Source organism: Hymenobacter defluvii (assembly GCF_017589435.1).
In the GTDB taxonomy this organism is placed as follows: domain Bacteria; phylum Bacteroidota; class Bacteroidia; order Cytophagales; family Hymenobacteraceae; genus Hymenobacter; species Hymenobacter profundi.
This window is the reverse complement of the sequence record NZ_JAGETX010000012.1, coordinates 57,672-111,725: the sequence shown is the minus strand read 5'-3', so window position 1 is coordinate 111,725 and position 54,054 is coordinate 57,672. Positions and strand designations below refer to the sequence as shown.

Below are 54,054 nucleotides of genomic sequence, written 5' to 3'. Positions count from 1 at the left end.
CTGCGCACGGCCATCCAGATTATGACCTACACGCTGGTGCTGATTCCGCTGAGCCTGTTGCCAACGGTCTTTCACATGACGGGCACTACCTACGGAATAATTGCTGTGGTATGTGGAGTTTTATTCCTAGGGCAAACGTTCTATCTCATGCGTACCTGTTCCAAGAAAGCGGCGATGAGCATCATGTTCGGCTCGTTTCTATACCTGCCTATTGTACAGATTGCGTTGGTATTCGATAAACTGTAACCTACTCAAGTATGCATACCTCTGAAGTTTTAACCGCTAAAGAACCCGGTACCGGACAACACCCGTACCGCTTGCAACTGATTCTGCTGATGATCAGCAGCTCTATGATTTTTGCTGCCTACACCAGTGCTTATATTGTGCGGCGCGATGAAGGCAATTGGCTGGAATTTGCCCTACCCATGGCGCTGGCCATCAACAGCGCTATTATCTTAGCAAGCTCTGGTACAATGCAGTGGGCTTTTATGGCAGCCCGGCGCAACAGCATCAAACAAGTTCGGATTGCACTGATTCTGACCTTTATATTAGGTTTAGCCTTCTTGGTAGGACAGTGGAATGTGTGGGGAGAATTAGTAGCCAGCCGAATTTTCTTCGGCGGTACCGACGCCAATCCTTCTGGTTCGTTCGTATACGTGCTCATGGGCGTACACGCCTTCCACCTCGTTACAGGCCTTATTTTTCTGTGGGTTGTACTCCGCAAAAGCTTGCGCTATGAAGTACATTCCAAGCAAATGCTCTCGATAGGCAATGCGACTATCTACTGGCACTTCCTCGGTGGGCTTTGGTTGTACCTGTATTTGTTCCTACTTTTGAACCACTAGTATTGTCTTACCCCGCATAGTATGTCCACTTCTTCCTCAACGCTGGCCCCCACGACGAATTCGGTCGAACTCGAACAGCCACGTTCCGGCACTTGGGATGGCGGTAACGAACCCTTCAAGGCGAGCTACGGCAAGCTGATGATGTGGTTCTTTCTGCTGTCGGATGCCTTCACGTTCGCCGCGTTCCTGACCACCTACGGCATGATCCGCCACCGCAATCCGGTGTATGTGGGTGATGTCGAAAATTTTGAATTCTCGACTGCCTACTGGCCCATTCCCGAGAAGGTATTTAATGCCTTCCCTGGCTTCCACGGTGTAGATCTACCGTTGGCCTTCGTGGCGTTGATGACCATGATTCTCATCTTCAGTTCCGTGACGATGGTACTGGCTGTGGAAGCTGGCCACCGCATGGACAAGAATGATGTGCAGAAGTGGCTGCTATGGACTATTCTGTTCGGCGCTACGTTCTTAGGTTCTCAAGCCTGGGAGTGGAGCCACTTCATCAGCGGCCACGAAGAAGGCACGCTATTAAGCGACGGAACTATGTTCCATGGTGCTAATTTGACCATGAACCAGTATGGACCGGTACTCTTTGGTGACTTATTCTTCTTTATTACGGGTTTCCACGGTACGCACGTATTCTCAGGTGTCTGCTTGTTGGTATGGGCCTTTATTGCTACTACCAATGGCACCTTTGAGAAGCGTGGCCATTATGAAATGGTAGAGAAAATTGGTCTCTACTGGCACTTTGTAGACTTGGTTTGGGTGTTTGTTTTCACCTTCTTCTACCTCGTTTAATCGTAAACTTAGATGGCTGGTCGTCCAACAACGCGTTGGGACGACCAGCCATTTACCCATTCAGTAATTCAATCATTTAGTTATAATGGCACATCACGTCGAAGTTCAGCATAACGAGATACGGGAGATTCCGAAGCCCAATACCGGCTGGATCTGGAAAACCTTCTGGGTACTAGTAGGCATCACGGCCGTTGAGTTCGTTATTGCCTTTACGATGCCATCCAGCACCTTACGCAATAGCATCTATATCGTGCTAACTATTTTCAAGGCTTTCTTCATCGTAGCTGAGTTTATGCACTTAAAGCACGAGACGAAAGGCCTTATCTGGAGCATTTTGATTCCAGTTGCATTACTTATCTGGTTGTTGGTTGCTCTGGTAACGGAAGGTTCTTACGCTGGCGAGTTGCTTCAGCATACATTCAGTAGCTAATCTATGCGGCCCCGGCAAACCCTGTTGTTGGGCCTCATGCTGCTTGTGCCCGTCCTAGCTTTTCTGTTTCTGAAAAGCTTCGGCACCAATCATTACGCGCTGCCAACTTTCTTCCCGGAACGTGTTGATTCAACACAAGTTGGCGGAAAGTGGCAGCGCGATACTGTTTATCACCACCTAAACAGCTTCGGGCTAACCTCGCAATCTGGGCATCCAGAAGCTATAGCGGAAATAGCGGGTCGTGGCCTATATGTAGCAGGATTCTTGTGTGCTAATTGTCCTGGCGCCTCGCCCGAGCCCATTGCGCAGCTGGCCCGCGTGCAGGAGCTGTATCGGCAAGATTCTCAGGTGAAGTTAGTCACGTACCTAACCGCCGGTATCACGCCCGAGAAGGCTGCTGAACAGTATGGTGCTATTGCCGGCAAATGGTGGTTTCTGGCGGGTGACAGCGCAACAATGCGTCGCGTGGCTGATGATTACCATTTATCAACCGCTACAAACAGCACGATTCAGACGCCGAATCTGTTTCTAATAGACCGCGACCAACAGATACGCGGCATTTACGACGGTACCAAGCATAAGGAGATTGAACGGTTGCTGACCGAAATAGGCGTTCTATTGTACATCTATGAGCACGACGACGCAGACCGCTAATCCTAGCGGTACTACCAAATACAAGATTTTAGCTGGCGTACTGGGTGCAGTGATACCGTTGGCCGTTGCCGTACTATACTTCTTTCCGGGTATTCTGAAGGTAGAAGGCGCTAATGTGAAGATGCTGCCGGCTGTGAATGCCGGATTGAACTCTCTGACAGCTGTTTTTCTACTACTCGGATACTACTTCATCCGGCGAAAGGATGTAGCGCGTCACCGCGCTATGATGGGCATAGCCTTCCTACTTGGGTCGTTGTTCTTGGTGTCGTACGTAGCGTATCACTCGCAGGGCATCGTCACGAAGTTTGGCGGGGTAGGGGCTATTCGAGGGGTATATTACTTCCTGTTGCTAACGCACATTGTGCTGGCAGCCGTAACGGTAGCCCTGGTGCTTTTCACGCTATATTATGCGCTGACGCAGCAATTTGCTAAGCACCGCCGGATAGCCCGCTGGACTTTCCCTATTTGGCTGTATGTGTCCGTTACGGGGGTTATCGTGTACTTCATGATTGCGCCCTATTATACGTAATAGCCGTTAGCGTAAAACAATTGTCGGAGTTGAAACTTAACGCCTGCTTAGGTGTTCAAATCATATGAAAAAGGCCATCAAATCCAGTGTATTTCTGTTGCTGCTGAGCACGTTGCTTAGTTTACTTCCGTTGGCAACGCAGGCCCAGTGCGTGCTGTGTAAGTCACAGGTAGAATCGTCGCGTACGGAAAAAGATGGCTACGACGTAACAGGTCTAAACAAAGGTATCGTCTACCTCATGACGGTTCCTTACCTGTTAATGGGTACAGTAGGGTATTGCTGGTATCGCAACGTGCAAAAGAAGAAAGCTGCGCAGCAGTAAAAGCTAGATTGCATTCTTCGTGCAACTATTGTATTAAGCAGTGAATGCCGCCAAATGGCGGCATTTTTGTTAGCTTCCGGGTAGGTTTGCGCTGTAGTGCTTGGTGTTAGTTAGCCTTCTGCCTTGTTAAAATCGACTCGTTTTTCTCCGTTGTTTCTGCTGCTGGCGGCCGTTCTGTGTTTCGCTGGGGCCTATGTCAGCAATCAGTACGCACAGCGTTCCGGGTCTTTGTTCCGGGCCGATGCACTGCGGCTACAGAACCTGCTGACGGAAGCCGAATTAACGGCGCGATATGAGGCGGAGGCAGTGGTAGACAACTTGCGTAAATACAAGCCAACTTTTGGGGAGCTGGTAAGCCATACTACCTACCCTTGCTTTGTGTATGAGGGTGAGCAACTGGTAAGCTGGTCCGATCATACCATCGAGCCAGATCAGGCGCTGGTAGATGAGGAGTTTCGGGAGAAGATGGTGGAAATGCGCTTCGGGCACTACTTGGTGCTTCGCCAGGTGCTGGGGCCATACACCATTATTACCTACGTGCCGCTGGAGCAGCACTATGGTATCAGCAACCGCTACCTGCGCAACGGCGCCGGACAGGCACTATTCCGGGGGATGAATATCCGGCTGGTGCCAAATAGCACCAATCAGCGCCTACCCCGCCTGTATACCGATGCAGGAGAATACCTCTTCTCAGTCGAAAGTCTTCAGCCTAACCCCATCACGGGTAAATATCTACCGTGCTTTTTACTGTTGTTGGGCCTGAGTTGCTACCTATTGTGCTGGTGGCAAATGGCGCGGCGGCGCTTTCGGGCAGACAAAGCTCTCAGCGGCGCCATTGTAGTAATTCTAGCGCTGGTGGTGTTGCGGGCAACATTGCTCTTTGCGGGCCTGCCTTTTTCTCTGATTGAGTTGCCCCTATTTGACCCACGCGTGTACGCGGCCTCCTGGCTTTCGCCCTCGCTGGGCGACTTGCTGATCAATGCGCTTTTGTTGTTGGTAGGCTCTTACTACGCACTCTTGCTGTTCCGGCGCTACCGAATAGTGCGGCGGGTGCGGCAAGTGCGCAACCAGATGGTGCGGCTGTTGCTAGGTGTAATAGCGGTGCTGGGCTATTTTGGGCTGATGGTACTGCTGTACCAGTTCTTTTCCAATAGCTTCAACAACTCCCAACTAGTGCTCGATATCACGCAGAGCATTCAGGTGAGCGGTTTCAAAGTGCTGTTGTGTTTGGCGCTGGTGCTACACGGGGGAGCCTATATGGTAGGCTTTTTTCTATTGTCGCAGCTATTTACGGCGGCGGTGCGACCTACCTCCAAGGTATCGGATGTGGTGCTGCTGAGCTTTTTCATGCTGCTTTTCCTACCAACCGGGCTCATCCTTAATCAGCCCTACCTCACGTTGCTAGGGCTGGCGCTGTTGTTCTTCGCGGTGTTGCGCCTCACTGGGCTGAAGCAACTGGTGAATGTGGTACCGTATCAGATTTACCTATTTATTTTCCTGATGCTGGCCGTGATATCGGCTGTGGGGGCGCTGGCTTTGTATGAGTTTGCTGATCAGCAACTGATTCTATCCAAGCAAAAGATAGCAGGCAATTTGCTAATTGATAACGATTTGCAAGGAGAATACCTGTTGGCCGAACGCACGCGCCAAATGGCTGCTGATCCGCGCATCCAAAAGGTATTGGCCAATCCGTTTGCCAACCAGGAGGTAGTCCGGCAGAAAATCGACAAGTACTACCTGCGCGACTATTTCGATAAATACGAGGTCGTAGTCACGCTGTTTGGCCCCTCGGGCACGACGGCCGATAGCAGCGTGGCCCTACCCGCACTGCGCCGCCGCCTGCTGGCCAACGCCACGCTCACCGACCAAAAAGGCATCTACCTGATTCGGGGTAGTAACTCGTTCAGTACGCGGCGCTACGTGGCCCTGGTGCCCGTGCCGGCCGACAGCAGCCGGGAGAGCACCATTGTACTAGAACTGTCTCTCAAGAAGTTGACCGCCTACAGCGTAGTGCCCGAACTGCTGATCGACCAGAAGTTTTTTCAGCCTGGACTAGGGCCGGAGCTAAGTTACGCTGGCTACGAAAATAATCAGTTAGTATACAGCGAGGGCGATTTTGACTACGTAAACCAGCTGACCAATAGTGTATTGAATGATAGTAGGCTCTACACAACGGGTCTGGCTATCAATGGATTTCACCACCTGGGCGTGCGGGGGCCGCAGCAACGCTTGGTTATCGTGACCACGACCACGTATTCGTTTGCCAATTGGCTGGCTAACTTCTCTTTCCTATTTCTGCTACACACGTTCTTCTGGCTGGTGTGCATTGGCATTTATACCTTGGCGCAGGGCCAGTCGCTTGAGGTGTTCCGAACCAATTTCAGCACCAAGATTCAACTGTTTCTGAACTTCGGGATTCTGGTGCCGCTGTTAATTGTGAGCGTGGCGACGGCCAGCCAGGTGACCAGTTCTTATAAGCGCGACCTGCTGCGCGCCTACGAGCGCCGCGGCAAGGCCGTGCAGGAAAGCTTGCTCCGCAACCGCTCCGCCCTCACCGATTCTGCGAACCACAGCGCCATTATCGACCTGGCCGACAACGTGGCCAGCATCACCGATACTGACTTGAACCTATACGATGCCCACGGCATGTTGCAGGTAAGCAGTCAGCCGCTCATTTTTGAGGCGGGTTTGTTGAGCCCCTTGATGAACCCACAGGCCATGGCTGCGCTGGCTGAGCACGGGCAGCCGCGCAAGCTGTTGACCGAGCACGCTGGTACGCTGTCGTTCAACGCGCTCTACCTACCCCTGCGCGCCGGGACGGTGCGCGCTGGCAAACCGGCACCGGTTATCGGCTATGTGGGCATTCCGTTTTTCGACTCCGAGAAAGACCTGGACGGCAAGCTAATCGAGCTGATATCAACCAGTCTGAACATCTTCACGGTGATGTTTATCCTGTTCCTGATTCTGACGTTTGTGGCTTCGCGCATTCTCACGGCCCCGCTCAAGCTCATCACGGCCAAGCTGAAACAAACTACCCTGACGGACCGCAACGAGCTGCTCGAATACAACTCGGCCGACGAAATCGGGCTGCTGGTGCGCGAGTACAATGGCATGCTGATGAAGCTGGAGGCCAGTAAGCTGGAGCTGGCCGCGCAGGAAAAAGAAGCCGCCTGGCGCGAAATGGCCCGGCAAGTGGCCCACGAAATCAAGAACCCGCTCACGCCGATGAAGCTTTCGTTGCAGTACTTGCAGAAAGCCATTGCCGAGCACCGGCCCAACGTGCAGGAGCTGATCGGGAAGATTTCGCAGACGCTCATCACGCAGATTGACGTGCTCTCGGATATTGCCACGTCGTTCAGCACCTTCACCAACCTACCCGCCATGCGCCCCGAGCGTCTGGACATCATCCCGATTCTACGGCGCTGCGTGAGTCTGCACCAGAGCAATGCCATTGGCGGCCACCTCTACCTATTGCTGCCAGATGATGCCGATAGCGGTAACTATGAGGTGTTTGCCGACGAAAACCTATTGGTTCGTACATTCAACAATCTATTAATTAACGCCTTGCAAGCCGTGCCGCTGGGGCAGCACCCCGATGTGGGATTGTGGCTGGAATATCAGCCCGATGGGCAGCACCTATTAATTTGCGTGCAAGACAACGGCGCCGGCATTCCGCTGGGAGTACAGGACAAAATTTTCAAGCCGAATTTCACCACCAAAGAGCAAGGCTCGGGCATTGGCTTAGCCGTGGCACGGCGCGGTATCGAAAGCGCAGGTGGGCGCATCTGGTTCGAGACGGAAGAGGAGGTAGGCACCACGTTCTTCGTAGAACTGCCCCTGGCCCCCGAGAAATAGTGAAGTTGTGAACTGGTCAGTTTGATATTCTGACAGCAGCACTTGCATAAAGTGCGCTTCTCTAATGTCAAATTCACCAGTTCACAACTTCACTATTTCATCACTCGGCACGAATCGTGGGTAGATGTGCGTTAAGTAGCAACTAAGTAAGGGCCGAAACTGAATGGCATGAGGAAAAGCTTTACGCGTCAATTCTTGCGCTGGGGCTGCCTGTTGTTGCTATTCTTGGCGGCGCGGGGGCCGTTGCTGGCCCAAGAGGCCGGGCCGCCCAGTACCCGCCGCTGTCGTTGGGTACAGCTGGCGCCCGCCCGCGATACGGCCACGTTTCGCCTACCCGATTCGCTGACGGTAGTGCCTACCTCCGTGATGGTGTCAGGGCACACAGTAGCCTACGATGTTCGTACTGATACCTACCAGTTTCTGCGTCAGCGCACGCGCTACCCCTCGCCCGAGCCGGGGCAGCCTGACCTCATTCTACCCCGTCAGGAGGCTGACTCAGTGCTGGTGAGCTACCGGGTGCTACCGTTGGCGCTGGCTGCGCCGCGCTACCGTCGCCCGCGTAGTTTGTTGGATAGCGTGGCTTTTCGCGAAAAGCCGGTGGGGTACGAGGATTTTGCGGTGAAAGAGCAGATTTTGAGTACGCCAGGCATCAACAAAACCGGGAATTTGTCGCGGGGCGTATCGTTTGGCAACACGCAGAACGTGTTCGTGAACTCAGCCCTGAATCTGCAACTGGAAGGCAAGCTGACGGACAAAATCAACCTGACGGCGGCTATTTCCGACCAGAATGTGCCATTTCAGCCGGAGGGCAATACCCAGCAATTACAGGAGTTCGACCGGATTTACGTGACCCTTACGCACCCCAACTGGAGCCTGACGGCCGGTGATGTGGTGCTACGCAACAAGCCCGATTACTTTCTGCGCTACTACAAGAACATTCAAGGAGCGGCCATTGAAGCCAATTTCAAGCAGGGGCCGCGGGCACGCAGCAGCACCATGGTAGCGGCGGGCGTAGCCAAGGGCAAGTTTGCCTCTATCGACGTGTTGCCCATCGACAACGTGCAGGGACCCTACCGGATGCGCGGGCCGAATGGCGAGCAGTTCATTATCCTACTCGCCAATTCCGAGCGTGTGTACCTGGATGGTCGCCTGCTGACGCGGGGCTTCGATTTCGACTACATTGTAGATTACAATCAGGCGGAAATCACCTTCACGCCCAACCACCTCATTACCAGTAATTCGCGCATCAAGGTAGAGTTTGAGTATTCTGATTTCAACTATTCCCGTTCGCTTACTACCCTCAGTCACTACCAGCAGCTGGGCAAGTTGCAGGTGCGGGCCAACTACTACCGCGAGGCTGACAACCCCGACAACTCGCCCAACCTGACGCTGAGTGAGGCCGACCGTGCCCGCCTGCGCAGTATCGGCAACGACGTGAGTCTTGCGACTACCTCCGGCGTTGACTCCGTGACGTATAACCGCAACCAGGTGCAGTACAACCGTAACGTGGTGACTGACGACAACGGCAACCGGCGTGTGGTGTACCAGTTTGCCACGGGGGCCGATACTTTACGCGGCGTGTATAATGTGCGCTTCACCAACCTGGGGCCTAACCGGGGGGATTATATCGTGAGCACGGCTAATGCCAGCGCCAACGGTCAGGTGTACCGCTATATAGAGCCCCTGAACGGCGTGCCGCAGGGCAGCTACGCGCCGGTGCGCCTGCTGCCTACCCCACTGCTCAAGCAGATGGCCACGGCCGGGGCTACGTATCAAGTCGATTCGACGGCCAGCGTGTTTGTGGACGTGGCGTCGTCGCAGCTGGATGTGAACCGATTCTCGCCGGAGGTGGCGCAGGGACAGGCCATGCGCGTGGGCTATGCCGTGCAGAATCGCCGCATTAACCTGCCAGGCCTGCGCGACTACCGCTTGCAGAGTGACCTTACGTTTGAGTATACCAGTCACCGATTTTCGCCCATCGACCGCTACCGCGACATCGAGTTTGACCGCAACTGGAGCAACAACATCAGCGGCACGGTGGCCGCCCAAACCAACACCAATAGCCTAACGCCGCGGGAAGACAACATCCTGAATTTTTCGGTGGGTGCGGTGAAGGATATCAACAACAGCATCAGCTACCGCCTGAGCCGGCGCTACCGCGCCACGGAGGTAGACGGCACTCAGCATTGGCTGGAAGCCGCGCACCAGCTGGGCGACGTGCAGTTGCGGGGCAACCTGTTTCTGCTGAACGCGCAGGTAGGGCGGCGGGAATCGCAGTGGGCACGGGGTGAGGCTACGGCGCGCTACGTGGCTGGCCCGGTGGTGCCCGGCTATGCCTACCGCTTCGATAAAAACCGCGTGGCCCTGCCCAACGGCGACTCGCTGTTCACGGCCAACTATTACGATGAGCACCAGGTATTTGTGCAGAGCCGCGACTCGGCCCGCACCCGCTTTCGCCTCGACTACACCTACCGCCGCGACCAGACGCCCCTCAACAACGAGCTGCAAACCCGCGGCCGCGGCCAAACCTGGCAGGGCTCGTTGGCTAGTCGCATCGGCCGCAACCAGGATATTGCGCTGGTGGCCACCTACCGCGACCTGATAGCCCGCGACAGCGCCCGCCAGCGCACGGTGCTGGGCAAGGTAGACTGGAACGCGACCTTCCTCGACAACGTGTTCCGCTCGGAGCTGAATTACAGCGTGGCTACCGGCCGCGAGTTGCGGCGGGACTACTCCTTCCTACCCGTCACCAATGGACAGGGCACGCACTACTACGGCGGCGACGCCAACGGCAACGGCCGCCAGGACAAAGACGAGTTCTTCGAGGCGCCTACCTCGGATGCGCAGTACCGCACCTATATCAAAGTGTATCTACCCACCGATCAGTACATCACGGCCTATACCAACCGTCTGAGCTACCGCCTGAGTACCACCGCGCCCCGCGGCTGGCGCGAGGCAGGTAAGCTGCTGAGCTTCGTGGCGCGGTTTTCGGCCATCACCACCGTCACGCTCGACAGCCGTACCACCGATAACAGCCTGCGGGCGCGCCTGAATCCGTTTTCCTACCAGGTAGAGGATAATCAGCTGTTGGGTATGAACAAGCTACTGCGTAATACGCTGTATTTCAATCGCTCAAACCCCATTTTTGGAGCTGAGTTGACAGCCCAGCAAACCCAGCAGAAAGTATTGCTCACGCAAGGTTTCGATATCCGCAATTTGGCGTCGCAGAGCTTGTTGTTGCGCCGTACGCTGGCCCAGCAGTTTACGGGGCGCTTCACGGTGTCGCGGAGCGTGCGTGGCAACGAGTCGAGCTACCTGGACACGCGCAATTACCGACTGCGGCTCTACGAGGTAGCCCCCGAAATCAGCTACCAGCCTAGCAGCACCCTGCGCTTCACGGGTACCTACCTGCGCACCGTGAAGCAGAATACCTTCAAGGATGGTACCGATGCCGACGCCCGCGGCGCCTTCGATCAGCTGGGTATTGAAACCCGCGTGAGCCAGGTGAGCAAGCGCACCATCACGGCCGCCACGCGCTATGTGCGGGTAGGGTTTGACGGCGACGTGGCCTCGGTGGTGGGTCTGGAAATCCTGCAAGCCCTGCGCCCCGGCAACAACATCACCTGGAACCTGAACCTGGAACAGCGCCTCAGCAATGGCCTCAACATCACGGTAGCCTACGACGGCCGTAAGCCTAATGGCTTGCAAGCGGTGCACACGGGTAGGATGCAGGTATCGGTGTTGTTTTAATTTACGGGGCTTCAGAGCACTGTTTTGTCATCCTGAGCGCAGCGAAGGACCTTATCACGCTGGAACGATAGACGTGCTCACGTGAGAAGGTCCTTCGCTGCGCTCAGGATGACAGAAAGAAAAAGCTATGGCAACCCGTTCAACAACCGTTGCAGCGCGGGTAGCACCGCCAACTCTGCCTGGCCAGCAGGTGCTTTAGCAGCTTCTAACTGTTGCTGCGCGCTGGCTTTCCAAGCAGTGGTAGGGGCCTTACCTTGTTCCAGCAGTTGCAACCGTTCCAAGGCCAGCGCCGAAAGCGCGCTGAGGCGGGCCGAAAGCGGGCCGTACTCGCGCAAGCTGGCCGACGTGTTGAACAGCGGCTGCAATTTCACATCGTTGGCCTGCCACTGAATGAGCGGCGCCCGCACCGCCGCCAGCGCCGGTAGCGCTTCGGCAGGTAAGGGAGAGGCAAGCGTAGCGCCTACCTGCGCCAGCAGATCATCTACTGCCACGCCAAACTCCCGCGCCGCGTCCGACTCAGCGGGGGCAGCGTCTACCAGGCGGTTGAGCAGGGTTTGGGTCGTGTATTTCATTCCCTGAAAGTGGCGCTTGTACTCCTTCACCGGCTCCAGCACGCTGGCAAACGTACGGAGCGGGGCCACGTTTTGCCCAGCCGCCAGCTCGCGCAGCAATTGCTCCGGAACGCGCCGATGGCGTATACTCAGCCGTTCTAATTGCGTCGATACAATGGCAAGGCGGCGGTACATATCCGGCACATCGGTAACCGTAGCCGGCGACCAGAACCGCTCGGCAATGGCCGCGGTGCGGGGCCAGATGCGGCTGTCCACGATAACGCTGTCCGCAAATTCGGCCCACATGGTGGCTTCGCCACCCAGAACCAGCTTTTTCTGGGCCTCGGTGAGGGGCGCATCGGCAGGCAGCGGGTCCACAGCGTAGTGACTGGCGGCCGAGTAGTTTAGGTCGATGTAGTAGCCGTTGGAGAGGATGGCCGGATGGTTGGTCTTTACCGCATCATACAAGCCCTTTTTACCGCGCCAGCTTTGGATGACAGCCGATTCGGGCAGGCCTGGACCTAGGATTTCATCCCAGCCTATCATCTTCTTGTTGTACTTGGTGAGCATGGTCAGGATGCGGCGGTTGAAGTAGGTTTGCAGAGCGTGTTTGTCGGGCTGCCCGTTGCTTTTCACCAGCTTCTGCTCCTTCATAAACTGCACAATGCGCGGGTTGCGCAGCCACTGCCGGCCATCGTTTTCATCGCCGCCAATGTGGAAGTAGGGGTCGGAGAAGAGTTGCGTCATCTCGCCCAGCAATGTATCCAGCAACGCGTAGGTGGTTTCGCGGGTAGGGTCCATGGCGATGTTGAGCACGCCCCAGCGGGTGGCTACGCCGTAGGTGGAGTCGTTGGAAGCTAACTCGGGGTAGGCAGCCAGCCAAGCCGTGGCGTGGCCCGGCATGTCGAACTCCGGCACCACCCGAATGCCCCGCGCCGCCGCGTAGCGCTGCACCTCCCGCACCTGGGCCTGCGTGTAAAATTGCCCTTCGCCGCCTACCTGCGCCAGGCGCGGCAGTCGCTGACTTTCCACTCGAAAGCCCTGATCATCTGATAAATGCCAGTGCAGTACGTTCAGCTTCACGGCCGCCATAGCATCCAGATTGCGCTTAATGACGGACACGGGCATGAAGTGGCGGGCCGCGTCAATCAGCAGCCCCCGCCACCCAAACCGCGGCTGGTCCTGAATATCGACTTCGGGAAAATACAGCGCGTTTTTCTCTTTCGTTACGAGCTGTTCCAGCGTGGCTAGTCCGCGCAAAGCACCCAGGCTGGTAGGGGCGGTGAGGGAAATACCCATAGGCGTCACGCGCAGGGCGTAGCGTTCCTCGTCGCCATCTATCATGCGGCCCGGCTTACCGTACCGGATGCTGAGGGTAGGGGCCGTTTTGCTGGCTGCTGTTTTGGCGGTTGGCCGCGCCGTGCCGAGCTGTCGGAGCAAGTGGGTTTGTACGCGCCGTGCCGCTGCCGCTACGGTGCTATCCGGCTGGGTATCGGCGGTGATGCGGTAGGTGAAGGTAGCGCGTAACGGCAGCCGCGCCGCGCCCCAGATGGCCTGGGCGGGCACCGGCATCAGGTTGTGCGTGGAGGAGGAAGTAGGCGCTTGTTGAGCCTGACCGACCACCGCAAGCAGCAGTGAAACGAGCAGTAACAGCCCGCAACGAAGAGAAAAAAGCATACGCAGACAGAGATGGGAGAACTGCAAGGTAGTTGTCCCGATGCAAAATGCCTGCTGGCGCAGTTCCCGGTATGTCTCGCAGACATGCGTTAGAACACTGCGAACCTCTGCGAGGAATCCTTAAATCAGCCCTCGCGCCTTGAATTCCAGGTAGCGGTTGAGCGTATTCACCGTGAGTTGCTCGGGCGCCGTGAGCAGCGCGTGCATCCCGTGGCGCTGCAATTCCAGCACAATCTGCCGTTTCTCCTGGGCAAATTTCTCGGCAATGGTCTGGTTATATACTTCTTCCGTTGTTTGGGCGGGCGTATCCAGAAACTGGTGCAACTCCGTATTCTCGAAGAACACCACCAGCAGCAAATGGTCCTTAGCCAGGCGGCGCAGGTAGGGAAGCTGGCGCTGCATGCCGCTCAATGTTTCGAAATTGGTGAACAGAATCAGTAGGCTACGCTGGCGGATGTTGGTTTTGACAGCCGTATACAGCGTTTCGAAGCTGGTTTCGAGGTACTTGGTGCGCTGCCGGTAGAGCACTTCCAGCAGCTTGCGCAGGTGCCCACTACGGCGTTCGGCGGGTATCAGCGCGCTCAACTTGTTGGCAAACGTGACGAGCCCGGCCTTGTCGTGCTTGAGCAAGGCAATGTTGCTGACGACGAGCGTGGCGTTGATAGCGTAGTCGAGCAGGCTGAGGCCGTGAAAGGGCATCCGCATCACCCGGCCTTTGTCAATCAGGCAATACACTTGCTGGGCGCGCTCGTCCTGAAAGTGGTTGACCACCAGGGAGTCGATGCCGGTGCCGGCGCGGCGGGCCGAGGCTTTCCAATTGATGTTGCGCGGGTCGTCGCCGGCCACGTAGGGGCGAATCTGCTCAAACTCCATGCTTTGGCCTACCCGCCGGATGCGCTTCACGCCCACCTCCGTGAGGCGGTTGCTGATGGCCAGCAGCTCGTACTGCCGCATCTGCAAAAACGACGGATACACGGGCACCATCTGCTCTTGCCCGTAGCGGAAGCGTCGCCGCACCAGCCCTAGTGGCGACGCCACAAATACATTCACAGCCCCAAACGAATACTCGCCGCGCTTGGTAGGCCGCAGCTGGTAGTGAATCACCCGCGTTTCGCCCGCCTTCAGCGCCGCCCGAAACAGTACGTCGCGCCGCTGAAACTGGTGCGGAATCTCGTCAATGGTTTTGGTATGGACGGCGAAGCGGTAGCGGTTTTCGAGGTAGATGGCAATGTCGTTGTCGGAACCATTTGCAAGCTTCTCGCCCATCACCCGCCGCCCAAACACCTGCCCGCCGCCATTAGCGCCGGGAGCGTACAGCAGCAGCAGATCCAGTGCCGCCAGCACCATCAGCAACCCCAGCACTACCTGCATCGGCCCGAGCAAGGAGGGTAGGAAAAACGCCACCACGAAGCCGGTTATCAGCGCCGCAAGCAGGATGAAAAAGCGGGTGGTGAGGAAGAGGGATTTCATCGGGTTTCAGAGACGAGATGTGAGCTGCGTGCGAAAAATGTCTGTCATCCTGAGCTTGCGAAGGACCTTTTCACGCGAGAACGACTATCGTATCAACGACTCGTTCTCGCGTGAAAAGGTCCTTCGCAAGCTCAGGATGACAGATATTTTCTACTCATTGATTCTACCGTGGCACTTCAATCTGCTGCACAATCTGTTTCACAATCTCATCGGCCGTGAGGCCTTCCATCTCGCGCTCGGGCGTGAGCAGGATGCGGTGGCGCAGCACGGCGGGAGCCAGAAACTGCACGTCGTCGGGCGTTACGAAGTCGCGGCCGCGGAGGGCGGCCAGGGCTTTGGCGCCGTTGAGTAGGGCCAGCGAAGCCCGCGGCGAGGCGCCCAGGTAGAGGCCTTTGTGGGCGCGCGTCTGGCCTACCAGGCGGGCAATGTATTCCAGCAGCTTTGGCTCCACGCGCTGCTGGCGCACCTGCCGGCGCAGGGCCGCAATATCTTCCGCCGACAGCACCTGTTGCACCACCTCCAGCGGCGTGCCGCCGAAGCCCGCGTGGTGGCCTTGCAAGATGGCTATTTCATCCTCCAGGGTAGGGTAGCCCACGTGCAGCTTGAACAGGAAACGGTCGAGCTGGGCCTCGGGTAGACGGTAGGTGCCTTCCTGCTCCACTGGGTTTTGGGTCGCCAGCACCACAAAGGGCTCCTGCATGGGGTAGGTGGTGCCGTCTTGCGTGATGTGACGTTCCTCCATCACCTCAAAGAGCGCCGACTGCGTTTTAGCAGGCGCGCGGTTGATTTCGTCAATCAGCACCACGCTGGCGAAAATGGGGCCGGGCCGAAACTCGAAATCGGCGGTGTTAGGCCGGAAAACCGAGGTGCCCAGCACGTCGGAGGGCATCAGATCGGGCGTGAACTGGAGGCGACTGAAGGGCACGTCCAGCGTGCGGGCGAGTAGTTTGGCGGTGAGCGTTTTGGCTACCCCCGGCACGCCTTCCAACAGCACGTGCCCATCGGCCAGAATGGCGGTGAGCAGCATTTCCAGCAAATCATGCTGACCCACGATTACCTTCCCCATCTCCTGGCGGATGGCTGCTACTGCCGTCGTCAGGCGGCTGAAGTCGGTGCGGGCTGCGGTGAAGGATTCGGCTACCGGCGGGGTAGGTTGGGTAGGCTCAGATGAGAATTCAGGAGTAGAATTAGATTCCATGAGATAAAGTAGAAGCAGAGAGTTAGGATGGAATAATTAAATTATGTATAAGCTATATTCTTGTTTATTATATGTAATATTGCTTTAGAAGTATTTATTAAAATAATGAAAAATAAATAAAATCATATTTTAGTGTTTAATACAATTCTATCGAGACGACCTTTTGAACTGCTGCAATTCCTTGCTCAAGCGCAGCAGCTCCTGATCTGATACAGCCGGAGCCGTGCGAATAAAGTTAATTCGGCGCAACAATGCATCCACCTGCGGGCGAGGTATGCCGGCTTTCTGCGCCACTCGCTCCCGAAAAGCTTCGTCGTTGAGGTCAGAAGTAGGCTCCTGAAAGCGGGTGCGTAGATAGTCCAGAAACAGATCGATTTTCTTTTCGGCAATAAGGGCGTGGTTGCTGCCCTGGCGGTAGAGCGACGCCACCGTGCGCGTGAACAGCAGCGTATTATTGGGCAGCGGCCGTAACACAGGAATAATGCGCTGGCGCCGTCGGGCCTCAAACACCATGAACAGCAGCACACCCACGCAAAACAGGTAGTAGGCCACTCGTAGCGCATCGTGGTTCAGGAGCACGCGCAGCAGGCTTTGCTGGCCCTCACGGCCCTGCTTTTGGTATTCGTCCCACAGGGTAGGGCGGCCGGCGGGTAGGTAGGAAAGGGCAGCGTAGGCGAAGTTGCTGGTTTGGGGGTGCAGCACGAAGTAGTTGGTAAACGCCATCGGCACCGAGCTGAGGTAGAAGTAGCCGTGCCCGTAGGCGCAGCGCGCTAGCACGATGCGGTTGCGGGCGTCCACGGCCAAGGGGTGCAACTGCCCGAGGCTGTCGTTGAGCAGGCGCGTGGAGGCATTCAGGAGCGGGTAGCGAAACTGCGGGCCCGCCGCCCGCCGCAGGGTAGGGGCCAGCAGGCGTAGCGTGACAGAGTCGGAGGGTAGGGCATTGCCAAGCGTATCCTGGGCCAGAAATGTGCGCGTGCTGAAATGCAGCGTATCGCGCAGGGCCCGCGAAAACTGGTTGGCGGCAATGAAAACCGTATTGCCCCGCGCCACGTAGCGCAACAGCGTGTGCAAGTCGGGACGACTAACGTTGAATTCGGAATGGATGAAGACGTACTGGCTGCGTTCAGTGGGCGGCAGCGCCGTGAGGGGCGCGGTAACTATTGGCGCCGGCAGCGCAGCCGTATCGGCTTCCGACTCCTCCATTTCCAGCTCCTCCGCTTCCGGCTCGTCGGGGTCTGCCTGGTTGGCTTCTGCGGGGTCGGCGTAATCATCTGCCAGCTGGTTGTAGATGGGGAGGCGCACGGGCTGCACGCGTCCGTCCAGCACCTCGGGCAGCGTTTGGTAGAGCACGTAGGTGCCGTACGGAATTTTATCCTGGTTGCGGAAGGTAGGCGTCCAGTCGATGGGCTTGGGGCGGTAGTACTCCAGCGCCACGTAGCCCACAAACAGCGCCACAAGTCCCAGCAAATACCAACGAAATGTTGTCATGAAGAGCAGTAGCGTTAGGCGGCGCGTCGGTCGCTGAGTTGGGCCAGCAGCGCCTGCCGGCTGGCGCGGGTGTGGGCGTAGTGCTCGGGCGTAAGGGTCAGCTCGCCGTACCACACGTACTCAAACTGCCGCGACACTTCCGCGAAAGCCGTGCGGAGGGGGCCGGCTGGCAGTTCGTGCTCGTAGGTGAGGTTGGTTTTATCGGGCTGCCATTCCAGGTGGCCGGCATCGGTGAGCTGCTTGAGGGCTTGCAGGTAGCCCAGGCGCACGGCTAAGCGGTAGTTGCCGGCCGTTTCGGCCTCGGCCAGCAGGGTAGGAAAGTCGAGGGCGTGAATGTCTTCCGCCTCGGTGTCATAGGCCAGGGCGGCGCGGCGCGGGTTGCGGCCAAAAGCGCCCGTGATATCTACCTGCAACAGCTTCAAAATCACGAAAACCAAGGCGCCCAGAAACAGAGCGTAAAACACGTAGCGCCAGAAGCCGTGGTAGCTGCGGCTGCTCAGCCACTCGCCCACGCGCTCCCACACCCTCGCCCAGAACAGGTCCCACGGACTCATTTCGCTGCGCACATCCACGTATTGAAAATCGCGCTGGGCGCGGAAGTCCCGTAGCTGCTCGGGGTCGGGGCGGCGCAGGCGTATGGGGGGTAGAGAGGCTGCTTGCGCTGTCTGAGCAGGCGAAGGGGTAGGGGCCGCGCTAGCCGGCGCGCCGCTCACGAGCAAAAGCATCAGCAGCACCCTACCCCACCGAATCCAGAAAGAAGCCAAAGCAGACGATAATTTATTTTGAAGATTAATTGAGTTGCCAGTTGCGGGTTCTGTGTGCGGCTGCGTAGCGGTGCAAGGGGAGCTTTGCTGATTCTTACACCGCTACGCGGCGCGTGTTTTAAGGTAGCGCTCCTCTACAAACCTTTGGCCGCTACGCGGCCGCCGAACAACTAGCAACCAACGCTCGCAACTCAATACTCGCCTTCCTCATCGGGACGGTAGGCGGCGGAGGAAACCGGTGTAGTAGGCTGCTGCCCGATGCTATCAACCAAGTGGCGCATTCCTACACCATCTTTGATTTCAATCAGATTGAAATATTGAAAGAGAAGAGCCAGCATGGTAGGCGCGTAGAGCAGCACTTGCCCTATCGTAGCAAACGTACGGGTAGCTATGGTCAATATCCCCTCGCCGGGGATGGGAATACTCGCTATTTTCAAGCCCATGAGTAGGTATGTTGGGATCTGAAACACAAGACCTACGAAGCTTTGAATGATCCACATCACGAAAAGCAGCCCGAACGTAGCCCACCAATAGCCGCTTACCAGCTCGAAGCAGCGGCTGAAGTTCTTGCTGAACCCGTTGCGCTCCATAATCATCACGGCGAAAAACGGGGATAGCGCCACGGCCAGGTACACACCGGGGAAGAATAGAAAAACGAAGCCTACGCTGGTCAGCACGGCCAATACAATACCCGATAGTAGTATCCACCACGCCGAGGTGCGTACGTGGGGCCATACGAGAGCGGGCGTCACTTCTTCTTCGGCAGGCAAGGCCATGCGCAGGCGCACGTACTCGTAGAGGGTAGCCGTGAGCAGCAGATATGTAAGCAGCGCCCCGGCCACACCAATGGCAAAGGCTAAGCCGTTGCTTACAGAGCCAAAAGGCCCGGCGGTCATACTGCGACTACCTTGCCCTAGCATACTGAAAATACCAGCCTGCCCAATACCCATACCGATGCCGCTGAGCAGCGCCACGGGCAATACTATGTAAAGTAGCACACGACCCAGCGGCCGACCCTGGGCCTGAAGAAAGGCGAACGTCGCGTTGATTTTCTGCCCGAAATCCCGCTCCTGACGGTAGTCTAACTCGTGTGTAAACGTATTGCGCATAGAATAAGAAAAACAGTTGTATTACAAAGCGTTAACGCGGCGCTGCATCAGCCGCGGGTAAATCACAAAGTACCCGATAATGAACGCCGCCGACGTGCCGATAATCAGCAGGCTCAGCGCCATTGGCATTTCGGTGTGGCGCGTTATAAAGCCTTCCAGAAAACCAGCTACTATGAAAATGGGAACCAGGCCGATAGCAATCTTCAACCCATCGCGGGCCGACTGGCGGAAGGCGGCGGCGCGGGAAAAGGTGCCCGGAAACAGGAAGCCTCGCGCCATGACCAAGCCCGCGCCGCCGGCCAGCACAATGGCCGATATTTCCAGCGTGCCGTGTATCCAGATGGTGAGCACCGAGGGTAGGAGCACGCCTTTTTGGTAGAAAAAATACTGGAAGGAGCCCAGCATCACACCATTTTGAAACAGCAGAAATACGGTGCCCAGGCCCGCCGCAATGCCGGCGGCAAACGTCATGAGCGCCACCCGAATGTTGTTGACCGTGATGAACAAGAACATCGGGGTTTCGTCTTGGCCTTTATAGATGGCCATGGGGTCGCCCTTGGCAATATTGGCTAGGGTTTGATTCACGTAGCCGTCGCCGAGCACCACGCGCACAAACGTGTCGTCGTAGGCGGCAGAAAGGGCGCCAAGCGATGTGAATAGCAAAAACAGTAACAGTGTAGCCAGCAGGGTGCCGTGGTGGCGGGCTACCACCAGGGGTAGCTCTTGCGCCCAGAACTGCCGGAACCGCCCCGTGCGCTCGGTTTTGTTCTTATACAGCGCCTGGTGCAGCTTGCTAGTAAGGGCGTTGAGATACTGAGTGGTAGGGGAGTCGGGGTAGAAGGTTTGGGCGAAGGCCAGGTCGTCGGTGAGGGCTACAAAACGGGCCGCCAGCTCATCGGGACCGGAAGGGGGCTGGCGCTCATACTGCCGCCAGCGTTCCTCGTTTTGTCGCAAAAAAATAGCTTCCCGCATTATATTTCGACTAGTTAACCTTGCGAAACAGTCTCCAGTACAGCGAAACGTGGCAGCAGCCAATTGCATCTGCGTTTCGGCCTATTCAGAGGATCTTTTCCGTTCTAAGGTCCAACCAAAATCTGCGGTACGCAACCCAGCTTCTATAAAAATTTGTCGATCCGACGTTCGACGCAGCTATTCTTCTTCCTGTATATGAGTACCATTCGCATTCATACTACCCAAAATGTAACGCTGGAGTACGAAATAGCCAGCGTGGGCGACCGAATACTGGCGGCTTTCCTGGATTATCTGCTGTATGGAGTATGGGCGCTGCTGTGGGCAGTGCTGGCAGCGCAGCTGAATTTCAACCCCGGCCCCATTGGTATTTTTCTGCTCGTATTCCCCACGTTGGTCTATTTTCCGGCCTGCGAGATATTTTTCAACGGCCAGAGCTTGGGCAAGAAAGCGCGTCACATTCGGGTAGTACGGCTGGATGGTACGCCCGCCGGACTAGGCGACTACCTGCTGCGGTGGCTGTTGCGGCCCATCGAGATTTTGGCTTTCTCGGGGGCGCTGGCGGTGCTTACCATCCTCATCAACGGCCGCGGCCAGCGCCTCGGCGACTTGGCAGCTGGTACTACCGTGGTCAGTCTGCGCCCGCGCGCGCAGCACGCCACCCCAGCCGCCTACCTACCCGATGCCAACTACCAAGTAGTATTCCCGCAAGCCGCCCAGCTCTCCGACCACGACGTGGCCCTGATTCGGCGGTTGCTGCAACAAGGCATGCAGCGCAGTAATTACCTATTGCTACACGAGGTAGCCAACAAAGTGAAAACCCTCACCACCATCCGCACCGACCTCCCCGACGAAACCTTCCTGCAAACTATCCTGCGCGACCACTCGCATTTGGTGAGTGCGGGAGGGTAGGGGGTGGTTAGGGTAGGAGGGTATGGGGGTAGGAGGGTGTGAGGGCGCAAGTGAAAATGTCTGTCATCCTGAGCGGAGCGAAGGACCTTATCACGGCAGCACGACAAGAGTACCAACGACTCGTTCAACGGGCATAAGGTCCTTCGCTCCGCTCAGGATGACAGACATTTTCACTTGCGCTCTCACACCTCACCCATAAAGAAAACAGCCGCTCGGAAAGTCCAAGCGGCTGTTTAGCATAGTGCACACAAGTAGAGATACGGAATAATCCGCTAAAACGGTTTTGCTGAGGCTATAAGTAGGCGATGCCTACTCAGCCGTGGTTTTGCGGCGGCTGGTTTTGGGGGCGCGCTCGGCACCCATTTCCAGCAGTTCGTCGGCGCGCTCGTTTTTGCCTACCCAGCTCACCGAGTAGAGGTCCCGGCGTCGGTCGCGGAGGTTGCGCACGGCGCCGCTGGTGTTGAGGTCCTTCAGTAGGTCCAGGTCCAGGTCGGCAATCAGGGTCATCTCGGTGTTAGGCGTGGCTTCGGCTACAATGGCATCGTGCGGGAAAGCAAAGTCCGAGGGGCTGAACACGGCGCTCTGCGAATACTGGATGTCCATGTTCTCGACGCGCGGCAGGTTGCCCACCGAGCCGGTAATGGCCACGTAGCACTCGTTTTCGATGGCGCGGGCCTGGGCGCAGAGGCGCACGCGCTGGTAGGCGTTCTTGGTGTCCGTCCAGAAAGGCACAAACAAGATTTTCATGCCCTCGTCGCTCAGCATACGCGCTAGCTCGGGGAATTCCGCATCGTAGCAAATCAGAATGCCGATTTTACCGAAGTCCGTATCAAAGCACTTCAGCTTGTCGCCGCCGCGCATGCCCCAATAGCTGGCTTCGTCGGGGGTTACGTGCAGCTTGTACTGCTCGTCCACGGTGCCGTCGCGCCGGCATAAGTAGCTGACGTTGTATAGCTTGCCATCTTCGTACAGCGGCATGGAGCCGGCAATGACGTTGATGTTGTAGCTCACAGCCAGCTCCATCATCTTGGTTTTGATGGGCTCAGTGTAGGCCGACATCGAGCGGATAGCCACCGAGGGCGACTCCTCGTTGGTGAGGGCCATCATGGGGGCGTTGAAGAACTCCGGGAACAGCACGCAGTCGGCCTTATAGCCCGACACGGTGTCCACGAAAAACTCCATCTGCTGGAAAAAGTCCTCCAGATTCTGCGTGGCCCGCATCTGCCACTGCACAATGCCAATGCGCACGTTCGACTTCTGGTTACCGATCAGCTTATCGGTTTCCTCGTCGTAGTACACGTTAATCCATTCCAGCAGGGTAGCGTATGCTTTCGACTCGGAGTCGTAGGGTAAGTAGCCCCGGATGAGCTTGCGCACGTAGAAATCGTTGGCCAGTTGGAAGGTGAGGATGGGGTCGGTCAGCTCCTTATTGCGCACCATCTCCACGTACTTGGCTGGGGTCATTTCGTTGGCGTAGGCCGCGTAGCCGGGAATCCGGCCGCCGGCCACCATGGCGCGCAGGTTCAGATTTTCGCACAGCTCCTTGCGGGCGTCGTAGAGACGGCGGCCCAGGCGGAGCGAGCGGTACTCGGGGTCCACGAACACGTCCACGCCGTAGAGGGTGTCGCCGTTGGCGTCGTGGGTGTCAAACTTGCCGTTGCCCGTAATTTTGGCGTAGGTGTGTTTGTCGCCGAACTTGCTGTATTCCACAATGATAGCCAACGCGGCGGCTACCACTTGGCCGTTGTCTTCAATACAGATCTGGCCTTCCGGAAATTTCTTCAGCAGGTTGTTGTACTCGTCCTGGGCCCAGGCGCCTTCCATATTGGAGTACACCTTGTCCATGATTTCCTTCACGGCCTTGAAATCGCCGCGCTTCAGGGTGCGCAGGACCAGCTTGTGGGCCGGAATAGCGGTAGGCGTCAGTAGCTCGGGTACAGTGGGCATGCCGGGTAGGGTTTGTTTTTTGGCGTGGCCGCCGCTGGTTTTGGTATTAGAACTCGTTGCGGGCATATATAGAAGGTTGATTTGCAGAAATATAGTGCAGCATGCATACTGCCTGTTTGGGTACGCCTACGTAGAAACGGGCGCAGTTGATACTAAACTACGGACGTTGCGGGTCAGAAACCAACCGCGCACGGACTGGCGGCGCGCAGTATTCTATAACCTCCTACCCCCCAGATTCGTTTCGACAAGCATACTCCTCATCTCTCTAATCCCTACTTCTGATGTCAACCTCACGCCTCACGTTCTTATGGCTGCTGGCCGCCACGGCCAGCCTAAGCGCCTGCAACTCCACGCCCTCCGATTCGGCTGCTACCTCCGATGCGGCCGTGATAGTGCAACAGGATTCCACCCAGCGCGATTCTGTGCCCACCATGCCCGCGGCCGTGCCCTCCACCGAGTACACGTCGCCCAATACCGTCGTAACCGAATCGGCTGATAGTCTGCACAAAGAGTAAGTAGGCCGCAAGCCACGAAAAAGCCGGGGGCGGTTTCTTCAATTGAAGAAACCGCCCCCGGCTTTTTCGTGCGCGTCGGGTAGCGAATGTAACAAGCTGCGTTGCCAGCGAAAATGCGCACCTCAGATAGTTGTCGCCTAGGGCGCTAAGGACTAGGCATCTGCTAATTGTCAGCGTAATTCCCGCTACTCATCCGTCGGTTCTGTAACTTACTGCCTCATCGATATAGAAGGAGTCTATACCTAGCTTCATGGAATTAGAATTACGGAATCTGACCAAATCATTTGGGACCAAAACAGTGCTGCGCGACGTGAGTTTGCGCGCCGAAGCCGGGTATTGTGTGGGCGTTGTGGGGCGCAATGGGGCCGGCAAGAGTACACTGTTCAATTTATTGGTGAATGTGCTGCTACCCTCGTCGGGCAGTATTGTGCTGGACGGAGAGCCGCTGGGCGAGACGTTTCCGGTGGCCGTGAAACGGCGCATTGGGGCACTCATCAACCAAGGCCATCTGGTGGAGCAGCTCACAGCCGTGGAATACCTACGGTTCGTGGCCCGGGTATACGAACTGCCCGACGCCACTAGCCGCATCGAGAGCCTGCTGGGGCACTTGCTGGAAGAGTTTGAGCAGGTGCGCACCAAGCGGCTCAGCTCGTTTTCGACGGGCATGAAGCAGAAGGTGGCCGTGGCCGCCTGCCTGCTGCACCGCCCCGAGCTACTGATTCTGGACGAACCCCTCAACGGCCTCGACGTGTTTTCGGCCGAGCGGGTGCTGACGCTGCTGGGCACCTACCGGAGTCAGGCCCTCACGTTTATTTCGTCGCACAATCTGGCGCACATCGAAAAAGTGGCGACGCACCTACTCATCATCGACGAGGCCGAGGTGAAATTCTGGGGCACGATGCAGGAGTTTACGCAAGACCGCGACGCCTACCTCTCCGATGCCCTGCTGCAACTGCTCCAGCCCACCGTTTCCACCCACGACCTCACATGGCTCACCAACTAGGCCGTTTAGGTCACTTCCTACCCTACCTGCTGGGCCGGCAACTGCTGGCGGTGTTCTGGCCCGCTGGCGAGCGTCGGGTAGCCACACTCTTAATTGGCATCACAGTAGGTTTGTATAGCTTGGGACTGGGCTATTTGCTCAATCACGCTGATACAATACCGGGCGTCTCGCTCCCTAATCTGTTGGCCGCCATCAACACCACGCTTTTTGCTACGGTATTGATGGCCGATTTCCTACCCACGTACCGCACCGTAGAGCGGCCGCTGCCCGAGCCGCTGCCGGTGTCGGCCCGCCTGAATGCGGTGACGGCCTTTGTGCTCGATCTGGTGTCGGTGCGGCGGGCAATGAGCCTACTGTTCTTGCTGGTGGTAGTGGCTGTGGCTCCAACTTTTTGGCAGCCGTTGGGCCTGAGCTTGCTGGTGTGGCTGAGCGCGGCCGCCCTAAGCTTTAATATGCGGCTGCTACTGTCGGTGGGGCGCTGGTGGCACCCTTTGTTTTGGCTGAATTTGCTGTGTCTGCTGGCGGCGGTGTTCTGGCTGGGCGACGGCTTGGGGTGGCAGTTGCCTATCTCTACGAACTGGCTACGGTTGCTGGCGGTGGCTGGGCCATTGCTGCTGTGGGTAGTGGCACTCAGGCTGGTAGGGCCCCGTTTCAGTGCCCGTTATATGGTAGAGCGCACGACCGAGCCTACTGAGAGTCAGTGGCAAAATCGGCTCTCGCCGGAGTGGAAATTGTATTTGCGCAAAACCTGGCCGGCGTTGCTAATGGGTGTCAGCTTCAAGCTTATCATGCTGGTGGCGACAGGAATCCTGCTCCGCAAGGGCGATGCAGGCTTCATGAAATCTTTGTTCTATTTCTCGTTTCTGCCGGTCATCAGCTTCACCTATGTCAATAATAACCTGCTGGGTTACTGCTGGGTAGCTACCACCAACGAGCTGGAGCGCCTGGGCCTGACGCCGCGTTTGCTAACTGGCTACCTGCGGCTGGCGCTGCCAGTGGTGTTTGTTGATTGCTTGCTGTCGGCTGGGGTGCTGCTGGCCTTGTTTCCGCGGGACCAGTGGAAACAGCTACCGCTGCTGCCGCTGGCCTCGCTGCCGCTGCTGGCCTTGGGCTTGTGGGGCAGTCTTTACAAAGCGAAACCGATCCGCAAAAACATCGATTTCAGCAACATGCGCAACAACGCCTCTACCCTCATGAATCTGTTGAGCATTGGGCTGGCCGCTGTGCTGTACTTAATGCCGTGGTGGTGGGCACGGGTAGCGCTGGCGCTGGTGGTAACGCTCACGGCCGTGGTACCAGTGCGTCGTATCCTCACCAACCACGGCCCTACCCGCCGCCAGCTCTGGCACAAGCTTATGCACGCGCAGTAAGCCGTTCGAATTGAATATGAACGGTGTAGAGACGCATACTTGCGTCTCGTCGTTGCTGATGTTGGTTGTTCAACGACGAGACGCAAGTATGCGTCTCTACACCGTTCAATTAGCACTTGTGACTGGCTGCTGATAGCCTACCTTCCTCACAACCTCATTTCCGGCACCTCGCCCTGCGGCACTACCAAGCGACCGGCGGTGGCGGCTTGTATTTGCTCTACCGATACGCCGGGCGCCCGCTCGCGCAACACGAAGCCGTCGGGCGTTATATCGAGCACAGCCAGCTCCGTCACGATTTTCTTGACGCAGCGCACCCCCGTGAGGGGTAGGGTGCAGGCAGGTAGGAGCTTGCTGCTGCCGTCGCGGGCGGTGTGCTGCATGGCCACGATGATGTTGCGGGCCGAAGCCACCAGGTCCATGGCGCCGCCCATACCCTTCACCATCTTACCGGGTATCTTCCAGTTGGCAATATCCCCAATTTCGGATACCTCCATGGCGCCCAGAATCGTCAGGTCTACGTGCTCGCCGCGTATCATGGCAAACGAATCGGCCGAGCTGAATAAGCTGGAGCCGGGTAGGGTTGTCACGGTTTGTTTGCCGGCGTTGATGAGGTCGGGGTCTACCTCGGCTTCCGTCGGAAACGGCCCCATGCCCAGCAGCCCGTTTTCGGACTGTAGCTCTACGTTGATGCCTGCCGGGATATAGTTAGCCACCAGGGTAGGGATGCCAATGCCCAGGTTGACGTAGTACCCGTCGCGCAGCTCCTGGGCAATGCGTTGGGCTATTTGATTCTTGTTCAACATGTTGTTTGGTTGCTGAGGTGTGCGCAGAGGTCCGTAGTGAACGACCTCCGCGAACCTCAGCGCAGGTATCCGCGAACCTCTGCGCGAAAAATTAATGCCGCACCGTGCGTTGCTCAATCCGCTTCTCGTAGTTCCTACCTTCAAAAATGCGCTGCACGAAGATGCCAGGCGTATGGATGTGGTTGGGGTCTAGCTCGCCGGCAGGCACCAGTTCCTCAACCTCGGCCACCGTTATTTTGCCTGCCGTAGCCATCATGGGGTTGAAGTTGCGGGCCGTGCCTTTGTAGATAAGGTTGCCGGCCGTGTCGCCGCGCCAGGCTTTCACGAAGGCAAAATCGGCGTGCAGGGCGGTTTCCAGCAGGTACATCTTGCCGTTGAACTCCCGGCTTTCCTTGCCTTCGCCTACCTCCGTGCCGTAGCCAGCCGGCGTGTAGAAGGCCGGAATGCCCGCGCCGCCCGCCCGTACGCGCTCGGCCAGCGTGCCCTGCGGTAGCAATTCCACCTCCAGTTCACCGCTCAGCAATTGACGCTCAAACTCAGCGTTTTCGCCTACATAGCTGGAAATCATCTTGCGCACCTGCTTGGTTTGCAACAGCAGCCCAATGCCAAAGTCATCGACACCGGCGTTGTTGCTGATGCACGTGAGCTCCCGCACACCCAGGCGCAGAATTTCCTGAATGGCGTTTTCGGGAATGCCACACAGGCCGAAGCCGCCCAGCATCAGGGTCATGCCATCGGTGAGGCCAGCCAACGCCGCCTGGGCGTCGGGTACTACTTTATCAATCATACGGGTGGATAGGTGGGTACGCCAGAAAGTTAACGTTTCATACGCAACTCCAGCGCCGGGGGCTGGTAGTCCTGCGGCAGCAACTCGCCTACCCGCTCGAAGCCCCAGTAGCCTTCCGTGACTACCGCGCCAATAGTGCGTACGACGCCCGCGGCGGCCACCTCCGCTTCCGGCGTACGCAGCCGCACAACGGAGCGCTGCGTCTTGCTGTCGGTCTTGGGGCCGGGGAAAAGCCGCTGGTACATCGCGTCTTTTTCTTCGCCTTCATACGTTACGGCCATCAGACCCTGGAACCGCAGCCACGTTTGTGTGGGTGCTCGTCGCCGTAAGCTGTCGATGGGCAACTCCTCGGGGCTGAGGGCAGATGTGATGGGCGGCTCGCGTAGGGCGTGCACCACGGCCATCGGCAAGCCACGGTTTCGGACGCCTAATATGCTGTGTGTCAGCATAAACGTGTCGGCCCAAGCGCGCCGCTGGTTCACCTCGCGCTGCAAGCGCTGCACCCGAAAGCCGGCCGCGTCCACTTCATCGTGATACACGCTGCGCAGGAAGTGCATGAAAGAACCCTGGTAAGCGCGCTGGCGGTTTTCGGCCCACCGCCGACGCTGCCGCTCGTTGCGGGGCGTCAGGTCCTGGAAGCTTACCTGGCTGTCGGTGTAAGTGGTTTGCTGCCCATAATTTACCTGAAAATCGAGGTCGTAAAACGTCACGCGGTAGCCCAAGGCCTCATTGTCGACTTGGAGCTGGTAGGGCGTGTACGCCGTAAGCACATCTTTTTGGGCGTCGTACTCTACCACTACGCCATCCGGGTTGCGGATTTTACACTGCTTCGAGAAAGACGAACTGCCCAGGAAACGTTGCGCAAACCGGGCATAGTCGGCGGGGCGGTTGCGGTGGGGGCGCACCACCACTTCGCTCAACTGATTGATGGTAGGTGCCAGCTGAATGATAAAGGTTTGCGGGGCGTCGGCTACTGTTATGGTCTGCTTGTAGAGCTGGTAGCCTAGGTAGGAAACCACTAGCGTGTAAGAGCCCGGTTTCAGGGTCGGAAACGTAAAGTTTCCCTGTGCATCGGTGGGAGTGCCCACGGTGGTATTGGCAAAAAAGACGTTGGCCATTTCCAAGGGCTTTCTCGTCTGCGCATCAAGCACTCGGCCACTCAGCGTACTTTGTGCCGATGTCCACCGAACTAGTAATAGAAAGGATAAAAGCAATCCTGCGAAACGTGCGTAGAACATCCCTTATAAGGTATAAATAGAGTAGAATAAGGCCATAACCACCACAATAGAAAAGCTACGGCCGCGGCGGAATATAGTCATAGGGTAGCATTTCGCCCATTTTCTCGAAGCCCCAGTAGCCGTCGTTGTAGATGGCCAACGGATGTGCCAGGCGGCCGTTCGGGAAAATCTGCACGGCGGGCACTTGCAGGTACAACGTCGAGACTTCCTCAGAGGGGGTGGGACCGGGTTGCAGTTGGCCGGGCACTTCCGGTCGGTAGCGCGGGTCGGGCTTTTCGGGGAGGTAGGTGATTTGCAGCAGGTCGTGGAAGCGCAACTGGCAGGTATCAGCCACGAGCTGGCGCAGGCTATCGATGGGTAGAGGGCGGGTATAGAGGTAGCCGTAGCTGCGCGGCTCCTGCCGGTGGCGCTGCACCGAGTCGGGCAGTACCAAAGATTGGCCGGGTGGCAAGGTAGCCAGCAGATGCTGCATGATGCTATCGGCGCGGGCCCGGCGCGGGTTGTCCACAATGCGCAGCTTCTGCACCCGAAAGCCCTGGTCTTCCACCCGGTTTTCGTACACGCTGCGCAGGAAATGAATCTGCGAGCCGTGGTAGGCGTGCTGGCGGTTCTCGGCCCAGCGCCGCTGCTGGCGGGTGTTGCGGGCGCGCATTTCCTCGAATATCGGCGAGCCGTAGAATTGCACAAACTGCCGCTTGAAATCAACCGAGAAGTGCAGGCCGTAGTACTTCACGCGGTAACCCAGCGCCCGGTTTTCCACCAACACAAATTCGCGACTGGTGGCGGTCAGTTCGTTGGCCTGCGGGTCGTAGTCTACCAGCACGTCGTCGGGGTTGCGGATGCGGCACTGCTGCGAGAAAGTGGTAGAACCCAGGAACAGCTCCTCGAACTTGCGGTAGTCGTCGGGATTATTTTTGTGAGGGCGCACCACTACTTCGGCTAGCTGCTGGGAGGTAGGTAGCAGCCGCAGATTGACGTTCAGATTCTTGTCTTGCACTAAGATAGCCCGGCGGTAGAGCTGGTAGCCTAGGTAGGAAACCAGCAGCTCATACGGCCCCGATGCCACCCCGCGCAGCTCAAACCTACCCTGCGCATCAGTAGTAGCGCCATAGGTAGTGTTGGCCAGAAACACGCTGGCAAATCCCAGCGGCTCATTTGTCAATGAATCGCGGGCTACGCCGCGCACGGTTATCTGGGCGCTGGCTGCTGAGGCCAGGCAGAAGAAAAGCAGGAACAAGAAACCAATGCGTCGCATAGCCAGATAATATGGTAGGCTATACTACGAAAGTTTCGTAGAAGTTTCGATACGGGATGACAGACGATAAACGGAAAGTATTTTCTACCCCAACTGCTGCCGGGCGGCTTCCGCGTCCAGCGCCAGCTGTGCTTTCAAAGCATCCAACCCATTGAATTTCTGCTCATCGCGCAGGCGGGCTACAAACTCCACGGTGAGTGGCTGGTCATACAGGTCACCGTCGAAATCGAGCAGGTGAGCTTCTACCGTTTCAGCCAGGTCCCCGCCCACGGTGGGGCGCACGCCAATGTTGAGCATGGCGGGGCAAGTGGTGCCAGCGGCCGTGGTGGCGCGTACGGCGTACACGCCACGAGCAGGTACCAATTTTAAAGGCTCCGCGCACCGAATGTTGGCGGTAGGGTAGCCAATGGTGCGGCCCAATTGCTGGCCCTTCACCACAGTGCCGGTGAAGGGGTAGGCGTAGCCCAGGTACCGGTTGGCAGTAGCCACATCGCCACTTTCCAGGGCGCGGCGGATGCGGGTGCTGCTCACGCCCACGGCGTCTACGTCCTCGCGCGGAATCTCCTCCACGCGCATCCCGTAGCGGTCGGCGTGCTGGTGCAGGTAGTCGAAGCCGCCCTCGCGGTTCTTGCCGAAGCGGTGGTCGTAGCCAATCACGAGCCGCTGCGTGCCTACCGTATCGAGCAGGATTTTCTGGATGAATTCCTCTGATGTCCAGCTCGCAAACTCTTTCGTGAACGGGACAATCAGGAGATATTCAATGCCAAAATCGCGCAGCTTGGCTTCGCGTTCGGCCAGCGTATTCAGCAAGCGCAGCTCCAGCAGCTCGGGGTGGGAGGGGGGCGGTCCTAGCACCAGGCGCGGGTGCGGCCAGAAGGTAATCACCACCGTAGGGCCGCCGTGCTGCCGGCCAACCGTCAGCAGCCGTTGCAGAATTTTCTGGTGGCCCAGGTGCACTCCATCGAACGTACCGCTAGTTACCACGGCATTGCCAAGGTAAGGAAACTGCGCCGGGTCCCGAACGACGTGCATTTTCAGTTAAAAATTAAGAATTAAAAACTAGGAATGGGTGGTGGGAGAGCCCACAACTATCGAGGTGGTTGTACGAATTTGGAAAGTCTTTCGTCCATCTATCATCCACAAGCGGAGCTTAGGATAATAGATGATTTTCTTTCTGCTGCTCTGAGGTACTCCCTGCGTTATTTTCGTAGAACTCGATGCCGGCGCGGCGTTCGGGGCGGGGCTTGCGGGGGCGCTCGGGGCGCGGGGTGCTACCCTCGGGGCGGGGCGGGCGCAGGGCCTGAATGGCTTCTATCGTAAAGGCATCCTCCAGCCGGTACTCGCCTATGCGGGTGCGAACCAACTTGGTGAGGTGGGCGCCACAGCCCAGCGCCACGCCAAAATCGCGAGCGAGGCTGCGGATGTAGGTGCCCTTGGTACACACCACCCGGAAGTCTACCTCGGGTAGCTCTACCCGCGTCAGCTCAAAGGCTTTGATGGTAATTTCCTTGCTCTTGATTTCGGCCTCACCACCCCGCCGGGCTACCTCATAAGCCCGCTCGCCGTTCACCTTCACTGCCGAAAACAGCGGCGGCGTTTGTTGAATTGTGCCCACAAACTGCTGGGCGGCATCCAGCAGGTCGGCTTCGGTGAGGTGCTGGTAGGGCACCTCGTGGTCAACGGGGGTTTCCAAGTCGAAGCTGGACGTGGTCTGGCCCAGGCGGAACGTGCCGGTGTACTCTTTTTCCTGCGCCTGAATCTGGTCGATTTGTTTGGTGAGCTTGCCCGTGCACAGAATCAGCAGGCCGGTAGCCAGCGGGTCCAGTGTGCCGGCGTGACCGATTTTGCGCGGCCGTAGGGTGTTCTTCACCTTGCGCACTACATCGAATGAACTCCAGGTCAAGGGCTTATCTACGAGCAGAACTTCGCCCGCTTCAAAATCAAACTCAGCTAAGGTTCTGGCTGCCATATTTATACGAGTTGCAGGTTGATTTTCAGGCCAATCAGCAAGAGCAGAATACCGCCTATAATAATACGGTAGACACCAAAGGCGCGGAAGCCGTACTTGGCCACAAAATTTACGAATAGCCGAATAGCCAGCAACGCCACCACAAAGGCTACTACGTTGCCTACCAGCAGCTGCATCACTTCATCGTGCGAAAACAGGTCGCCTAGCTGGATGCCCTGCTCGGTGGCTTCCTGGTAGTAGTCGAGTAGGTCTTTGGCGGCGGCGGCAGTCATGGTGGGCATGGCTAGGAAGAAAGCAAACTCGGCGGCGGCGCGGCGGGTCAGCTTTTGGGTCAGACCACCAATAATGGTAGCGGCCGACCGGCTCACGCCCGGCACTACGGCAATGCATTGAAACAAGCCAATGATAAAGGCCTCGCGGTAGTTGGGCGTCGTGACGGGGCGGCCACCTTGCTCCTGCTGCTCTTGCGGAAACCACTTATCCACGAACAGCAGCACTACGCCGCCTACCACCAACATCAGCGCCACTACCGTCACCGATTCCAGTAGCGCATCAATATGCTTTTTCAGCAGTAATCCAACCACCACAATGGGCAGAAAAGCGACCAGTAGCTTCAAATAGAAATCAACACTCTGAAAAAAACGGCGCCAGTACACTACCAGCACCGATAGAATAGCGCCTAGCTGAATGACGACCAGATAGAGCTTCGTGAACGGGGTAGCCGTGATGCCTAATAGAGCCGAAGTGATAATCATATGCCCGGTGCTGGAAACGGGCAGAAACTCGGTGAGTCCCTCCACAATTGCGAGGAGGATGGCTTGCCAATACGTCATTGTGCGTAAGCTGATAGCCGATAGCGGTTAGCTATTAGCTTGGTTCTGACTAGCAGAGGGTTATAAATATGCCGGTGCTTTTACGAGCGTGGCTTGTTGTAGGTAGGGCGCGGCGCGGGAGTGGGTGGAGCTACAGGCGTGGTGGGTGGTGTAGCCAGGGGGGTAGGCATGGTGTCTTGGGTAGACTTGGGAGTTTCTACCGGCCCACCGGGTTTGGCCATAATGGCCCAAAACTCAATCAGAAACCCAACGACCAGCAGAATCGGGCCAAGCGTGATACCCAGGAACCCTTCGCCGTAATCGGTCGAGTCGAGGGTCATGGTGATGAAACCGGCCGCCAGCACTGCCAGCCCGACAAACATCAGGCGGTAGTTGCGAGGACCAAAAGCAAAGCGTTGGTTCATGAGGGTAGGGGTCTTGGGGGCTTAGAGTCTCAGAGATACGGTTGTTCTGATGTATAATCGATGAACAAAAAACCAAGATCCTAAACCCTATTTAGTACAAATCATCCAGCGACAAGCGCAAGTATTTTTTAACGGCGCGGTAGGAGCTGAAAAAGCCTATGCCGGCTCCCAGCGCTACCATCACCACAAACAAAACGAGAAGTAAGCGTTGATCTAGAAACAGTTGAATTTCGGGCACGTTGAGGGCCGCATATTGCAGCAGGCCCCACAGCAGCAGCCCGCTAAGTACGCCGCTGGCCACGCCCTGCCAGGTAGCGCGCCTCAGAAACGGCCACTGAATAAAAGCCGGGGTAGCTCCTACCAGCTGCATACTCCGAATAAGAAAGCGCTGCGAAAACAGCGCCAGCTTAATGGTGTTATTGATGAGAATAACCACTACCACCGTGAGCACCACCGCGAAGCCTAACAGCACCAACGTGAAGCGGCGTAGGTTCTGGTTGATGGAATCGATGAGGCTCTGCACGTATTGCACCTCAAACACGCCATCCTGCTTCTTCAGCTCCTGCACAATGCGGCCTAGCTGCACCGAGTCGGCGTACTCGGCGTTGATGCGGAGGATGTAGGCATCGCGCAAGGGGTTGTCGCCCAAGAATTGCTGAAAATCTTCGCCGGTCTGGTCAATCAATTCCTTAGCACCTTCTTCCTTGGAAAGAAACCGCACCTGTGGCTGGCTGCCTTTGTAAGCAATGTAGGGCTTGCTGGCAAAGTCCTGCTGCAAGCGCAGAAGCTGGGTTTCGGGTAGGCCGCGCTCCAAGTACACCTGCATCTCGATGCTCTCCTTCACGAGGTTGGAGATTTTGTAGCCCGAAATCAGCAAGGTGCCAAACAGCCCTACCACCAGCAGCGCCAGCGTAATGCTGAACACCACCATGGTATGCGGATAACTACCGAGAGTCTTTTTGCGAATGGAGCGCGCCTGGGCCATACCGGCAAAAGTAACGTGAAGTTTTTGAAGTGTTGCTTTTTGGGGTATTAGTTAGGGTCTTGAGTAGGGTAGGGTAAGGCAGGGCTGTCATGTTGAGCGGAGCCGAAATATGATGGCCGTATTTCACTCACCACCTCACCGCAGGTAGGGCGCTAGCAATTGATAAGCACGCTCGGCTCTCTGGGCGTCGCCTACCCGTTGCGCGGCCAGGTAGAGCTGCTGCGCCGTGCCCATGTGCTGATTCAACTCTCGTTCCATCAATGGGTTGGGGTGGCTGGTGTAGTAAGCCAGCGCCCGTTGCGTGCGGTCTAGGAGCACATCCATTAGTTGCTGGGCGCGCTTGACTTCGCCTCCGGCCACCAACGCGGGCACCAGCGCCGGCGAGTAGTAATCGTAGGGGATGGCCGCATCGGGGAGCACCGTCAGGCACTTGTCGGCTACCTGCTTGGCGGTGGCCGTATCGCCGGCGGCGAGGTAGGCGTTGGCGAGGCGCACGAATTTATCGCGGTAGCTGGCCGGAAACATTAGGTTGGTTTCATCATAATAAATGCTGGGGTTGTTGAGGCCACGATAGGCGAAGCGTTGCATCAGATTGTGGTACAGAATCTCTTTTGCCACGTAGCCATCGTCGTTGCCGCGTGGGTTGTAGTCGGGATTGCGCAGCGGGAGCACGCGCCACGCCAGCCCTTCCAGCTGGAAATACGGCTCTAGCCCTAGGTGGTCCTGCGACAGGGCCACGCTGGTAGCAAAGTAGATGGGCCGCTTCCAATTGTTGGTGGCAAGAATGTCCAGAATAGCCAGGCTCTTTTTCTCCAACGCCCGTTTGCTCACGTTGAACGTCATTTTACTGACCAAGTGGCCGCGTCGCTCCTTCGGGACAATGCCACTTTGCAGCACGGCTGCCGTGTCTACGGGTAGGTAGAAAGTAGGCGAGGGGAAAGACAGTAGGGTAGGCCCGCCTTCGCCGTAACTAACCTTCAGCAAGTCGCTGTCTTCCTGCACCAAGCGCAGAAAGTCCTTCAAGTTGACTTCCCCTACGCTTGGGTTCTCGGCGTACGGCAGGTAGTCGTTGGTGCCCTGCGCGTAGCGCGAGCTATCCAGCGAAAAGGCTACCGGCGCCGATTGATAGCTACGCTGCCTCATCTGCTCGATATGCCAATCGGTGTTCATATAGGGTAGCACCGCTATGCGCATATCGGTACGGACGCCCTCTACCTCCTGGGCGTACCACAGCGGGAAGGTGTCGTTGTCGCCGTTGGTGAACAAAATGGCGTTCGGCGCGCAGCTGTTGAGCAGGTTCCGGGCCGAGTCCACGGAGTTGTAGCGGCCCGAGCGGTCGTGGTCGTCCCAGCCCTGGGCCACGAGCAAGCCCGGCGCCAGCAGCCCCAGCAGCGTCACCACGCCGGCGCGGGCCGTATCGGCCTTGACGACTTTGCCCAGCAGGTCAGCCAGCGCGAGCACGCCCAGCCCGATCCAGATGGCAAAGGCATAGGTCGCGCCCGTGAAGGTGTAGTCCCGCTCTCTAGGCTCAATGGGCGGCTGGTTCAGGTAGACCACGATAGCCAGACCCGTGAAGACGAACAGCAGGCCCACGATCAAGGCGTTCTTCGAGTCGCGGCGGGCCTGGTAAAATAAGCCCAGCAACCCTAAGATGAGCGGAATGGCGAAGAACTGGTTGCGGGCTTTGCTCTCGGCCACGCGCTCGGGCAGGCCCTGGCTCGTTTCGGCGGGCCACAAGATGCCGGCCTGCTGCACGTCGCTCTCGCGGCCGGCGTAGTTCCACAGGAAGTAGCGCCAGAACATATGCCCCATCTGGTAGCGGAACAAGAACGACAGGTTCTGGCCCATCGTGGGCTTCACGCCTTCGCGTAGATCCACCCACTTCTGATAATAGGACACGCGCTGGGCGGTGCTAGCATCGGCGTAGATGCGGGGTAGGAGCATCTTATCGTGCTCTTGGTACACCAGCTCCTGCTTCTGCTCGGCCACCACGTATTTATCGCCCTGGCGCACGTAGCGAGGTCCAGCATCTACTTGGTCAATCGGCTGAGCAAACACGTGGGGGCCGTACAGCAATGGCCTCGATCCATACTGCTCGCGCTTTAGGTAGCTCACGAAGCTGAGCACATCCTCGGGGTCGTTTTCGTTGATGGTGGGGTGGTAGGAGCTGCGGATCGGCACGATCAGGTAAGAGCTGTAGCCGATCAGAATGAACACGAAACAGAGCATGAACGTGTTCAGCAGCTGACTGCGGCGCACGAAGCTCTGGCGGAAACCCACCCAGATCAGCCCGACCAGCAGCAGCATGAACAGCACGATGCCCGAGTTGAAGGGCAGCCCCAGGTTGTTGATGAAGAATACCTCGAAGTTGCCCGCCAGCGTGGGCAGGCCCGGAATGATGCCCACCAGAATGGCGCCCACCAGTACGAAGCTGATGACCAAGGTAGCGATGCCCCCAGCCCAGGTGGGGGTTGGCTGGCGGCGGAAGTAGTAGAGAAAGCCCAGGGCGGGGATGGCCAGCAGGTTCAGCAGGTGCACGCCGATGCTCAGGCCGATGACATAGGCCAGCAGCACCAGCCACTTGTCACTATCGACCTCGTCGGCGCGGTTCTCCCACTTGAGCATCAGCCACACCACCGTGGCCGTGCCCAGCGCCGACATGGCATAGACCTCGGCTTCCTCGGCGTTGAACCAGAACGAGTCGGAGAAGGCAAACGAGAGGGCGCCCACGGCCCCGGCGCCCAGGATGAGCAGCGTCTGGCCCAGGGTCGGCTCCAGGCTGCGGTCGTCGTGCAGGCCGGGGCGGCGCAGCACGAGCTTTTTGGCCAGCAGCGTGATGGACCAGAACAGAAACAGGATGGTGAAGGCGCTGCTCAGGGCCGAGAGGCCGTTGACGAGCACCGCGACTTTGGTCACGTCGCCGAAGCTGAGCAGCGAGACGAGGCGGCCCAGCAGCAGGAAGGTAGGGGCGCCGGGGGGGTGGGGCACGAGCAGCTTGTAGGAGCAGGCGATGAACTCGCCGCAGTCCCAGAACGAGGCCGTGGGCTCCAAGGTGAGCAGGTACACCAGCAGCGAGAGGCCAAACACCACCCAGCCGGCTAGGTTGTTTAAGCGGGAATATGAACGCATAGGTAGTTGTTGGGAGCTGATTATCAGTTATTAGTTGAAAACCACCTGTCATCCTGAGCAGAGCGAAGGACCTTCTCACGTCAGAACGACTCGTTCTGACGTGAGAAGGTCCTTCGCTCTGCTCAGGATGACAGGTGGTGTAAAGGACCTGCAAGCGGACGTAAACGACTGTTATTTTGTGTTAAAGAATGTTAACGGCTTGATTCCCTACCCCCTCCGGCCGTACTTGCAGGTACTCGCCCTTCAGCCATACCGCCCATGAAAAGTCGCCTACGTGTTATCTTCTGGCTGATCAGCCTGTGTATGCTGGGTATCAATGGGTTCCAGGCCTACTGGCTCTACACCACCTACCGGCTGAACACGGCGCAATTTGCCCGCACGGCCCACGAGGCGCTGTTGGCGGTGGTACAGCGCCAGCAGTTGGCGGCCGTGCAAACGTTGCTGCAACCAGCCACTACCGGCAGCCGCTACGGCCACGTGGCCCTACCCATCCGGCAGCTGGACGCAGCCGACCGCACGCAGCTGCAACAACTCTGGCAAGCGGGCAGCCAACGGCCGGCTGGTGCCCTGGCCGCCCGTCGGCAAGACGACAGCGTGGCCCAGGCGTTTCTGCAATTGCTCCTGCGCCACACCGGCACGCCTACCCTCAACCTCAGTCAGCTAGCCGATGCCTACCAAACCGAGCTGCGCCAGCGCCAGGCCGAAACCGCGTTTCTGTTCGATACCCTGGCTACGGCTACCACCCAGCGCACCCGGCTGACGACTGCGCTGGCAGGCTACCCGGTGCAGACGCCCGCCGTAGCCCTACCCCACCTGCCGGGCGTGGCCGTGCGGGCTTCGTTCCGGCCGCCGGTGCCCTACCTGCTGCGGCAAATGGGAGGCTTGCTGGCGGGTTCGGTGGGCTTGTTGGTGCTTACTACCGTATGCTTTGGGTTGATGCTGAGCACGATTCTGCGGCAGAAAAAGCTGTCGGAGATTCGGGAGGATTTCATCAACAATATGACCCACGAGCTGAAAACGCCCATTGCCACCGTATCAGCGGCGGTGGAGGCATTGCAGCACTTTGGGGCCTTGCAGAACCCGCAGCGGACCGAAGCCTACCTTGCCATTTCGCAGCAGGAGCTGGCGCGGCTGTCGGGGTTGGTAGAGCACGTGTTACACATGGCCGTGGCCGAGCGCGAACCGCTCCGGCTGACGCCCGAAACTGTACAACCCGCCGAGCTGGTGGCTGAGCTGGTAGAGCAGCACCAGCTCACCAGCGCCAAGCCCGTGCGTTTCGATGTTGATGTGGCCGCCACCGCCGTACACTGCGACCGGCTGCACCTGCGCAACGTCATCAGCAACCTCATCGACAACGCCATTAAATACTCCCGCGAGCAGGTCACCATCCGCATTCAGGGCCAGCCCGAGCCCAGCGGCTGGCGCCTCACCGTCGCCGACGACGGCATTGGTATTCCGGCCAGCTACCAGCCCGCCGTGTTCGACCGATTCTTTCGGGTGCCTACTGGCAACTTGCATCCAGTCAAGGGGTTTGGGTTGGGACTGTATTACGTACGGCAGGTGGTGGAGCGGCACGGCGGCCGCCTACACCTGCAAAGCGAGCAGGGTAGGGGCAGCACGTTTTCGTTGTGGCTGCCTTCTTTTTAAGCTGTTAGCTGATGACTATTAGCTGTTCGCTTTTGAGATGAATTACAACCTGTTAACCGTTGGCGAATGAATTCTGAACCAGCTACCAGCTATCAGCCATCAGCTAACAGCCAAAAAATTCTTCTCATCGAAGACGAATCCTCGCTAGCCTTGATTGTCAAGGACAGCCTGGAGGTGCGCGGGTTTGCGGTAGAACACGCCGCCGATGGAGAGGAAGGCTTGCGTCTGTTTCGCCAAACCATACCCGATATCGTAGTGGCTGATGTGATGCTGCCACGCCTGGATGGCTTCTCGCTGGCCGAGCAGCTGCGGCGCGAAAACACGACGGTGCCCATCATTTTCCTTACCGCCCGCTCCCAGCCAGCCGATGTGGTACGCGGCTTCGAGCTGGGCGGCAACGACTACCTACGCAAGCCCTTCAGCATGGACGAGCTGGTGGTACGCATCCGGGCGCTGTTGCAGCGGGCGGTGCCTACCCCAAGTACCACGCCCCAGGAGCCCTTGCAAATAGGCCGCTACATATTCGCGCCTACCCAGCAAAAGCTGCGGCTGGCCGATACCGAAATCGAGCTAACGCACCGCGAATCGGAGCTGCTCCGGCGCCTCTATGACCACCGCAACCACGTACTGGAGCGCTCCACGGTGCTGCTCGACCTCTGGGGGCAGGATCATTTTTTCAACGGCCGCAGCCTTGACGTGTTCATCACCCGCCTGCGCCGCTACCTCCGCGCCGACCCGCAAGTGCAAATCCTGAACGTGCGCGGCATTGGCTATAAGCTTATATTTTAAGCTTATAGCCGATGACTGTTCGCTTATAGCTTTCGTTAGTTTAGCTAACAGCTAACAGCTAACAGCTATTTAATCGTGGTGCGTGGGTCGTCGTCGATGTTCAACTCTTTGCGGGCGGCGTCGCGGCGGCGGACGCGCTTGCGGGCAAATAGCTCCCGGAACGAGTTGAACTGCTCGGTGTGCAGCAAGCTCAGGCCGGCGCGCTGCTGGTTTTGCAGGTTGGCATTGGAGGAGCCAGCAGCAAGGGCGGAGAAGTCGCGCGGGGTGGTTTCGTAGCGCAGGCGGGCCCGGAACTTGCCATCGGGGCGCAGGTAGTACTCCAAGCTCAGGTCGCCGAGAAAGGAGGTTTGTACCGGTACGGTGCTGCCAGGCGCAGTGTTGGCCGCGTTGTAGTTGTTCGTGAAGCCCCCTTCGCGTGTGATGCGCAAACGGCCGTTCAGAAAGGAGTAGCTCAGGCGCACCTGCAAGGCCTGCAACTGCTCAGCGCTCAGGCCGTTCAGGTTAAAGCTGATTTCCAGGTTGGGGTCGATCTGCGACGTGAGTACGCTGAGCTGAGTGCTTAGCACCTGCCCCACGCTGTTGCCAAAGGCGTTATCCGACCCCCGAAACGATACCGACGACAGCGTACCCGGCGACGTGAGCTGGCGGAACACAATCAAACTGAACACCTGCCGGTTTAGCTCCTGCTCGTCGTTGCGCAGCGCCGATAGGAACGGCGCCAAATCGCCTTCCAACGATGACGGAATATCGTTGAACTCCAGGTTCAGGTTGATCTGGGGTAGGAGCAGGGGGCCGCTCAAGTTCATCACTGCCGTTACGGGCACCACCGAAGTGTTGCTACCCAGCAGCGGCGCCACCGAGGTGCGTTGGGTGTATGCGGCCGTCAGGTTCATCTGGCCTTGCAGCGGGTCACCGTTCCAGGCAATGGTGCCGCCCGGCCGTATAACAAACTCCTTGTTTACAAGGCCTTGCAGGGTGAAGTTATAGGCGCCGCGCACAATCTCAATCTGCCCATACATATTGAAGTCGCCACGGGTGTCGATGTTCAGGCGCAACTGCCCGCTGGCCGTGCCGCGGATGATATCGCCGGTGCTTTCATCCAGCAAAATCTCCACATAGGCGTCGGGCGTCACGTCCAGGTTCATGTTCAGGCGCAGCCCCGAAAGGTCTAGCTTGGCCGTGTCGGTGGCTATCTGGACAGTAGTGGTATCCCGAATATTGTGGTTGACAAATCGAATGTAATTGGCCTGCTGGGCCTTGGCTGCATTATCGAAGGGTAAGGAAAGCCGGGTGCCCGCCTCGCTCCGAGCCGATACATTCACCAGCAAATCATCGGTAGGGCCTGATACCCGCGCCGTGCCCGTGGCGTAGGCCGTCCCAAAGTATAGGTCGTTGTCGCGGCGCGTGGTGTTCAGGGCTTGCAGCTTGCGGAAATTGGCCCGCAAATCCAGCCGCATATCCTGGAAGCCGTTGTGGTAGATGTTGCCGTCTATGGTGCCCGAGTTGCCAAGCGGGTCCGAAAGCCGAATGTTATTCAGCGCAATCCGGTCGTCGGTGAAGGTGATGCGGTCAGAGAACGTGTAGGTAGTGCCCAGGTAAATGAATGTGAGCTTACCGTTGGCCACATCCAGCGACCCTACCAGGTGGGGCGCGGCCAGCTTCCCCGTGACCTGAAGCCGACCCACCGCCGTGCCGCCCAAATCCTTGAACAACGTATTCAAAATCGGCTCGGCCAGCTTTACGGGAGCCTCATCGAGCACGCCTACCAGGTTGAGCTGGTTAGGTACGTCCTGCGGCGTGAAGGTGCCGGTCACGTTCACCACGCGGCGGTTTTCGCGCTCCACATCCAGGTTCACGGCCATGCGGGCGTTGGGGGCATCCCAGGTGCCCTTGCCTTCTACATCGCCCAGCAGCACGTCGTCGAGGCGCAAAGAATCCACCTTCAAATCGGTGTTGAGGGCCAACTGACCAAACACGTTGCTCACCGTGCCCTGGGCATTCACGCGGCCTTTCAGGCGGTTATCGGTGAAGTCGCCCAGCGTTTGCAGCTCAAAGTTCTGTACGTTCAGGGCCAGCTCCTTGGCAGGGTCGCGCGAAATGGCGCCCTGGGCGCTGATGCTCTGCGCGCCGTTGGAAATGATGAAGTTCTGAATGTCGATTTCCTTGCCGCCGTTGGAAATCACCACCGAGTTATTGGCCGCAATGGTCCACTGCTTGTCCAGCAGGTTCACGCCCGACTGCCGAAACGTAAGCTGCACGGCATCGGGTAGGAAACCCAACGACCCGTTGATCTGGGCGCGGTTGGTGGTGTTGGTTTGCGCCAAGGCCGTTGAGAAGTTGATTTTCTCCTGATCCCACACGCCTTCCACGTAAAAGTTCTCCGTAGCGCCCAGCCCCGGCAAAAACTGCCGCGCCGAGGTGATGCTGGCCTGGGCTAGTACCTCGGGCTGGTTAGGCAGCTTGGAAGTGGTCAGGCTGAAATCGGTATCCTGCACCCGCACCGAGTCGTAGCGAATCTCGTCAAAATGCCCGCCCAACGTGAAAATCGACGTGTTGCCGTTGCGGAACGACCCATCTACCCGCGAGTAGTCCGACACGGTGAGTTGAGGTACAAAAAGTTGCAGCACGGGGTTGGCCTGCTTGATGTACAGGTCCAAATCAATCTGATACTCGGGGGTAGGGCGCAGGCGCTTGCGGCGGTAGTAATTGGCAATAGCCGCGTCGTTGCTTTCAAAATTGAGGCGGTATTCTTCCACCAGGCGCTGCACGTCGTCTAGCACGCGGGTGTAGTCGAAGTTGCCCTTGGCGCGCAGATCCAACACCTCCGAGCGCAGGGTGGTGAGACGCTGGCCGTCCTGACGGGTGCTCACTATATCGAAGGTGTCGATGGGCACGGTGTTGCCTTGGTAGCCGAGGCGGGAGTTGCGCAGCAGCACCCTACCCTCCAACTCGTCGAGACGCAGGCCCTGGAACTGCACGTCGGCCGTGGTGGCCAGGGTCACGTTTTGGTTGGTGAGGCCGAGGGCGCGCAGGTTGGCGCGGTCCACGTCGGCGCGCAGGTCGAAGGCCTCGGCGCCGGTGCGCAGGTTCACGGTGCCGTTGGCCGCCAGCTTCACGTTGGGGTCATTCACCGACACCTTGCCCTGGAATGCCTGCTGGCGGAAGTTGCCGTTGATGGCAATGTTGCGGTAGCGGTAGCCATTCAGCCAGATGCGCTGCACGGTGGCATTGGCCTGCACCCGCGCCGCCTCCTTGGTGAAGCCCACGCCCTGCACGCGCCCATTCATGGTCACGTCCCGAATCACGCTTTGGTCGCCCAATAGGCGACCCAGCTGAAAGTCGGTGGTCTTGATCTGACCCTCGTAGCTGGAGTAGCGCGGGTCGGTCTTGAACTTCAGGTTCACGTCGGACACCACCTTGCCCAGCGGCGTATCAAACGAGCCATTGGCCACAAAGTCGTTGTAGTAGCCCAGGAAGTGCCCGTTCAGCTTCACCGCGCCCAGGCGGTCTACGTAGCCGCGTCCGCTGGCCGGAATATAGCGGCGCAGGTCGCGCCCGTCTACCACCGAGTTGCGCAAGCGCGCCTCTATGAAGCTCTCTGTGAAGTTGGGTAGGCCATCCACGCTGATGTCGCCGACCACGTGCGTGTTGCGGCCGTACCGAACATCGAGGTTCTTGGTGTTGAAACGCCGCACGTAGCCCTTGGCCTGGCCCGAGATAAGCACGGTCTCGTTCAGGTCTTCTAGCTGCGGGGCAAACTTGGCAATGTCGTCGGAGTACAGGCGCGAGGGTTGCAGGCGCGCCGTTACCTGCACCGAGTCGTTGAAATCGGCAAAGTTCAGGAACCGATTGTAGTCGAAGCGCAGGTAGTTGCTGATGCGGCTGTTCTCGACGCGCAGCATCAAATCGGCAAATTCCCAGAACTTGGGCGCATACACCATAGCCGCAGACAGCTCCCGCATGCGGGTATTGGAGTTACTTTCAATGGTGCGCAGCCCCTGAATGCGCGCCGCCACGGTGTCGCCTACCAGCCGAATGTTGCTGAAATCGGCGTAGATGCTGTCGGCGCGCATGTGGGCGTAGTCCACGGCCTGGCCGTAGGTAGGGGCGCGGGGCTCGTCGCGACGGTCCAGGATAAAGCGGCCGTTGCGCAGGCCGATGCTTTCTATCTGAAAGTCGAACGGCTTACTGACTTTGGTGGTATCGCTGGGACCAACCAGCCGCTGCACTGCGCTCAAAAACTGCGACAGGTTAGTGGAGTCGGGCTCGTTGGCGTAGGTAATCAGGGCGAAGCGCGGCTCCTCCAGCGTGAGCTTACCCACGTGCAAATGGTTCGGGTCAAACACCGAAAACAGGCTGATGTCGGCATCAGCCCGGCCAATATTGAACAGCTCGTTGCCGCGCCGGTCGAGCACCTGCACGCCTTCCAGCAACACCCGCGAAAACGGCCGGATGTCTACCCGGTCGATGCGAACGGGTTGGCCTAGCTTCTCCGTCAGCACCGTAGCGGCACGTTGCACTAGCCGCGTTTGCACCGTCGGGATGCGCAGCGCAATCAGCAACCCAATCACCAACAACAGCACCAGCCCAACCAGGCCGAGCAGTGCTTTGAGGATGACGGAGAGAAAACGAGGCACAGAGTAAAGTGAAAAACGCGGAATGAAGAAACGAAGATGCGGATTTTAACGCGGAGGAGTAAAAGATCAGCAGCCTACCCAAGCGGGCACCCAAGCCCTACACGAATTGTTCAGGTAAAAGTTTGACTAGTGCCGCACGTGGGGGTTTAACGTTTTCCGCGACCTTTGCAGTCTGCAACGAGCACCGCGCGTGAAAAGAATACGTCAGTAGCGCAGATTTTTGGGTTTTATTATGATGCATTCTCCTCTTATTCTGGCCATTGAGTCGTCGTGCGATGATACCTCGGCGGCCGTCATGGCCAACGGCGAAATCCTGTCTAACGTGGTGGCTACCCAGCAAGTGCACGAGCAGTACGGCGGGGTAGTGCCCGAGCTAGCCTCGCGTGCCCACCAGCAACACCTGATTCCGGTGGTGCAGGAGGCGCTGCGCCGCGCAAAGGTAGCGAAAACCGACCTCGACGCGGTGGCGTTTACGCAGGGGCCGGGCCTGCTGGGCTCGTTGCTGGTAGGCAGTATGTTTGCCAAAACGTTTGCCTTGGCCTTGGATAAGCCGCTGCTGGCCGTCAACCACATGCGGGCGCACATTCTGGCGCATTTCATCCGGGATCCGAAGCCCGCGTTTCCGTTTTTGTGCCTCACCGTGAGCGGCGGCCACACCCAGCTGGTGGTAGTGCGCAGCCCCATGGAAATGGAAATCATCGGCCAAACCATCGACGACGCGGCTGGCGAGGCCTTCGACAAAACCGCCAAGCTGCTGGGCTTGCCCTACCCCGGCGGCCCCCACCTCGACAAGCTGGCCCGCCAGGGCAACCCTACCCGCTTTGCGTTTCCAGTGGGCGCCATGCCGGGCTACGATTTTTCGTTCAGCGGTCTGAAAACCTCTGTGCTGTACTTTTTGCGTCAGCAAACACAACAGAACGAAAACTTCGTGCAGGAGAACCTGGCGGATCTGTGCGCCAGCATTCAGCACACCATTATTCAAACCTTGCTGCGCCAATTGCGCCGCGCCGCCCACGACCAACAGCTTCGGCAGGTAGCCCTGGCCGGCGGGGTGGCCGCCAACTCTGGTCTGCGCACGGCCTTGCAAGAGCTGGCCGTGGCGGAAGGTTGGGAAGTATTTATTCCTGATTTCGAGTTCTGTACCGACAACGCTGCCATGGTGGCCATGACCGGCCACTTCCAGTACCAGGCCGGCCAGTTCAGCAACCAGCTCATCAGCCCCGACCCACGCTTGAAACTGTGAGCAGGGTAGGAACGACGTGCTGAGAAATGGCGCTTTTGCTGCGTAGTCTGTTTGACGCAACGCCGCCGCCGCTCTGCCGTTGTAGGTAGTCCCCCTATCCCTACCCTACCCACCCCGCGAAGGCCCCAGCGGCCCGCCGCGAAATCCTGAGAATCTGCAAAATCTGCGATGAAGAAAGAAGAGAAACCCAAGCGCATCAATATCCTGAACCGCCGCGCCAGTCACGAATACGCATTCCTGGTGAAGTACGACGCGGGTATGATGCTGCAAGGCACCGAAATAAAAAGCATCCGCGAGGGCAACGTGAACTTGCAGGATGGCTTTTGCACCTTCCACGGCGACGGCAGCCTGTGGGTGCACAACCTGCGCATTGCCCAGTATACCGAAGGCACCTACAACAACCACGAGCCTACCCGCGAGCGGAAGCTGCTACTTAATAAGAAAGAGCTGCGCCAGCTAGCCGGCAAAGCGCAGGAGCAGGGCCTCACCATCATTCCCATCCGAATGTTTGTGAACGACCGAGGCTTTGCCAAGCTGGAAATAGCCCTGGCCAAGGGCAAAAAGCTCTACGACAAGCGCGAAGACCTGAAAGCCAAAGACCAGAAGCGCGAAATGGCGCGGGCAAGAGAATATTAATAGTGAAATTGTGAAAGGTGAAGTTGTGAAAATCGTTTTCATTAGCGCACCTTTCTAACTTCACACCTTCATCTTTCACAATTTCACCCTTTTGGAACACGGAATCTGTGCGCTGAGCACTATGCCGGTGCGAGCCGAGCCCAGCGACAAAGCGGAGCTGGTAACGGAACTGGTTTTTGGCGAGTGCTACTCCGTCGTGCTGGTGCAGGGCGCCTGGCAGCAAATCCGCAGCACCGCCGACGACTACGTGGGCTGGATGGACGGCAAGCAGCACACGCCCGTTTCAGCTGACTACCTGGCCGCCTGGAAAGCCCAAGACCACCCCCGCAGCCTGGATCTGGTGCAGATGGTAAGCGACGCTACCACCCGCGTGCCGGTGATTATTGGCTCGCGCCTACCCTTTTTCGATGGCATGACCCTGCGCCTAGGCGAGCAGCAGCTCTTCTATAACGGCGCCGCCACCAACCCCCAAAACGGCCATGGCCCCCACGGCGACCTAGACAAGCGCCTTGCCCTGCTCCTGAAGGTAGGGCAGCTGCACCTAAAAGCGCCCTACGTGTGGGGCGGCAAAAGCCTGTTTGGTATCGATTGCTCGGGGCTGATGCAGCAGCTCTACGGGCTGGTGGGCGTGCAGCTCCCGCGCGATGCGCGCCAGCAGGTAGAGTTGGGCCACACGGTGCATTTCGTAACCCAGGCCCGCCCCGGCGACCTAGCCTTTTTCGATAACGCCGAGGGGCGCATCATTCACGTGGGTATGGTGCTGGAAGACCAGCGCATCCTACACGCCAGTGGCGAGGTCCGCATCGACCCTCTGGACCACAACGGCATCTTCCGCCGCGACCGGCAAAAATACTCCCACACCCTGCGCCTCATCCGGCGGGTATTGTAGGTGAGTGGTGAGGTTAAGAAGTCGGGAATGAAAAACTGTCTGTCATCCTCTATCTGGCGTGTGCTTGCGAAGGGCCTTATGCCAGTTGAACGAGTCGTTGGTACGTCCATCATTCTACCATAAAAAGACCTTCCGTTGCGCCCAGAAGGATAGGGGCTTTTTCGTGAACCATTTCAGCACTTCGCTGCTTGTTTATACGCTGAGAATCACCTAGCTTTCGTTGGTTAGATTCCTATTATAGCGTATGGATCAGAAAGTGCTTGTCTTGAACGGCGACTACACCGCCATTACCCTGTGTAGCGTGCAAAAAGCATTCGTGCTACTCTACCTCGACAAGGCCGAGATGGTAGCCAACTCCGAGCACGGCGCCCTGCGCACCATCAGCCAGTCGTACCCAAAGCCGAGCATCATCCGGTTGCAGCGCTACGTGCGGGTGCCCTACAAGGGCATCACTCTTAGCCGCCACAACATCATGAAGCGCGACAACTTTGAGTGTCAGTACTGCGGCTCCACCAAAAACCTAACCCTCGACCACGTGATGCCCCGCTCACGCGGCGGCACCTCCAACTGGGACAACCTGCTCACGGCCTGCTCGCGCTGCAACCACAGTAAGGGCCATCGCACCCCACAGGAGGCCGGTCTGGTCATCAGGCAACAGCCCAAAAAGCCTACCCTCTCAGGTTTCCTCAAGCTCAGTGCCGGCACCATAGACCAGAACTGGCATGCGTATCTCAACTAAAGCCGGTAGCGTTGCTACCGGCTTTTTTGTGCTCTTTTTTGAAGGGGGAGGTTGAAAAGGCCTGCTATCCTGAGCATTCCGCGCATCAAGCGGCGACGAAGGACCTTCTCACGCGTGAACGATTGACGTAACAACGACTCGTTCTGGCGTAAGAAGGTCCTTCGTCGCCGCTTGATGCGCGGAATGCTCAGGATGACAGTGGCATTTGGATATAAAAAAGCCTCCCCAAACAACATTGGAGAGGCTTTCCTTATCAATCTTACAGCAAGAGCAGCTTAATAATGATCTTGCTCAGCATCAGCGCGGTCGAAGTTGTCGGAGCCACTGACGAAAGTCAGCAGGTCTTGGCTCAGCTTCTCTTTGTCAGTAACGAGCAGGCCGTGGGGCGCACCGTCGTACACGATTTGGGTGGCGTGCGAGAGGTACTGGTCCAGGCGCTTGGCGCTGTTCTTATACGGTACCGTTTTGTCGTCCTCGCCGTGGATGGACAGCACGGGCACTTTGATGGTCTGCAAATCCTGGCGGAAGTCGGTTTCGCTGAAAGCGCGGGCGCACTGCTCGGTGGCGTAGGGTGCGCCTTGCAGGGCCAATGATTGCGACCAATCGAGGGTAGGCTGGCTGACGGGGTTGCTCAGCAGGCCGTCGCCGTAGAACTGTTTGCCGAAGGTGGTCAGGAAATCGGGGCGGTCTTTCTTGAGGCCGTCCACCATGTCGTCGAACGTGGATTTGTCTACGCCATCGGGGTTGTCGTCGGTTTTCAGCAGGTAGGGCGTTACGGACGAAACGAACGCCACGCGGGACACGCGCGTGCCCTGGTGGCGGCTCATGTAGCGGGCTACTTCGCCACCGCCCATCGAGAAGCCTACCAGCGTTACGTCTTGCAGGTCCAGGCCTTCGAGCACGGCTTTCAGGTCGTCGGCCAGTGTGTCATAGTCGTAGCCGTTCCAGGGTTTATCGGAGTGGCCGAAGCCGCGGCGGGTGTAGGCTACTACGCGCACGCCGTTTTTGGGCAATTCATTCAGCTGATATTCCCAGGACTCGTAGCTTAGCGGCCAGCCGTGGATAAGCACGATGGTCGGGCCTTGGCCCAAATCAACATAGTGTAAATTAACATCCTGGCCTTTGCTATCTTGACTAACTTTGATAAAGCTCATGGTAGGGGGAGTTTGGTTGTGGAAAACTGAAATTGTAGTGACCTATACGGTTCTGCTTTGCATAGAGAAAACAGATGTCAAGATTTTATACAAGTTTATTTTCTTCGCCATTTCCTATGTTTCCAGCAAAAAACAGCGGCTATTACGCACTCCTGATCAGTCTGTGTTTGGCAAGCTGTCAGTCTGATACGCCAGCGCAGAACACTGCTGCCAGTACAGCCACCACTACCCCTCCAAAAACTGCTGCTCCTGCAACGTCTACTGCGTGGTACCGGCAGTATCGCACCCGCCTACCCGGCGCTACCGACAGCGTAACAGTGCATCTGCAAAACCTGGGTACCGGTAGCGATGCGTCTTCTATTGGGCGAGTGGTTGGCTTCTACGCTGGTCCTAAAGGGCAGCCTTTTGAGCTGGCCAGCAACCCCACCAGCGCCCCCGATAGCCTGCTACTGCGCGAAGCCAGCCATAGCCGCCTAAATGCCGGTGGCTACAGCGCAGTTTGGCGCCTGCGCCGGATGGGCGAAGCATGGGTAGGCACACTAGCAGGACAAACCGTGCGCCTCCAGCCATTACCCGTGAGTCAAGGCGTTGCCTTCGACACGCAGGTGTTCCGCGACTCTGTGCGTGCCCGTCCCCAGCACCCGCAGGATAGCGTATGGGGCCGCATTAGCCTGCACGCACTCCTACCCACCAGCAATCGGCAACCTCTTGCTGGCAACATGCTGCACCTGCTGCACGGCGACACGGTATTCGCGGGCAGTGCGCCTACCCTACCTGCCATTTGGGAGGACATGCGTCGGCCTTTCTTTAATGATTATCAAGAAGATATGAAGGCCATCTTTCAGCAGATAGAGGCGGATACCAGCCGCTCGGGCCACCGCCCGATGGCCATGCTGAACTATACTGATGAGCGCGACACGTACGTGCTCTGGAATGCGGATAATCTGCTCAGCCTCGGCCTTTTCACTTATTCTTACGCTGGCGGCGCGCACGGCAACTACGGTACCCACGTGCTCAGCTTCGATACTCGCAGTGGCCGCCCGCTACCGTACGACGCCATCTTCCGGCCCGATGCCAAGCCGCGGCTGGAGGCCCTGTTGGCGCGCTATGCCCGCCCTAGCTTGGGCTTAAAGCCGAATGAGCCGCTACGCAATGCCCTGTTCGAAGAGACGCTACCCGTAACGCGCAACGTGTACCTGACCAGCGGCGGGGCGGTGTTCGTCTATCAGCCCTACGAAGTGGCAGCCTATGCCTATGGGGAAGTTCGGGTGTTTGTGCCGTTGCGGGAGCTGCGGCCGTTGTTGCAGCCGGGGTTGCCGTTGGAAGAGGGTAGGAGTGTAGCCCAAAAGTAGAGAGCTGCGGGTTGTTTGTTTACCAACAACTCTCCATTACTAACTGATAAGCAATGCGTTTCTTCTCCATCAATTCGCCGCTGCTGAAGCAGTTTGACCGCTGGGCAACGCCTGCGCTGGTGGTAGTGGCCGTGGCTGTGTTTGTGGGCGAAACCGTGTGGCCGTTGCGGCAGCGCACTCGCCCGCGCACCGAGCGGTGGCCGCGCAATGTGGGCGTGTCGGTGCCCTCGCTGGTGGGGTTGCGCCTGGGGCTGTTGCCGGCTATGGTAGGCCTCACGCAGGTGGCCGCCCGCCGCCGCTGGGGGCTGCACCGCCTGGGCTGGCCAGAGCCGGTGCGCGTGTTGGCTGAGTTGCTGATTCTGGATTATGTGGCCTACTCCTGGCACCGCTTGCTGCACGCGCCGTTGCTGTGGCGGTTTCACCGCGTGCACCACACCGACCTGGACATGGACCTGAGCACGGGTTGGCGCTTCCACGCGGGCGAAATGCTGGCTAGCATTCCCTACCGCGGCGGCGTGCCCATGCTGTTGGGCGTACGTCCCGGCGTGCTGCTAGCCTATGAGGCGGTGTTCGAGGCTTGCACGGCCTTTCACCACTCCAATACCCGCCTACCCCTGGCCGTAGAGCGCCCCTTGGCTTCGTGGATGATTACGCCGCGAGCGCACGGCATCCACCATTCCGTAGTACACCGCGAAACGCAAAGCAACTTTGGGGTGGTATTGAGCCTGTGGGACCGGCTCCACCGCACCTTGCGGCTCAACGTGCCGCAGCAAGAAGTGGAAATTGGCGTGCCCGCCTACCCCGATGCCGCCGCGCAAACCGTGCGTCACCTCTTTACCATGCCCATCGAGCCGCTGCAACCCTGGACCCGCTATGACGGCACCGTGCCTGCGCGCGCCCTACCCCCCGCACCCCTTGACGAACTGGCAGGATAGGGAGTACAACCTAAAAGTTTACCTGCGCCTGTAAGCGCAGCAGGCCGCCGCGCTGGCGGTTGTCGGGCCGCTGGAAATCCTCGAAGCGGCGCGACGAAAGCGTATACATGGTCACTAGCTCAAAGGCGGGGAAGGGCTGCCACTCCACGCCCAGTTCGGCTTCGCGCACGGTGTAACTGCGCGCATCCCGCTCGTGCTTTTTGCCGCCATCGTAGTACTGCGCCCGCAGGAAGGGGTAGAATTGCTGCTGCCCGTAGTGCAGGCGGTAGTTGAACATAACGTAGCCCCCGTGCAAGCGACGGGTTTCGATGCTGTCGGTGCGCGGGTTGAACTCGGGGCCGCGGCCTAGGTTGTATTCAGCCTGCACGCCAAATGGCTGGGGGTAGAGCACAAAGGTGGCGGCCACGCGCTGGTCGGGGTAGCGCAGGTTGGGGCGGTGCTTCACGCCGCTGGAAAGCTGGTCTCGGTTGACTACATACTCCCCGCTGTAGGCTTGCAAGCCGGGCTCGATGATGTGCTGGCCTACCTCCACTGGGTACGTAACGCGGGCTACCACGTGGCGCTGGTTGTTCAGCTCGGGCCGGTTGGCGGTCTGCCCGTTGAAGGCGCCCACGCCTACCATACCATAGTCGCCGGAGCCCTTCAACCCATCCTTCACCAGCCTGCTGAACAATTTGCGCACGCCAATGGGCGCCCAATACACGAAAGCACCCAGGTCTCGCTCGTTGGAAAAGGCGCTGTTTAGGGCATCATTGCGGTCCAGGGGTAGGCGGTTTTGGCTGGACTGCATATTTTCGAAGCCGAACGGAATCTTGCTTTGTCCCAGCCGAACCCGAAACCGGTTGGCTTTGTCTAAGCCTACATCCAGGTAAGCATCGCGCAGCAAGCCGGCATTCAGGGTAGAGCTGCCGCTGAGCGTGCTGGCAAAATCAGGTTGTATGTAGAAATACACCCGCTCGTGTATCTGGCCAAAGAAGACAACGCGGACGCGTCGGAGAGAAAAACCACCGTTGCGGCCCCACGATTTGTCGCACTGCTCGCAGGTCAGGTCGGGGTTGGTTTCCAGCAACCGGTTGTAGCGCGCCTGCACGTAGCCCCGCACCGCTATCGACTGAAACCATTGTTTGGCAGGGGCCTGCTCTGAAGGAACCGGGATGCTGGTTGTCTGACCATACACTGGCCCAACAGCGAGCAGCAAAAGGAGGAGTAACAGTTTCTTCATGCTAAGGTAATGCTGACGCAAAGTGCGGCATTACCTATTACTTGATTGTTGCCTTGTTATTAAGGCAATGTTACCAATTGAAAGAATGGAGTAGTTGAATGTCAACGGCTAATAACGCATAAGGCCGTCCCTACACTGGTAAAGACGGCCTTGCAAGTGGCTGGCGGCGGGTTATTCTTCGGCACTATCTGCCGTTGTATCAGGCTGCGTAGTGGCCTCGTAGGTATCAGCATACTTGAAATCGTCGAGCCAATAGGCTGAGCTGACCACATCAAATACCACCGATGTTTCCTCTTGCTTCGTGGGCGTGAGCTGCCAAATGATGGCCGGCGCTTCGGGGAAGCTGGTGCCATCTAGCTGCTCGTGAAACAGACGCTTCAGAAGCGTGTTGTCGGGCATGCCCTGGGCCAGCAGGCGCAGGAGCGGCGCTTCCGGCGCTTCGTCGAAAATGGCCAGTGCCTCTGTATCGGCGGCCGTGAGCTTCACTTGAAACTGTACCGCTTCGGCGCGCGGAAACTTGCCGTTGTAGGCAGTGTAGAGCAGTTGTGTGGCCTTGAAGAAGCCTTGGTGTTGGTCTAGTTCCGGGTTTTCTTCCCACAGCTTCTCGGTGAGCATCTGGTGGGCCAGGTTTTCAATCTGGCCTTCCGTGAGCTGATCGGCAAACAAGTGCTCCAGCACCAACTGCGCCGATTCGGCCGGTTCCAGGTCGGTGAGACCCATTAGGGCCATATCCTTCAGCTCGTTAGGAGCTATTTCGGCGGGGTTGTCGTAGCCAGTTTTTACGAGGAGGGCTTTGTAGTCCTGGGGTTGCCAAGAGTTGGGTAGCTCAGTGAGGGTATCGAAAGAAAGGCGCTCTACGGTGAACGTGTACATGCGAAGGGTAGGAAAGGTGAAGGTTGTGCCAGGTTAAAGGCGAGGCGTACCGGTGAGCTGTGTACGGCAAGCAGCCCGGATTCGCCGTGCGGCTACATTGCCTGGTGTATAGAAAGTAGCTTAGAGTGTAAAAACAGAACGCCTACCCCGCGGTAGGGGGCAGGCGTTGGCACAAGCCGATGTCAAAGAAGAAGTATTTACATGTATTGCTACTATTGGTATTGGCCTTACAATCTGTTTGCGTTGAGGATTGAAGGGCGATGAGACGCATACTTGCGTCTCATCGGCTGCAACGTGCGGGCGAAATCGTTCAACGATGAGACGCAAGTATGCGTCTCTACATCATTCTGGCAACCTTGTTAGCTAGCCTCTTGAGCTG

At 57.9% G+C, this 54,054-nt stretch carries 42 protein-coding genes and 1 pseudogene; 21 read left to right on the top strand and 22 right to left on the bottom strand.

Translation table 11 applies throughout. The features are described from left to right. The 9 genes and pseudogenes from J4D97_RS17635 to J4D97_RS17595 form a co-directional block, all read left to right on the top strand. Positions 1–246 (top strand): annotated as a pseudogene (locus J4D97_RS17635) (heme o synthase); the annotation flags it as partial. 71 nt (positions 247–317) lie between these two features. Continuing rightward, positions 318–845: a cytochrome c oxidase subunit 3 gene (locus tag J4D97_RS17630; RefSeq protein WP_347879363.1), complete on the top strand. Its 528-nt coding sequence runs from the start codon at positions 318–320 to the stop codon at positions 843–845. 21 nt (positions 846–866) lie between these two features. Then, positions 867–1,643 carry a cytochrome c oxidase subunit 3 gene (locus tag J4D97_RS17625; RefSeq protein ID WP_208308724.1) on the top strand — a complete coding sequence of 259 codons (777 nt, stop codon included), beginning with the start codon at positions 867–869 and terminating at the stop codon, positions 1,641–1,643. An 85-nt stretch (positions 1,644–1,728) separates the two neighbouring features. Continuing rightward, positions 1,729–2,073 (top strand): cytochrome C oxidase subunit IV family protein, encoded by a 345-nt coding sequence (locus J4D97_RS17620; protein WP_185281010.1) that lies wholly within the window; start codon positions 1,729–1,731, stop codon positions 2,071–2,073. 36 nt (positions 2,074–2,109) lie between these two features. Beyond that, a complete protein-coding gene (locus tag J4D97_RS17615; RefSeq protein ID WP_208308723.1) occupies positions 2,110–2,727 on the top strand; it encodes an SCO family protein in 618 nt (205 codons plus the stop codon). Next, entirely contained in the window at positions 2,702–3,256 is a 555-nt protein-coding gene (locus tag J4D97_RS17610; RefSeq protein WP_208308722.1) for a DUF420 domain-containing protein, read from the top strand. Before J4D97_RS17615 ends, J4D97_RS17610 begins: the two co-directional genes overlap by 26 nt. A gap of 64 nt (positions 3,257–3,320) precedes the next feature. Continuing rightward, positions 3,321–3,578 (top strand): hypothetical protein, encoded by a 258-nt coding sequence (locus J4D97_RS17605; RefSeq protein WP_208308721.1) that lies wholly within the window; start codon positions 3,321–3,323, stop codon positions 3,576–3,578. Positions 3,579–3,728: 150 nt separating this feature from the next. Beyond that, positions 3,729–7,433, top strand: a complete 3,705-nt coding sequence (locus J4D97_RS17600) for a sensor histidine kinase (RefSeq protein WP_208308720.1) — start codon at positions 3,729–3,731, stop codon at positions 7,431–7,433. Positions 7,434–7,601: 168 nt separating this feature from the next. Beyond that, a complete protein-coding gene (locus J4D97_RS17595) occupies positions 7,602–11,183 on the top strand; it encodes a hypothetical protein (RefSeq protein ID WP_208308719.1) in 3,582 nt (1,193 codons plus the stop codon). Positions 11,184–11,308: 125 nt separating this feature from the next. Here the strand turns inward: J4D97_RS17595 and J4D97_RS17590 are convergent, their stop codons facing one another. The 7 genes from J4D97_RS17590 to J4D97_RS17560 form a co-directional block, all read right to left on the bottom strand. Further along, positions 11,309–13,411, bottom strand: a complete 2,103-nt coding sequence (locus tag J4D97_RS17590) for a beta-N-acetylhexosaminidase (RefSeq protein WP_208308718.1) — start codon at positions 13,409–13,411, stop codon at positions 11,309–11,311. A 120-nt stretch (positions 13,412–13,531) separates the two neighbouring features. Next, on the bottom strand, positions 13,532–14,881 hold the full coding sequence (locus J4D97_RS17585; protein WP_208308717.1) for a DUF58 domain-containing protein: 1,350 nt from the start codon (positions 14,879–14,881) through the stop codon (positions 13,532–13,534). 163 nt (positions 14,882–15,044) lie between these two features. Beyond that, positions 15,045–16,079, bottom strand: coding sequence for an AAA family ATPase (locus tag J4D97_RS17580; protein WP_185281003.1), 1,035 nt, complete (start codon positions 16,077–16,079; stop codon positions 15,045–15,047). Between the two features lie 147 nt (positions 16,080–16,226). Beyond that, entirely contained in the window at positions 16,227–17,567 is a 1,341-nt protein-coding gene (locus J4D97_RS17575) for a DUF4350 domain-containing protein (protein ID WP_208308716.1), read from the bottom strand. A gap of 14 nt (positions 17,568–17,581) precedes the next feature. Further along, positions 17,582–18,331, bottom strand: coding sequence for a DUF4129 domain-containing protein (locus J4D97_RS17570; RefSeq protein WP_208308715.1), 750 nt, complete (start codon positions 18,329–18,331; stop codon positions 17,582–17,584). A 191-nt stretch (positions 18,332–18,522) separates the two neighbouring features. Then, the gene (locus J4D97_RS17565; RefSeq protein WP_208308714.1) at positions 18,523–19,440 is read right to left on the bottom strand and encodes a hypothetical protein; all 918 of its coding nucleotides are present in this window, start codon (positions 19,438–19,440) and stop codon (positions 18,523–18,525) included. A gap of 21 nt (positions 19,441–19,461) precedes the next feature. After that, positions 19,462–20,412 carry a stage II sporulation protein M gene (locus J4D97_RS17560; protein ID WP_208308713.1) on the bottom strand — a complete coding sequence of 317 codons (951 nt, stop codon included), beginning with the start codon at positions 20,410–20,412 and terminating at the stop codon, positions 19,462–19,464. Positions 20,413–20,607: 195 nt separating this feature from the next. Between J4D97_RS17560 and J4D97_RS17555 the strand changes: the two genes are divergently transcribed. Continuing rightward, complete coding sequence (locus J4D97_RS17555; RefSeq protein WP_208308712.1) at positions 20,608–21,321, top strand: RDD family protein; 714 nt, start codon at positions 20,608–20,610, stop codon at positions 21,319–21,321. A gap of 309 nt (positions 21,322–21,630) precedes the next feature. On the opposite strand, the gene J4D97_RS17550 is transcribed toward J4D97_RS17555, so the two are convergent. After that, positions 21,631–23,268, bottom strand: a complete 1,638-nt coding sequence (locus J4D97_RS17550) for a bifunctional GNAT family N-acetyltransferase/carbon-nitrogen hydrolase family protein (protein WP_208308728.1) — start codon at positions 23,266–23,268, stop codon at positions 21,631–21,633. 281 nt (positions 23,269–23,549) lie between these two features. Between J4D97_RS17550 and J4D97_RS17545 the strand changes: the two genes are divergently transcribed. The 3 genes from J4D97_RS17545 to J4D97_RS17535 all read left to right on the top strand — a co-directional run bounded on the left by J4D97_RS17545 (position 23,550) and on the right by J4D97_RS17535 (position 26,156). Then, entirely contained in the window at positions 23,550–23,783 is a 234-nt protein-coding gene (locus J4D97_RS17545) for a hypothetical protein (RefSeq protein WP_208308711.1), read from the top strand. A 250-nt stretch (positions 23,784–24,033) separates the two neighbouring features. Beyond that, positions 24,034–24,786, top strand: a complete 753-nt coding sequence (locus J4D97_RS17540) for an ABC transporter ATP-binding protein (protein WP_208308710.1) — start codon at positions 24,034–24,036, stop codon at positions 24,784–24,786. Further along, positions 24,771–26,156 carry a hypothetical protein gene (locus J4D97_RS17535; RefSeq protein ID WP_208308709.1) on the top strand — a complete coding sequence of 462 codons (1,386 nt, stop codon included), beginning with the start codon at positions 24,771–24,773 and terminating at the stop codon, positions 26,154–26,156. Before J4D97_RS17540 ends, J4D97_RS17535 begins: the two co-directional genes overlap by 16 nt. A gap of 146 nt (positions 26,157–26,302) precedes the next feature. Here J4D97_RS17535 and J4D97_RS17530 read toward each other — a convergent pair whose 3' ends face one another. From J4D97_RS17530 to J4D97_RS17485, 10 genes are all read right to left on the bottom strand, one after another. Then, positions 26,303–26,959 (bottom strand): CoA transferase subunit B, encoded by a 657-nt coding sequence (locus J4D97_RS17530; protein WP_208308708.1) that lies wholly within the window; start codon positions 26,957–26,959, stop codon positions 26,303–26,305. 91 nt (positions 26,960–27,050) lie between these two features. Further along, positions 27,051–27,746, bottom strand: a complete 696-nt coding sequence (locus J4D97_RS17525; protein WP_208308707.1) for a CoA transferase subunit A — start codon at positions 27,744–27,746, stop codon at positions 27,051–27,053. Positions 27,747–27,775: 29 nt separating this feature from the next. Further along, positions 27,776–28,984 carry a carboxypeptidase-like regulatory domain-containing protein gene (locus tag J4D97_RS17520; RefSeq protein ID WP_279592457.1) on the bottom strand — a complete coding sequence of 403 codons (1,209 nt, stop codon included), beginning with the start codon at positions 28,982–28,984 and terminating at the stop codon, positions 27,776–27,778. Positions 28,985–29,039: 55 nt separating this feature from the next. Next, positions 29,040–30,239: a carboxypeptidase-like regulatory domain-containing protein gene (locus tag J4D97_RS17515; protein ID WP_208308705.1), complete on the bottom strand. Its 1,200-nt coding sequence runs from the start codon at positions 30,237–30,239 to the stop codon at positions 29,040–29,042. Positions 30,240–30,323: 84 nt separating this feature from the next. Further along, positions 30,324–31,271 (bottom strand): bifunctional riboflavin kinase/FAD synthetase, encoded by a 948-nt coding sequence (locus J4D97_RS17510; protein WP_208308704.1) that lies wholly within the window; start codon positions 31,269–31,271, stop codon positions 30,324–30,326. Positions 31,272–31,389: 118 nt separating this feature from the next. Continuing rightward, the gene (truB, locus tag J4D97_RS17505) at positions 31,390–32,208 is read right to left on the bottom strand and encodes a tRNA pseudouridine(55) synthase TruB (RefSeq protein ID WP_208308703.1); all 819 of its coding nucleotides are present in this window, start codon (positions 32,206–32,208) and stop codon (positions 31,390–31,392) included. 2 nt (positions 32,209–32,210) lie between these two features. After that, on the bottom strand, positions 32,211–33,041 hold the full coding sequence (locus J4D97_RS17500) for an undecaprenyl-diphosphate phosphatase (RefSeq protein WP_208308702.1): 831 nt from the start codon (positions 33,039–33,041) through the stop codon (positions 32,211–32,213). An 80-nt stretch (positions 33,042–33,121) separates the two neighbouring features. After that, entirely contained in the window at positions 33,122–33,445 is a 324-nt protein-coding gene (locus tag J4D97_RS23915; protein ID WP_208308701.1) for a DUF3098 domain-containing protein, read from the bottom strand. Between the two features lie 91 nt (positions 33,446–33,536). Beyond that, positions 33,537–34,430, bottom strand: coding sequence for a cell division protein FtsX (locus J4D97_RS17490; protein ID WP_185280985.1), 894 nt, complete (start codon positions 34,428–34,430; stop codon positions 33,537–33,539). A 135-nt stretch (positions 34,431–34,565) separates the two neighbouring features. After that, positions 34,566–37,559: a glycosyltransferase family 117 protein gene (locus J4D97_RS17485; protein WP_208308700.1), complete on the bottom strand. Its 2,994-nt coding sequence runs from the start codon at positions 37,557–37,559 to the stop codon at positions 34,566–34,568. A gap of 258 nt (positions 37,560–37,817) precedes the next feature. On the opposite strand from J4D97_RS17485, the gene J4D97_RS17480 reads away from it, so the two are divergent. Then, positions 37,818–39,206 (top strand): sensor histidine kinase, encoded by a 1,389-nt coding sequence (locus tag J4D97_RS17480; RefSeq protein WP_208308699.1) that lies wholly within the window; start codon positions 37,818–37,820, stop codon positions 39,204–39,206. A gap of 66 nt (positions 39,207–39,272) precedes the next feature. Further along, entirely contained in the window at positions 39,273–39,995 is a 723-nt protein-coding gene (locus J4D97_RS17475; RefSeq protein WP_208308698.1) for a response regulator transcription factor, read from the top strand. 65 nt (positions 39,996–40,060) lie between these two features. Here J4D97_RS17475 and J4D97_RS23910 read toward each other — a convergent pair whose 3' ends face one another. Then, positions 40,061–44,632 carry a translocation/assembly module TamB domain-containing protein gene (locus tag J4D97_RS23910; protein ID WP_208308697.1) on the bottom strand — a complete coding sequence of 1,524 codons (4,572 nt, stop codon included), beginning with the start codon at positions 44,630–44,632 and terminating at the stop codon, positions 40,061–40,063. A 235-nt stretch (positions 44,633–44,867) separates the two neighbouring features. Between J4D97_RS23910 and tsaD the strand changes: the two genes are divergently transcribed. The 4 genes from tsaD (at position 44,868) to J4D97_RS17450 (ending at position 48,139) form a co-directional block, all read left to right on the top strand. Next, entirely contained in the window at positions 44,868–45,875 is a 1,008-nt protein-coding gene (gene tsaD / locus J4D97_RS17465; RefSeq protein ID WP_208308727.1) for a tRNA (adenosine(37)-N6)-threonylcarbamoyltransferase complex transferase subunit TsaD, read from the top strand. A 168-nt stretch (positions 45,876–46,043) separates the two neighbouring features. Then, a complete protein-coding gene (smpB, locus tag J4D97_RS17460; RefSeq protein ID WP_185280981.1) occupies positions 46,044–46,511 on the top strand; it encodes an SsrA-binding protein SmpB in 468 nt (155 codons plus the stop codon). A gap of 91 nt (positions 46,512–46,602) precedes the next feature. After that, positions 46,603–47,400, top strand: a complete 798-nt coding sequence (locus J4D97_RS17455) for a C40 family peptidase (RefSeq protein WP_243900378.1) — start codon at positions 46,603–46,605, stop codon at positions 47,398–47,400. Between the two features lie 244 nt (positions 47,401–47,644). Then, a complete protein-coding gene (locus J4D97_RS17450) occupies positions 47,645–48,139 on the top strand; it encodes an HNH endonuclease (protein WP_185280980.1) in 495 nt (164 codons plus the stop codon). 275 nt (positions 48,140–48,414) lie between these two features. Here the strand turns inward: J4D97_RS17450 and J4D97_RS17445 are convergent, their stop codons facing one another. Continuing rightward, a complete protein-coding gene (locus J4D97_RS17445; protein ID WP_208308696.1) occupies positions 48,415–49,293 on the bottom strand; it encodes an alpha/beta fold hydrolase in 879 nt (292 codons plus the stop codon). Positions 49,294–49,409: 116 nt separating this feature from the next. Between J4D97_RS17445 and J4D97_RS17440 the strand changes: the two genes are divergently transcribed. Together J4D97_RS17440 and J4D97_RS17435 are read left to right on the top strand one after the other, a co-directional pair. Then, positions 49,410–50,645: a DUF3298 and DUF4163 domain-containing protein gene (locus tag J4D97_RS17440; RefSeq protein ID WP_208308695.1), complete on the top strand. Its 1,236-nt coding sequence runs from the start codon at positions 49,410–49,412 to the stop codon at positions 50,643–50,645. Between the two features lie 53 nt (positions 50,646–50,698). After that, positions 50,699–51,580 (top strand): sterol desaturase family protein, encoded by an 882-nt coding sequence (locus tag J4D97_RS17435; RefSeq protein ID WP_208308694.1) that lies wholly within the window; start codon positions 50,699–50,701, stop codon positions 51,578–51,580. 10 nt (positions 51,581–51,590) lie between these two features. Here J4D97_RS17435 and J4D97_RS17430 read toward each other — a convergent pair whose 3' ends face one another. Together J4D97_RS17430 and J4D97_RS17425 are read right to left on the bottom strand one after the other, a co-directional pair. Then, positions 51,591–52,778, bottom strand: a complete 1,188-nt coding sequence (locus tag J4D97_RS17430; RefSeq protein ID WP_243900377.1) for a porin — start codon at positions 52,776–52,778, stop codon at positions 51,591–51,593. Positions 52,779–52,973: 195 nt separating this feature from the next. Next, positions 52,974–53,675, bottom strand: coding sequence for a hypothetical protein (locus tag J4D97_RS17425; RefSeq protein WP_208308692.1), 702 nt, complete (start codon positions 53,673–53,675; stop codon positions 52,974–52,976). Between the last annotated feature and the right edge of the window lie 379 nt (positions 53,676–54,054).

Excerpts from the sequence above, each read along its gene's own strand:
- J4D97_RS17625 (WP_208308724.1), top strand. The coding sequence starts at position 867 with ATGTCCACTTCTTCCTCAACGCTGGCCCCCACGACGAATTCGGTCGAA.
- J4D97_RS17620 (WP_185281010.1), top strand. The coding sequence starts at position 1,729 with ATGGCACATCACGTCGAAGTTCAGCATAACGAGATACGGGAGATTCCG.
- J4D97_RS17615 (WP_208308723.1), top strand. The coding sequence starts at position 2,110 with ATGCTGCTTGTGCCCGTCCTAGCTTTTCTGTTTCTGAAAAGCTTCGGC.
- J4D97_RS17610 (WP_208308722.1), top strand. The coding sequence starts at position 2,702 with ATGAGCACGACGACGCAGACCGCTAATCCTAGCGGTACTACCAAATAC.
- J4D97_RS17605 (WP_208308721.1), top strand. The coding sequence starts at position 3,321 with ATGAAAAAGGCCATCAAATCCAGTGTATTTCTGTTGCTGCTGAGCACG.
- J4D97_RS17595 (WP_208308719.1), top strand. The coding sequence starts at position 7,602 with ATGAGGAAAAGCTTTACGCGTCAATTCTTGCGCTGGGGCTGCCTGTTG.
- J4D97_RS17590 (WP_208308718.1), bottom strand. The coding sequence starts at position 13,411 with ATGCTTTTTTCTCTTCGTTGCGGGCTGTTACTGCTCGTTTCACTGCTG.
- J4D97_RS17585 (WP_208308717.1), bottom strand. The coding sequence starts at position 14,881 with ATGAAATCCCTCTTCCTCACCACCCGCTTTTTCATCCTGCTTGCGGCG.
- J4D97_RS17580 (WP_185281003.1), bottom strand. The coding sequence starts at position 16,079 with ATGGAATCTAATTCTACTCCTGAATTCTCATCTGAGCCTACCCAACCT.
- J4D97_RS17575 (WP_208308716.1), bottom strand. The coding sequence starts at position 17,567 with ATGACAACATTTCGTTGGTATTTGCTGGGACTTGTGGCGCTGTTTGTG.
- J4D97_RS17565 (WP_208308714.1), bottom strand. The coding sequence starts at position 19,440 with ATGCGCAATACGTTTACACACGAGTTAGACTACCGTCAGGAGCGGGAT.
- J4D97_RS17560 (WP_208308713.1), bottom strand. The coding sequence starts at position 20,412 with ATGCGGGAAGCTATTTTTTTGCGACAAAACGAGGAACGCTGGCGGCAG.
- J4D97_RS17555 (WP_208308712.1), top strand. The coding sequence starts at position 20,608 with ATGAGTACCATTCGCATTCATACTACCCAAAATGTAACGCTGGAGTAC.
- J4D97_RS17550 (WP_208308728.1), bottom strand. The coding sequence starts at position 23,268 with ATGCCCACTGTACCCGAGCTACTGACGCCTACCGCTATTCCGGCCCAC.
- J4D97_RS17545 (WP_208308711.1), top strand. The coding sequence starts at position 23,550 with ATGTCAACCTCACGCCTCACGTTCTTATGGCTGCTGGCCGCCACGGCC.
- J4D97_RS17540 (WP_208308710.1), top strand. The coding sequence starts at position 24,034 with ATGGAATTAGAATTACGGAATCTGACCAAATCATTTGGGACCAAAACA.
- J4D97_RS17535 (WP_208308709.1), top strand. The coding sequence starts at position 24,771 with ATGGCTCACCAACTAGGCCGTTTAGGTCACTTCCTACCCTACCTGCTG.
- J4D97_RS17530 (WP_208308708.1), bottom strand. The coding sequence starts at position 26,959 with ATGTTGAACAAGAATCAAATAGCCCAACGCATTGCCCAGGAGCTGCGC.
- J4D97_RS17525 (WP_208308707.1), bottom strand. The coding sequence starts at position 27,746 with ATGATTGATAAAGTAGTACCCGACGCCCAGGCGGCGTTGGCTGGCCTC.
- J4D97_RS17520 (WP_279592457.1), bottom strand. The coding sequence starts at position 28,984 with ATGTTCTACGCACGTTTCGCAGGATTGCTTTTATCCTTTCTATTACTA.
- J4D97_RS17515 (WP_208308705.1), bottom strand. The coding sequence starts at position 30,239 with ATGCGACGCATTGGTTTCTTGTTCCTGCTTTTCTTCTGCCTGGCCTCA.
- J4D97_RS17510 (WP_208308704.1), bottom strand. The coding sequence starts at position 31,271 with ATGCACGTCGTTCGGGACCCGGCGCAGTTTCCTTACCTTGGCAATGCC.
- truB (WP_208308703.1), bottom strand. The coding sequence starts at position 32,208 with ATGGCAGCCAGAACCTTAGCTGAGTTTGATTTTGAAGCGGGCGAAGTT.
- J4D97_RS17500 (WP_208308702.1), bottom strand. The coding sequence starts at position 33,041 with ATGACGTATTGGCAAGCCATCCTCCTCGCAATTGTGGAGGGACTCACC.
- J4D97_RS23915 (WP_208308701.1), bottom strand. The coding sequence starts at position 33,445 with ATGAACCAACGCTTTGCTTTTGGTCCTCGCAACTACCGCCTGATGTTT.
- J4D97_RS17490 (WP_185280985.1), bottom strand. The coding sequence starts at position 34,430 with ATGGCCCAGGCGCGCTCCATTCGCAAAAAGACTCTCGGTAGTTATCCG.
- J4D97_RS17485 (WP_208308700.1), bottom strand. The coding sequence starts at position 37,559 with ATGCGTTCATATTCCCGCTTAAACAACCTAGCCGGCTGGGTGGTGTTT.
- J4D97_RS17480 (WP_208308699.1), top strand. The coding sequence starts at position 37,818 with ATGAAAAGTCGCCTACGTGTTATCTTCTGGCTGATCAGCCTGTGTATG.
- J4D97_RS17475 (WP_208308698.1), top strand. The coding sequence starts at position 39,273 with ATGAATTCTGAACCAGCTACCAGCTATCAGCCATCAGCTAACAGCCAA.
- tsaD (WP_208308727.1), top strand. The coding sequence starts at position 44,868 with ATGCATTCTCCTCTTATTCTGGCCATTGAGTCGTCGTGCGATGATACC.
- smpB (WP_185280981.1), top strand. The coding sequence starts at position 46,044 with ATGAAGAAAGAAGAGAAACCCAAGCGCATCAATATCCTGAACCGCCGC.
- J4D97_RS17450 (WP_185280980.1), top strand. The coding sequence starts at position 47,645 with ATGGATCAGAAAGTGCTTGTCTTGAACGGCGACTACACCGCCATTACC.
- J4D97_RS17445 (WP_208308696.1), bottom strand. The coding sequence starts at position 49,293 with ATGAGCTTTATCAAAGTTAGTCAAGATAGCAAAGGCCAGGATGTTAAT.
- J4D97_RS17440 (WP_208308695.1), top strand. The coding sequence starts at position 49,410 with ATGTTTCCAGCAAAAAACAGCGGCTATTACGCACTCCTGATCAGTCTG.
- J4D97_RS17435 (WP_208308694.1), top strand. The coding sequence starts at position 50,699 with ATGCGTTTCTTCTCCATCAATTCGCCGCTGCTGAAGCAGTTTGACCGC.
- J4D97_RS17425 (WP_208308692.1), bottom strand. The coding sequence starts at position 53,675 with ATGTACACGTTCACCGTAGAGCGCCTTTCTTTCGATACCCTCACTGAG.